The following is a 57671-nucleotide window of genomic DNA, read 5'->3' as shown; positions in this document are numbered from 1 at the left end:
ATATGATGACATGGGTATTTTCTGATTATGGTACACCAGCAAACTACCGTGAAATGGAAGGTTTCGGCGTACATTCATTTAAATGGATTAATGCAGAAGGTAAAATTGTTTACATTAAATATCATTGGAAGCCACAGCAAGGTGTGCGTAACTTAAGTGCAAAAGAAGTCGAGCAAGTACAAGGAAAAGACTTCAACCATGCAACTCGTGATTTATTCGATGCAATCGAAAAAGGAAATTATCCAAAGTGGGATTTACACGTACAAGTAATGCAACTAGATGAAACGGACTCTTTAGACTTCGATCCACTAGATCCAACGAAAGTATGGCCAGAAGATCGTTTCCCATTAATTGAAGTAGGGACGATGACGTTAAATCGTAACCCGAAAAACTTCTTCGCAGAAGTAGAGCAAGTGGCGTTCTCTCCAAGTGCAACTGTAAATGGCATCGAACCATCTGAAGATAAATTATTACAAGGGCGTTTATTCTCTTACCCAGATACACAGCGTTATCGCCTTGGTGCAAACTACTTACAAATTCCTGTAAACTGCCCATACGCAGCTGTTCATAACCAACAACGTGATGGTGCAATGCAAGTAAATCAAAACCCATCTACAGTAAACTACGAACCGAGCCGTCATACAGAAAATCCGGTTGAAGATCGGGCTTACCGCGATTCAACTATGAAAGTAGAAGGCTACGTATCTCGTGAAAAAATTGAGAAACCAAATGACTTCAAACAAGCGGGTGAGCGTTACCGTTCATTCTCTAAAGAAGAGCAAGACAACTTAATTGCAAACTTAACAAACGACTTAAAAGACGTAAATGAGCGCACGAAATTATTAGCTGTTTGTAACTTCTTCCGTGCAGATCAAGAGTACGGCATGCGTTTAGCAGGGGCGTTAAATGTTGACATTACGCAGTATGTAGGGAATGTTCCGAAGTAAAGTGAAACTTTAATCAGTGGGGGGCATCCCCACTGATTATTAGCCTTCACAAATCGGGCTTTTATGGGCAGTTAATCCCTCGCCTAACTTCTTCGCTTTCGCTGAATTTTGAGGTGGGGGATCTTACTGCCCGCAAATAGCGGGATAAATAGGAAAAGACGACTGGAAGAATTTTCGGTCGTCTTTTTATGTAAAAGTTTTTTTGCATTATATGTAAAAGATGTTATACTTTTGTCAAATGAATTTTACATATAAGAGGTGTATTTTATGAATGTTGCTATTTTTATTATTGCTGCATGTGTATTTTTATTCGTAGTATTTGCTATTGTAAAAATGTTTATAACAATCGGGAAACAGGGTGATGAGCGCGCCGCGTTTATAAAAAATAAAGCGATGGCTGAGACGTTTCAAATTGCGATGGGGTTAATGGTACTTGAGATGATACCTTTTATTTATCATCGGTTTAATGAAACGGTAGGGACACCGTTTAATCCAGTTCGCTTTTTAGCTGTAATAGCGATTGCGTTTCTTATTATATTAAGCTTGAACAAAAGTAAGTACGGTGATTCATAAGTTGTGCAGAGGTATTTCTCGTTTGAGTTACGTAGAATTTTGCAGATAAATCGATATGTTGTGTCGAAAAGTCGATATACATAGAAGGAAACGATCGGTATATTTAAAAAATCGTTGATATATTTTCTATAATACTAGATGGGGTATACATGAGCGCAAATGCGAATAAATTATATGTATAAATTTCGCTATATAGCAAAAACGATAAGTGTAATAATTTCCTTTTACTTAATAAAACTAAGTGGCCTGAGTTCTACATCAATAGGAACTCAGGCTTTTTTATGCGAAAAATTTATGAAGTCTTTTTGGAATAAAACTTAGGACAAGAAAGAGTGCGATTTCACCTAAAATAGCGACAGTAATATTGAATAAGAAGGTGCGGAAATTTACAGTGATGTGATTGAGGATAGCGTATTTCCAGTAGGATAAGCTCATGAAAATCACTCCTTATAGTGTTTTTTATAGTATATAAAAGTTGTTTCGTAAAAGTGCATGTCCTTGTTTATAATTTGTAAAAATACAAAATGAATTCTCAACAAAATCTCAACAATTGAGTAAGAAAAGTTTATGGAATATATTACTTATCCCATTACGTAGAAATAGAAGTATTTACAAAAAAAATCTTCAGAATTAACATAAGATTTACAAAAAACTAATAAATCGTTGAAATAACACAAACAAAAATATATACTCTTTATATACTTTTTACAAAATAAGGGATGTGATGAAATGGTTTACAAGGTTACTTAATTGTATATGAATTGTTCGTTTTAAAGATTCGAAATAACTTTAAGTGAGGAGAAATGAATATGTTTCGATTTATGAAATCTCCAATTGGTATAGCGATTGGGGTAGCAGCGGTTATATTGGCATCGCCAAAAGCAAGGAAAGGATTACGAAAACTAGCAGTAAAAACAGTATCAGCTTTTCTTGGTGCGAAAGAACAAATTCAAAGTGCTGGTTCAGAAATGGAAGAAGCTTTACCAAAAGTGAAAGAAGCGGCACGTAAAGTGGCTGTGAGAACAGTATCACCAATTTTAGGAGCGGTAGAAGCTGTTCCAAATACAATTTCTAAATTCCAGGAAAAATGGGTTTCTCGTGTAAATGCGTATCATTCGGAGCAAAATATAGATTATGAAAATTTGCCTGTCAGTCCTTAAGTACCACATGAGCAATAAACCTTTTTACTTCCTTCAAGACGATAAGGAGGATGATGATGCAAAGTAAATCATTAAAAACGAGATTTATACGATCGTTACCTGGAAGAATTCGAATTGAAATTTACAAGCTAAAATACAACAAGAACATGGCGAACTTGATATTAGACCGATTTAGTCAAGCGGAAGGTATTTATCAAGTAAGTCCCTCAATTTCTACAGGAAGAGCCCTTATTACTTACGATATCAACAAGACCTCTCTACATAACATTTGCAAAATAATTCAACTTATAGAAGAACAAGTGACCAAGCGAAAGAAAACTAGTACAAATAGCAGTAAAGAAAAGAAGGAATTAATAGATTATTCATCTAGTGTAGTTTCTCGTAATAATGACACGGTTCATAGCAAAAAGGATGAAGGTGTGCCGTTACCGTTAGCACTTTCGATTGTTGGGTTAGGTGCTTTCGGCATAAAACAATTATTTATGGGTAGATCTGCCTTAGCTAGAAGTCCTGGTCTTTTTTATGTATCTGGAGCTTTATCTGTTGTGACGGGTTATCCGTTCTTGAAGCGAGGATTCAAAAAAATGGTTGCTAGCAAAAAGATGAATTCTGATCTTGTGCTTGGTGTAGGAACACTTGCACTTGCGCTCGCACGGGAGAATATTGTCGTGCTTGCCGGTCTTAGTCTATTAAACTACTTAAACTGGAAGCGTAGTCAAGCAAACATAAACGAAGAAAATGAAGTGTATAAAGAAAATCTCCTTTCTCCGGAGATTAAAGCCTATAGTGAAAAACAATCAAAATGGGGAATGATTTTTGGTGGAGCAACTTGGGCTTTCACTAGAAATCCTTTGCGCGGAATGGCAGTTTTATTAGCTGCTAATCCCAAACCAGCTGTCTCATCGGCAGAATATGCGTGGCGACAAGGTGATCTTGTTGCAAGAGAAAGAGGATATGTCATTCCGAGTGGTGGGTCGTTATCGCAATTGTCTCGGACAAAAACGATAGTATTGGATGATACATCTCGTATATTCCAGGTCTCAGCAGAGGGAATGAGTTGTATTTCACAAGATGAAAATGACGGGCAAGTTTGGTGCACAGCCGCTTCTCTTATTGAAAAAAGTGAGCATGTTTGGAAAGAAGAAGTCGTGCAACAGGCGGCGAAAACTGGAAGAACGTTAAGAAAGGCGTTTGAAGTTCAAGTAGAGAATGAAGGGATAAAAGGTGAAATTCAAGGGATAACTTCCTTTTTCGGAAGTAAAGATTTTGCCGAGCGAAATGGTGTAGATATAAGTGCGTATGAGCTGGAAGCGAAGAGACTTGAAAAAGAAGGTTTTCAAGTTCAGTTCGTCGCTAAAAATAAAAAATGCTGCGGTCTATTAGTTGGATCGAAGGTTACCATTATTCCTGAACTCAAAGAAGTAGTCAATGGGTTACGTAAAAATAAGTGGAGTATAGGCGTTTTGCAAAATAGTTTACATGTAAATCGTAACATTCTTTCTCAATATGGTGTGGATGATAGCTGGCAGCAGGGTGATGCTACCAAACGGGTGGAATTGCTTCGTTCAAATGGAGAAGAGGTATTATTTGCAACTGATCAAAATACCGATTTTTCGTCTATATCATTTGAAGAAATAAAAAATATCTCTCAATCTACAGCGTATGCAAACCGAATCAATATGTTGGTGAATGAGCATTTCCGCGCAGCGAAAGTGTGGAATGTGGTGGGAGAGATGTTAGCAGTTTGGTCTATATTCACAGCACCTGTAATCGCCTTATTTGCAAATGCTTTATCGTTAACGTTCTTATCTAGGGCGAAAAGAATGAGCGAGAAGATATTTTCTTATGGAGAACTGTCGAAAATGGTTTCTTCTCAGCAAAAAGTGATTCCTGCTAAACAAGATCAAATTCCGTGGTATACATTTAATCAAGAAAAAGTGATGAATAGATTACAAGTTGAGAAACAATATGGATTAAGTGATGCACAAGTGAATACGCGAAAAGAAGAATACGGAATGAATCAAATTGAACCGAAACCGTCAGTTCCTTGGATTGCATCATTTATGGGCCAATTTAAAGAATTTACATCGCTTATTTTACTTGGAGCAGCCGGATTATCTGTTATATCTGGTGGGTGGTTTGATGGATTAGCAATGGGGACAATTCTCGTTGTAAATGCAATAATTGGGACGCTTCAAGAACGGAAGGCGGAAAAGGTAGTTGAGGCTTTAAATCAATTCCGCGCTCCTATTTGTAAAGTAATAAGGGAAGAAGCGGAAATAGAAATATCAAGTAGTGAACTCGTTCCTGGGGATATCGTCTGCCTTAAAGCGGGAGACCGTGTACCTGCTGATCTTCGCGTTGTTAACTCTTGGAACTTAGAAATTAATGAAGCGATGTTAACGGGAGAATCACTTCCAGTTGAAAAGAAAGCTGACGCTATGCTAGAAGAATGTTCGTTAGCAGAGAGAAACAATATGCTCTTTATGGGGACGTCCGTAACACGCGGTAAAGTGGTGGCAATCGTAGTGGAAACAGGTATGCGTACAGAGATGGGCTATATGATCTCCTTAATGAAAGGGGAGGAAACAGAGCCTACGCCATTACAGCAAAAGGTGACATCTATTAGTAAAACATTTATTAAAGGGGCATTTGTAGCTGGTGGTCTTGTGCTTGTAGCGGGTCTAATTAGGGGACTGCCAATTACGCAAATGATTACAACGTCAGTTGCTCTTACTGCTTCTGCTGTTCCAGAAGGCTTGCCAATTATGATTACGATTGCTTTAAGTGCGGGTATATTCCGTATGCAAAAGCAAAATGCGCTCGTTCGGAAGCTTTCAAGTTTAGAAACGCTTGGTAGAACAACGGTTATTTGTTCTGATAAAACGGGAACTCTTACGAAAAATGAAATGACTGTTAAAGTAATTGCTACGCCAAATCGTTTATGGAGTGTAACGGGTAATGGGTATGAACCAGTAGGGACGATTGCGGATGTAACTTCATCTAAAGTTGCTGCTTCTGTAGATATGGATGTAGAAGATGCTATTTATCATGAAACGGGAAATATGCCGCTAGAAAATCCTGATTTAGCTCGCATTCTTCAAATTGGTGTCCTTTGTAACAATAGTAAATTAGAGCAGGAAGATGACCTATGGGTTGTGAAAGGTGACCCGACTGAAGGAGCTTTATTAAGTTTAGCTTCTAAAGCGGGTGTGCTGCATGAAGATATGGCGTCATTTGAACGCCATCATGAAGAACCGTTTGATTCTGAGACGAAAATTATGAGTGTTGTTTGTAAAGAGAGTAACGACGAAGAGTTGTATAAGTTCTCGAAAGGTTCTGTAGAGGCAATTCTTCCTCGTTGTAAATGGTATCAAGATAACGGTCAAATATATCCGTTATGTGATAAGGAAAAAGAAGTCGTTTTACAACAAAATGAAAAATTTGCGGAACAGGCATTACGAGTATTAGGTTTTGCGTACAGTGCTAACGAAAATGATGATCTTATTTTTGTTGGGTTAGTCGGTATGGTTGATCCGCCGAAACCTGAAGTGGAAGAGAGTATTCATGAAGCGATTGAGTTAGGTGTCAAGCCAGTAATGATTACGGGAGATCATCCGACTACAGCGATTTCTATTGCGAAACAAACTGGAATTTGGAATCGTGAAGATCGTGTTTTAACGGGATTAGAAATTGATAACATGACAGATGAGGAATTAAAAGAAGTTGTAAAAAGTACATCTGTTTTTGCTCGTGTGACCCCGGCTCACAAATTACGAATTGTAACTGCATTCCAAGCTGACGGTCAAATCGTGGCTATGACTGGAGATGGTGTAAATGATACACCGGCTATAAAAAAGGCGAATGTTGGTATTGCGATGGGGCAAACCGGAACAGAAGTAACGAAAGAAGTTGCTGATTTAATTTTGAAAAAGGATCATTTTGGTTCAATCGTTGAAGGGGTAAAAGAAGGTAGAACGATCATCGGAAACATTCGCAAAGCAGTTGGTTGTTTATTAACGGGGAATTTAGCGGAAGTATTAGTGACGAGTGCGGCTGTTATTGCAGGAATGCCGATTCCGTTAGTGCCAATTCAAATTTTATTAATGAATCTTATTACCGATGCTTTACCAGCGATGATTTTAGCTGTAAACCCTGGAAACAAAACGAAGCAAACGAAACGCCAAGATATTGTTGATAAAGAATTGTATAAAAAAGTTGTGACAAGAGGAGTATTGCTTGGGGTAGGTTCGCTCGCTGTATTTGGTATTAGTTTAGCGGCTGGAGTACCTCTTCCAGTAGCGCAAACATCAGCGTTTGCGGCTTTAGTTGCCGGACAGCTCATTCAAACTTTCTCCTGGAGACAAGAGGGATCAGAAGAAACAATTCGCGATTGGTCAAAAGACCGTTTCTTTATTGCAGCGTTAGGAACGTCTTGGCTCGTATTGTTATCAGCTATATATGTACCGCCGTTAGCTCGTATATTCCATACCGTTCCGTTAACACTGACGCAATGGATACCTGTTCTTCTCGTAGCGGGTACAGTATCTAAAATTTCGAAGCCTATTATTAATTTAGTTTCATATAAGAATAATAATCTAGTAAAGCCGATAGTTTCTGAATCTGCATTATTAAAAACAGTGTAAAGGAGCAATGAAAATGATACGAAAAGTTGTTATTGGATCTACTTTAGCGTTAGCGAGTGCGGCTTTATTACCTGTCGTAAGAAATACACTTCGTCCGCTTGTTGAATCAGGAGCAAGAGGTGTGAAGTCTACTTTTGAAACAATTAAAGAAGAAGTAGAAGATATTATTGTGGAAGCGAAAATGGATAGGATGCAAAAGCAATTTGAAAAAGAACTTTCTTATGTGGAAGATGACACAACTGATGAACAAGAAATTATAGAAGCGGCAGCTGAACAAGCGCAAGATGAAGAGGAGGAGATTAAGCATGATGCATAAAGCTGTAGAAAAAGATGTAGATTATCATTTGGAAAAAGCGTTAGAGCATTTTGAGCAGGCGTTAGATTTAAGTGTAAAAGCGGCATCAGAAAATAAAGCGATGCAAAAAGAGGTTGCTACGAAAATGGGATCTTTCACTGGTGAAATTTTTCACTCTGTTCGTGAAAAAGGAAAAGCAAATCGTATGAATGTAATGAAATGGTTCACTCTTCCTCGCTTTTAAGGGAGGAGGGGGATTAAGTGGAAGGAATATAGGGAGTTTGTATCTCCCTTATTCACATTCCATACTATGCATGTCGCATTAATTATCTTAATATTCAGAAAATATATTTCGCGCGGAGGAGTGAATGAATTAAATGACAGCATGGATGATGGTATTAGCACTGACATTTTCATCAAGCATTGATAACTTGGGAGTGGGAATTTCTTACGGCATTCGCAACATACGAATTAGTCATTTTTCCAATCTTATCATTTCGGTTATTTGCTTTTTGTTTAGTGTGGCCGGGATTTATTTTGGGTTATGGCTTTCGAAAATTTTGCCTGGGATTATGCCAGTAGTCATTGGTTCTTTCTTATTAGTTGTCATTGGTCTTCGAATTGTATTATTAGCAATTCCTCGTAAGGTGGTAGCTGAAGGTGCGGAAGGTGAAGTAGCATCTACAGAAATAAATGGTTTAACGAAAAATATAGGTGAATCTGGAGGAATCGGATTTGTAGAATCCATCTTTCTTGGCATTGGTCTGTCTGCTAATGCATTAACGAACGGATTAGGTGCTGGTTTATTCGGTTTGAATCCGATAGCGATATGTGTTGCTGCGGCAATTGGTAGTTTCATAACAGTTTGGGGCGGAGTTGCATTAGGGAGAAAGATAGCTCACGTTCGTATTGGGAAATTTACTTTAGGACAATTTGGAACATTGATTAGCGGAACGTTACTATTAATTATTGCGTTTGCTGCGTTTTTTGATTGATTTATTCCGCTATTTGCGGGCTTATAATCAGCAGGGATGATCATAACCTCCACTGATTAAAGTTTCACTTTATAGAAAGAGAAAGGAATGATATTTTTAACATCAGATGAATAGAAGGTGAGCGAAAGTGAGATTACTTTATAAAAGGTTGAAGTACTCTGAACTTGAGGCTGAATTACAATTAGTAGAAAGTGTTTTAAGTTCAGGATATTTTATTTTATTAGATTTATTCTTTTTGTCTTCGTTATTAACAGTGCTAACTTTTTCCTTGCACCATTCATTTCTAGTTGCATTTTTCACTTTTATTAGTTCTTATATTGTTTGTAGTAGCATATTTTTTTTATTGAGAAAGTGGTTGCAATAAGTTGCTCTATTAAACTACGCAGAAAAAGCCGTCTTAAAAAATTTCGATTTTTTGAGATGGCTTTATTTTATGATTCGTAATATATGTTTACATTTTGTAAACATATATTACGAATCCCCATCTTGTAACTTGGCAAAAAAATTTGTTAATATAATTGTATAGAAGTTGTAGTTATTTTGCATGTGACAACTATGATTATTCTCATGAATAGAGGGGAATGGAATATGTCTGAAGGAACTGAAAGAAGTAATCTTGGGTTGTTATTAAAAGAATTACTGAAGGAAAAATCTTTATCGATGCGAAAACTGAGCGCGCTTACTGGAATTGATACTGCTACTATTTCAATGATTATAAATGGTAAGCGAAAAGCAAATCCAAAGCATTTGCAAAAGTTTGCAGATTGCCTCGGTATTCCGATCGCAGATTTGTTTGTGGCGGCAGGTTATTCTATTGGAACAAAGCAGGAAGAACAATCTGATATTCATGTATCTATTAATAACATTGAGCATTTACTTGAATCTTCACAGTTATATGATCAAAAGTTTAGTATCGCGAATGTAGAGCAACAATTGGCTAATTACGAACAATATTCGCAAACAGAAGAAGGACAAGAAACGATTGAAAAGGGGTTTACCGAGAAGATTCAGAAGGTAAGCAGTATTGGACCATTCATTAATGATCTGAAAGAATTGTATGAGAGATTTACGAAAAAGAAGGGGACACCTGTAGAACTAGCTTTAATGGGAAGTGCTCTCATCTATTTTATTCTATCAGTCGATGTGATTCCAGATTACATTTTTCCTATCGGTTATTTAGATGACGCTGTTGCTGTGCAACTTGTTTTAAATTCGCTATTGAAAAGATAAGATACTTATATGAATAGATAGATAAAGATATTTGCATACCAATAGTTTGGAATATTTGTGTTGTTATGAATATACGAAAAAGGTGTACCCCGTGTTAGAACGGAGTACACCTTTTTCGTATATTTGTAAGTTTTAGTTCACAGATCTCTCTGTATACTCATAAGCTTTCTCCCCGTGCATCGAAATATCAAGCCCCATTTGTTCTTCGTGCTCATCGACGCGAACAGGGAGGAAGAAGTTAATCGCTTTAATGATGGCGTACGTCATTATGATTGTGAATGCATATGTTGCGCCGATTGCTACAAGTTGTTTGAAAAGGAGAGATGCGTTTCCGTAAAATAATCCGTTAGCGCCATCACCGTTTACAGTAGTAGTTGCAAATAGTCCAGTTGCAATACCGCCCCAAGTTCCTCCGATGCCGTGGCATCCAAATGCATCAAGTGTATCGTCGTACCCGAATTTGTTTTTTAAGAAGAAGACAGCACCAAAACATAATATACCGCCAATTGCTCCGATAAGAAGAGCGGAGAAAGGTGTAACGAATCCGCAAGCTGGCGTAATTGCGACTAAACCAGAAACAACCCCGCAAGCAGCTCCCATCGCAGTCGGCTTCGATTGGAAGAACCATTCAGAAAGCATCCAAGTTAAAGCGGCGGCAGCGGCGGCTATATTTGTATTAATAAATGCAGTTAAAGCTACGTCATTTAAAGATAATGCACTACCGACGTTAAAACCGAACCAGCCGAACCAGAGTAAGCCTGCGCCTAACATTGTAAATGGTAAATGATGAGGAGAGGTACCGCTTATGTTTTTTCGTTTTCCTAGGAAAATAGCTAATACGAGACCAGCAACTCCAGATGTGATGTGAACGACGTTACCGCCAGCAAAGTCTAGCGCACCAAGTTCTCTCAGCCATCCGCCAACGCCCCACACCCAATGAGCGACAGGATTGTAAACGATTGTTGTCCAAAGCAGGATAAAAATAAGAAAGGCAGAAAATCGCATTCTTTCGGCGAATGCACCTGAAATTAAAGCGGGAGTTAAAATAGCGAACATGAGTTGGAACATCATAAATAAATTGTGAGGAATAGTAGATGAGTAGTCTGGGTTTGGTGCGTAGGTAACTCCGTTTAGACCGAACCAATCGAGATTGCCGATAAGTCCGTGCCAATCTGGTCCGAATGATAAAGAATAACCGATAACAATCCATTGAATCGAAACGATAGCCATTGCGCTATAACTGTGCATTGTCGTGCTGAGTACGTTTTTACTGCGAACCATACCCCCATAAAAAAGTGCCAATCCTGGTGTCATCAACATGACCATTACTGTCGTTACAAAAATAAAAACTGTATCCCCCGTATTCATTCTCTCTCCTCCTATGATGTTAGAAAAAATAACATCTATATGTTATGTTTCATATCATATTCGAAATAAAAAGAAAAATCAACTAAAAATTCAGAAAACTTTCTAGGTAATGTTAGAAAATCTAACATAATGTATTTGGGGGGAATAAAATGAAACTTTAATCAGTGGGGGTTTTGTCCATCCTCCACTGATTATTAGCCTTCACCAATTGGGCTTTTACGGGCAGTTATCTCCCACCTAACTTCCTCGCACTCGCCGAATTTCGAGGTGGGAGTCTTACTGCCTGTTAATAAGGAATAAAATCAACGTATGCGATTTGCTCTAAAAATTGGTATAATATTCTTACAATTGGAAGTTTGGGGGATGCGTGTGAAAAAAATATGGACTAAGGAACTATTCATTTGTTTTTGTTTAGCTGTTATTTTGTTTGTACCAGTACATACTTTTGCGGAAGAAAAAAGGGAATGGCGAGATGAAGTTATATATTCCATTATGATTGATCGCTTTAATAACGGAGAATCGAAAAATGACAAACAGTTAGACGTTGGTAATTTAGAAGGGTATCAGGGCGGAGATATACGTGGGATTATAAAAAGATTGGACTACATAAAAGAAATGGGATTTACTACTATTATGCTTTCGCCGCTTTTTGAAAGTGAAAAGTATGATGGATTAAGCGTTCGAAACTTTCAAAAAGTAAATGAACATTTCGGAACAGAAAATGATGTGAAAGAACTTGTAAATGAGGCTCACAAAAAAGGAATGAAAGTTGTCTTTCAATTTCCGTATGAAGAAAATGAACAACAATTAATTGACTCGATGAAATGGTGGATAAAAGAAGTCGATTTAGACGGAAGTTATGTGATACATAGTGAAAAAAAGCCGCGTGCTTTTTGGGATGAAGTACAAAAGGATTTGCAGAAGGTAAAGAAAGATTTTCACATTATGACAAAGGAAGATAATGAGTACTATAAAAAAATAGTAGAGTCATTTTCAAAAGCAGATATGTCTGTGAAACCTTTATATGATGTGAGTGGAAAAAAAGAGGAATTCGCTACGTTTTTAGATAATCAAGAAACAAAGCGATTTGCACGTATTGTAAAAGAAAATATGTATTACCCGCCGTCTCGTTTAAAACTAGCGATCACTTACTTATTAACATCCCCGGGGATACCGAATTTTTATTACGGAACTGAAATCGCTTTAGATGGGGGAGATGCTCCAGATAATAGACGATTAATGGATTTCAAATCTGATGAAAAGTTTATGCAGCACATAACGAAGCTAGGTGAACTTAGACAAACGAGACCATCTTTACGACGTGGTACGTTTGAACTTCTATATGATAAAGATGGAATGAGTATACTAAAAAGAAAGTATAAAGATGAAGTAACACTAATAGCGATTAATAACACGAAAAAAACGCAAAAGGTTTCCTTACCTGTAAGTGCAATTGGTGAAAAACAAGAGTTAAGAGGATTGTTAGAAGACGAAATTATAAGAGAAGAAAACGGAAAGTTTTATCTTGTTTTAAAGCGGGAAGAGTCGAATGTGTATAAAGTTAGCGAAGAAACAGGTGTGAATTGGTTGTTTATCTCCTTAATAGTCGGTGTGAACGTATTATTTATTGCTTTTTTAATTGCGGTTAAAAAGAAAAGATCCTCTGTATAGATAGAGGATCTTTTTTTCTTAGCGATAGTTAATGAATTGTACGTCGATTGGTAAGTCAACGCTGCGAACGGCTGCAATTACTGCTTGTAAGTCATCACGGCTTTTCGCTGTTACACGTACTTGGTCATCTTGTACTTGTGTTTTCACTTTTAATTTCATTTCTTTAATGATGTTGTTGATTTTTTTCGCGTTATCTTTATCGATACCTTGTTGCAGAGTTGCACGTTGGCGAACAGTATTACCAGATGCAGTTTCAACTTTTCCATAGTCCAAGTTTTTAATTGGAACGTTACGTTTTACAAGTTTAGAAATTAGAACGTCTTTTACTTGGTCTAATTTGAACTCGTCATCAGAAGTTAAAACAAGTACTTCTTTTTCTAATTTAATATCACTTTTACTACCCTTAAAGTCATATCGGTTTTGGATTTCCTTTAATGCGATGTTAATTGCGTTTGTTACTTCAGGTAATTCTACTTTCGAAACGATGTCAAAAGAACTCTCTTTTGCCATAGTTAGCACCTCCAAATAAATTTCTATCTTTTCATGCACCTAAATAGGCTATGTAATATACATATTAAAGTATAGCGGAAAATACATCGATTAGATAGAGTGTTGCAACTTAAGTGTTTTGACGGATCATCCGTAGGGGAATATAGTCCTATAGATACAGTCTTTATTTAATTATAGTGAATTTTGGGCAGTTGGACAAATAAAGGAAAAATCGTGTTATAATTAACTTTTGTTTGGAATGATAAAAAAGATAATTTTATATATATAGAAGGGAATTAAAAAATATGTATTTGCAATTAGGATCGATTGAACAGGTAACTGTTTTACGCGAAACGGAAATCGGATATATGGTTGGAAACGAAGAGGAAGAAATCTTCCTACATAAAAACGAATTAGCTGGAGAAATTGCAGAAGGCGATACGATTGATGTATTCTTATACCTTGATCACCAAAATCGTATTTCAGCAACAATGAAGGAACCAATTATTACAACGCATGATTGGAATTGGGTAAAGGTTGTAGAAGTTATTCCTAGTTTAGGTGTGTTTGTTGATATTGGTGTATCGAAAGATATACTAATTCCACTTGATGAGTTTCCAATTTATATGCCAGTATGGCCTCAGGAAGGCGACGAATTATATTGTACGTTAAAATTAACGAATCGTGATCGTTTAATTGCTCTTCCGGCAAGAGACAGTGATATGCAAGAAATTATCGTAGATGCAACGCCATCTATGCGCAATAAAAACGTAAATGGACGTGTGTATCGCTCACTTCAAGTTGGTTCATTCATACTAACTGACGAGCATTTCCGTGCTTTCTTACACCATACAGAAAGAAAAGAACAAGTCCGCATCGGTGAGCGCGTAACAGGCCGTATCATTGACGTGAAAGATGACGGCACAATCAACATTTCACTTCTTCCTCGTAAAGAAGAAGGAATGGAAGATGATGCAGCAGTACTTTATGCATATATGGAAGAACGAGGCGGAGCAATGCCATTTTGGGATAAGAGCAACCCAGAAGACATTAAAGAACGTTTCAATATGAGTAAGGCTGCATTTAAGCGTGCACTTGGTAAACTGATGAAAGAAGAAAAGATTTACCAAGAAGAAGGTTGGACTTACTTTAAGAAATAAGATAAATGAAAAAGAACTATTTTTTCTCTTAATTTTTAAGAGAAGAGATAATTCTTTTTTTTATTATAAAGTACATAAAAAGTAAATAAGGTGTAATAAAATTCGCAAAATCTGAAGATATACAAACGACTAGAATACGTTATGGTTTATATTATAACAAGAAATAAGAGTATTTCGAATAAAAAGAATATTAAAAAGAGTTTTTGGGCTTTTAGTTAACAAAGTTTCGAAAATAAACACTTTATAAAGGTTTCCTTTAAATATGATTATTGTGTTTCGAGGGTTTCCTTATAAATCTTAGCTATATATTTTACAAAATCAATGATGGGATAGTGTATGAGCGAGCGGTGCTGCGTAAAATGAACTCCTGATTTTTCCATTTTCGAAATGATTTGTTCAATTTCCAACTCTTTTTGTTGTATCTTATTATAATTTTGATATACAATGTTTTTCCATTGATAGGAAGAACCATGAAAATAACTCTCTCCTTTTACCCTGTGATTAAATATTATTTCTATTTTTTCTCTACGTTGTCTTTCCTTCATATACGATTCCGTTGACTGCATGGTTATCGCCTCTTTCCTTTGTATTGTATACTGTTTCCGAAAATTCGGTCTAACTCATCATAGCCAATGTACAGTGATTTTGTTGGGGATTGTCGTTTAAGGCTATCTTATCAACTGTATATATTTTGCAATTTCTTAATCTAATATCTTATATCTAAATAAATTGTTAGTGTGTATAAAACGCCATTAATCTTTTAAGTTTTTGCTACCAATAACAAAATTAGAAAGTAACGAAAACGGATGAAAGATAAATTGTTTATCAATCTTTATTATAAAACGATTCTTTATGGATATGCACCTTTTTATACTCACCAAGATTTACAATATGACGAGTATCTTCATCCATGAATGTTATCCTCTATTTGCTGAGGATAGTTTTTTTATTTAGGCTAAGCAACATATCGTATGCCTCAGAACCCTTTTTATAAAAAATGACAATATATGTAACGGTTTCCCTTTTGATATGAAAAAAATCATATAGAAATAAAGCGTTCTTAAAGTGGTTTGTTAAAAATTTGTTGTATTTGACTTAAAAAAAGGAAAGTAATATTTATTTGTAGAAAATTTTTAAGGATACAAATGAATGTAAAAATAGAATGACTATCTACGATAAAAAAGGGGGCACTTATATATGCTAACAAATGATTTAGATTTCCGATTAGAACCACGTTTAAAAGAACTGTATGAACAACATAAAATAAGAGCGCAGAAGATAGACTGGGGTTATCATGAGTTTTTACCATGGGATAAGGGAATGGACTTTAAAAGAGTTCCTTGGGATGAAAGTCAAGTTACTCTTCCTTCTGGTGTAATTACGGCTATTGAGACAGCTTTATTAACAGAAGTGAATTTACCATGGTTTACAACGTATTTATCGGCGACCTTTAAAGGATCCCTTTCTGTTATTACAGACTTTATTCATACTTGGACCTCAGAAGAGGATCAACATTCGAATTTATTGGAGACATATTTACTACTCACTCGAAGTGTGAACCCTAAACGAATACATGATTTAAGAAAGTCAGTCGTTGAGGGTGGATTTGAGCCTGATTTTCATACACCAATCGAAGCAATGACGTATACGACGCTACAAGAACTTGCAACGCTGGTGTTTTATAATAACGTAGCTAAGGTTTCAAGTAAGCATGATCCAGATCTTGCTACATTATTACGTCGTCTCGCCAAAGATGAGACTCTTCATTATGCGTTTTATCGAGACGTCATTCGAACACATTTGGAATTAGAACCTAATTATTGCTATCATATTGCCAATGTGATTAAGAATTTTAAAATGCCAGGTGCCGTCATGCCTGATTTTGAAAATAGAATGGCTGTGATTGCAAAAGAAGCGAATTATGGACCACTACAATATTTTGATCAAGTACTTGATGTAGTGGTTGATTATTGGGGGTTAAAAGACTTACGACCAATTGCACCTTTAGCTGAAAAAGCAAGAATTGAGATTTTGGAATACCACACAAGATTGAAAAAAATACGGGATCGATTTGGTCGTTTTCAAGGGAAAACTGATCTACGTTAATGAGTAGAGATTTCTGAATATAAGCGGGGGAATCTGACACACTCCCTATTGTTTTTGGGGTGTTTTTTACTTAATTTAATTTTTGTCAAAAAAGTAGTTGACGATAAAAACGATTTTATGATATTATAAAATATTTGATAAAAAATCACATATATGTTAAGGTTGAGAAGGTTACCATATATGGAGGTGGATTATATGTTTCAAATTGGCGATAACATTGTTTATCCAATGCACGGAGCAGGTATAATTGAAGCCATAGAAGAAAAAGAATTCTCAGGAAAAAAACAACAGTATTATGTTATAAAAATGTCGATCAGTAATATGCAAGTCATGATTCCTATGGGGAAAATATTAAGTTCGAGTATACGCCCAGTTACTGATATACTTGCATTAAAACACATTATACAAATTTTTCAGCATGGAGAATCAGATAAATTATTGCCGTGGAAACAAAGGTATAAAGTGAACACGGACAAAATAAAAACGGGTGAAATACAAGAAGGTGCTGAAGTTGTACGTGATTTAATGCGTATGAAGAAAGAAAAGGCACTTAATACAAGCGAAAAAAAAATGTTGGATAACGCACATGAATTTTTGATTAGTGAACTAGGATTAATTAAAGGAATCACTGAAAATCAAATAAAAAGTTTCTGTTAAGATTCATTATAGATAATGTATTACATCCCCCGAAAATATCCTGAATTTTTCGGGAATATGATGATTATTAAAAGTAAATCATTTCAAAGACATTCAACTTCTTTAACTCACTTTTAGAGTAGGAACCTCTTTTGTTATTACTTCAATCTAATTCATTTTTATTTTTAAATTTCTTTTACGAACGTTCGAAGTTTCATCAAATAACTCGATTAAATAGTCACTTGATTTTGCAATCCTGATTCACACTGGCACGGACAAGGAGCCGTAAGGATGAAAGAGAGGTAGGGCTTTCATTGTTTTAGGTAATATACTATCTAAGTCATTATTTCTAGAAGAAAAAACAATCAATCTCACCGCTATCTTTAAGAATTTCTTACATCTACTGAGACAGTGAATAGTAATTGTTTATCTTCTTTACGTAAAATTGATAAGCGAACTGGTAACACCATATGGTTAACTACAAAAAATGGTTTCCAGACCAGGAAACCCCTTTTAATTTTATTTACATAACAATAGTAAATTAAGCAGTAAGAAGGAGTGCACACATAAAAAAAATGTTAACCAAAGAATTAAGTAAAGAATTAAAGAAGCGGAAAGGGGTCATTTCTATTACAGTTGAGCCTTATGAAAAAATCGAAGTTGGTGGAATTCGTGTAGATGGACCAGCTGTTATTCTAATTAATCAAGAATAGCTAAAAATAGTTGAATGCACGAAGAAAAGGATCAGCCTTTAAGAGAAGGGAGGATCCTTTTTGTTTGCTGCAGCTAATATGGGGTACACATAATTTTCATCTGATGTGTTGGGGTTAATAGGAAGGAGAGGGTCGGGATTATCATAGTGGAAAGCTTAACATTGGTAGGATTTCTTTTCATGTTATATACATTAGTTGCTAAAAAAACAAACTAATTATTTAAATGGACAGATTTTTCTTTTTAAGGTCGGAATTTATTTTATAGTGAAATGGATAATTTAGATGGATGCAAGGAAAGAACGCATAAAATATGAGGAAATGTCAAAGAATTATGACTGTATTTATTTAGTTTCGTTTCGTTTATCTTATTAATTGTGCTTGTTTGTAGTAGTGTGATTATCATAGGAGCTACAGGGGGGAAATATGGAGTGTTTTTATTGTTAACAATTTTACTTAACGCACGTATTACTAAAGAATCTCAAAAAATGTATGAGCACTATTCTAATAAAGGGCGTATTTAAAATGATACATATCTTGAAAGGAACAGCCTGGATGTACATTCAAAATATCCCTATATCATCACCTATTAACTAGTAAAAGTAACCTTATATAAATAATTTTTTAGCAATTTAGGAATAGAAAACGCACCTTATTAAAATGTTAGTTTTGTTTTTTATAATTAATTATCCTTCTAGTATAGTTATAAGATTTATATCATATATTAAGAGAAAAAATGTAAGTTAGAAAGGAGTCCTATAGAATGAGCTTTTTAGAGGCAAATGACTTTAGTGAACAAAATATGGTAAGTGTACCTAATCCCTACGTATATTAGACATTACAATCGGTAATTGGTAAACATGTGGTTATTGAAGCTGTAAGAGGTAATGTAAGAGGAAAGTTAAAGAATGTGAACCGGATCATTTGCTCATTGAAGATAAGGTCCGCATATTGTACGTATTCAACAAATTGTATGGATTATGCCAAAACAATGATCAAATTACATCTAGTTTGATTTATAACCGATTGGCGTCATAGACGCCCAAATAAAAATACAGGATTTTATCTCTGTGTTTCTTCAAATTTTCGTTTTTGAATATATGCTTGAGCATGAATGATTTCTTCCTGAAGTGCTTCTAATTCTTCCGTAGATCCTGATTCAATCCTCATATAAGTAGTAACTAAACTAATCATCATATCCATCTTCTCTACTATATTTTGAATGACCTGTTCAGATTGCTCTTTTTTAGGGTGTTGTATTGCTATTAATACATTTTCCATATAATTGTTCTTTCTTTGCTGGATATCATAAATAAACTGTTTTGTGTTTGAGTTCATTTGTTGTTCCTCCTTTTGGATATATTTTCATTCTATCATATTTGAATAGAAAATATTGGATTCCCCTAAATTCACACCTGTCTCGTATATCTCCACAAATATACAAACTAATTCCTTAACGTACAGGGAATAAATTGAAATACGTCAATTTAATGTCTAAATGTACAGTTTTCTTTTTTGGGTATGGTGCCCCCTAATAGCTTCAGTTGAATTTTGTATGCTTTTGTTACAAGAGATTAAGAAAGAATAGATGAGATATTGAAACGGAGGTACGGAAGGGCAAGATAATGTACTAGAACAATTAATAAACCGTCTTTCCGTAGTATGCCCTGAAAAAGAACGTGAAATATTAGCGGTGGATTTAAATGATATATATGAGAGTAGTGAAAGATTCGAAAAATTGCTTGAAAATATTATGAAATCTCAGCAAAATAAAGACGACTTAATAGATATATTAATTGAAGTAGAGATCGAACTAGATCACATCAATTGGCATTATAAAAGTCTGAAGAAAAAGCTGAAAGTATTAATGAAAGAATAAAAAGCACGACCTTATTTGAAAAAATAAAATCGTGCTTTATTTTAGTTCTCTTTCCCAAAAAGATGAGAAAATGTATCTTTTAAGTCACTATCATTTATTTTAATATCCGCCTTTTTTAATTCATCTTGTAATAATTTTTGACCGAAGGAAGGGTCGGCAAGACGTTCTTCTTCTAAGTCTTTACGTATAGAGTCTTTCACTTTATCGTAAGGTTGTAAATCTTTTTTATCAGTTAGTTTAATAATGTGATAGCCGTTTGGTGATTTTACGGGATTGCTAATTTGGCCGGGCTTTAATTTGTAGGCAGCTTTTTCAAATTCAGGTGTCATTTTTCCTGCCCCGAAGTATCCGAGGTCTCCGCCATTATCTTTTGATGCTAAATCTTGAGATTCTTGTTTTGCTAATTCTTCAAATGAAGTGCCGGTATCTAATTTCTTCTTTATCTCTTTCGCTTCATTTTCGTTACTTACTAAAATGTGACTAGCTTTAATTTCTGGTTTATAGTGGTCTTTCACATCTTTTTCTGTAACGCTTTGTTTAATCGCTTCATTCAATGCAAGTTTGAATTTAATTTGATTTTTGAAATCTTCTTCATCTTTTAAACGATTATTTTCTAGTGTTGCTTTGAATTGTTCTCCGTATTGATCTTTTGCTTTTTCTACTTCTTTATCTACTGCATCATCAGATACTTTATATTTTTTAGTAATAACATCTTGTGCTACCATTTCGTATAGCGTGTCTTTTCCGTATCGATCTTTCAATTGTTTTTCGAAATCGCTCTTCGTAATGGTTGAGTTTGTTGTTGTAGCGATTGTGGCCGAGTCATTTTTTTGTCCGCAAGCAGATAGTATTAATATACTTATTAGTGCAGTGATAATGAATGTACTTTTTCCTTTCATGCTAACACCTCATCCGAATATGTTATCGCTATTGTAGAATATAGAAGTGAACATGAAGTGAATTTTTAATGTTTTTTCCCTGTAAAATGTAAAAAAAGTACATCAACATTAAAGTTGATGTACGATGTAATCAAAGGTGATCGGTTTTCTTAGAATATGCACGTTTTCCTTGCTGAATATTTTTTTGCTCTTGTTCATTTTTTTGAGTGCGCTTTGCATTATTGTCGCGTGCTTTTTTGTCGTTATCGCTAGTATGTGGCATATGTATCAACTCCATTTCTAAACGTTGTATGTTTATCATTTCCTTTTTCGTAAAGACTATGTATAGCGGTGCATTCATGAATACTAAAGGTGGATTAGAAATGGATTTGAAGCTGAATTATACTGAACTTATTAAGAAGTTAGTCGTTGTAATTATTGCGGGTTTATTAAATGCGATTGGGATGAATTTATTTTTAACACCAGCGAAAGTGTATGCGAGTGGTTTTGCTGGATTGTCTCAATTATTGTCACAAATATTAGGTGACTTTTTATCTATTCATATATCTACGGGGGTATTGTTTAGTTTGTTTAATATTCCTGTCGTTATTTTAGCGTGGAAAAAGGTTGGGAAGGCCTTTACATTTTTTAGTTTTCTTTGTGTTGTATTTATGACTTTGTTTTTAGAAATTATCCCAGTTAGAGCGGTTTCGAACGATATTATATTGAATGCGATTTTTGGTGGTATTATTTCAGCGATTGGGGTAGGGGTTGCTTTAAAGTGGGGGGCTTCTACAGGTGGCCTAGATATTATTGCCATGATTTTATCAAAAATAAAAGATAAGCCTGTCGGTACGTATTTTTTCTTCTTTAATGCACTTATCATTATCGCCGCTGGCTATGTGTATGGATGGGAAAAGGCATTATATACTTTAGTCACTTTGTATGTATCAACGAGAATTATTGATGCGATTCATACCCGTCATGTGAAAATTACGGCATTAATTGTTACAAAGAACGGGGCAGATGTGCGAAAAGCGATTCACTCTCGCTTAGTGAGAGGGATTACAACTATACCAGCAACAGGTGCTTATACAAATGAAAATAAAGAAATGTTAATGATTGTTATTACTCGTTACGAGTTGTACGAATTAGAGAGGGTTATTAAACAAGTGGACCCAGGTGCATTTACAAATATACTGCAAACGGTCGGTGTGTTTGGATTGTTTAGAAAAGATTAAAGAGGACCAAAGCTGGTCCTCCTTTTTTAATGCGAATTCGTAATGTTTTGCAATTGCTCCTGCATTTCACGTAGCTGAACTTTTTCAGCAGTTGAAGAGTTTGCATAAGCAGAGTGCAAAGAGTTTTTTGCTCTATAAACGAGTTCCTGTTGTTCAGCACCACTTGAACAAGAAACGGCACTTGAAACAGCGTCTCTAGCTTGTTGGAATAGTAAGTTCCCCATTTAAACCCCTCCAAACGAAGAGTTACTTCTCGCTTTTTCTGCCTCAGCTAATGTACCTCTGTACGGGAATCTTGCATCATGCTTCATAACAGCATCGGCTCCTTGCTGGATAAAACGTTTTGATTTGTTCTTTTTACCCATTCGAAAAACCCCCTTTATTTAGCTGAAAACAATTGACGCGCTGACTTTTGCGTCTAATAATAGTATGAGCGTTTGGCGAGAAACTATAAGCAGGGAATTTTTAGATTACAATCCAAGAACCTCTTCTAAATATAGAGCGATACCATCTTCTTCATTCGTTAATGTCGTATGATTTGCAAGTGATTTTAATTCAGGAATCGCATTACCCATTGCGATTCCATGACCAGCAAATTCGATCATTTCAAAGTCGTTATCCTCATCACCAAAGGCGATAATTCGCTCTTTAGGAATGTTATAATGGCCTGAAATTTTTTGTAATCCGACAGCTTTATTTAATCCGCTTTTTACAATTTCAATAATTGGCCAAGGTGCACCCCATTTTCTATGGTTGATGACTTCAGCATGCATATCTGTTAAATGCTGGCGAATTGCAGCAGAATGCTCGTCATGTGCATCGATTAATAAGCAAGTTGGATGGTCGTTTAAAATATTTAATAAATCTCCTGTGAAAATCCTTGGAGAACCGAATTCAAAAATATGTTTTTTATCTTCATCAATTTCACGGACATACACATCATCGATGACTTCAGCGTAGACATTTTTCACGCCGAAATCAAAGCAAGCTCGGACGATTTCCTGCGCTGTTGAAAGTTCAAGAGGAGAGTGATGTGTTCCCCAACTTGAATCAAGAGGGTGATGCACGTAAGCTCCATTAAAGTTTACGATTGGTGTGTTAAGGCTAAGTTCTTTATAATAATCGTAACTAGCGCGGAATGGACGTCCTGTTGAAATAACGACAATATGTCCTTGTTCTTTTGCTTTTGCAATTGTGTTTTTCGTTCTTGGAGAAATTATTTTGTTGTCTGTTAATAAAGTTCCGTCTAAGTCTAATGCGATTAAATGTTGTTTGTTCATAATTTCACCTCTTATAATAAATTTTTTGATTCTATCTGTATTTCCGTTTTTAATATGCAGAAATAAGAGGTTAGACTGGGTGAAACTACTGTAGATGAAAGTTTCACTATATATCCATCTTACGTCGCGAAGCGCTGTGGTGTCTACTATTTCTCGTTGGAAATTAGGAAAAGTCAATGTCTTTTTAGAAAGTTCAAACAATGTTTCTTTCATTATGTACAATTTGTGAAAAGGGTTACATTGTTTGAATGATGCGACTTATAATGAACATGTAATCTTCTCGTATATGTTTGACTCTCCTTTGAAACTGGCCTAAAGTAGGTTGGTTTCTTTTTTTTCAACAAATATGCCAATAATTCCTGCTTAAGCTTGTGTAATTATATATATGTACATGGGTAAACGGTAGTACTTGTTTCCTAAACATGACAGAAAGGCTTTCTTTTAAAATGGATATACTAATGAGGCAAGACGTCATGGAAGGAGAATGAAAATGGGACAAAATCGCAGGTTTCGTTCAGGGCAAAAAGCGCCAAATGATGGCATTTACGTAGAAATTGGTGAAACGGGAAGTATGGTGAAAGATCCGCAAATGGTACAATTAACTGCCGGTGAAAAGTTTCCAGAGAACGCAAATCATAACCGTCAGTGGACATATAAAAGAAAACCGTAACAGAAGCCGCAATCGTTATTGCGGCTTTTTTGATTAGGAAAATGAATGTTACTTTTTTCTTTTTCCAATAATAAGTTTGAACTACATAAGCAAAATTATTGTATAAAAAAGTCAGTTGGCGTATAATCAAATCAAAGGTCAAAGAAAGTCAAACATTTGGAGGGCTGTAAAGATGGACTTAAATCAAATGACAACGAAAACACAGGAAGCGATTATGAGTGCTCAATCTTTAGCGGTATCTCATCATCATCAAGAAGTAGATACTGTTCATCTATTGCTTACGTTATTAGAGCAGCAAGACGGATTAACAGTACGTATTTTTCAAAAAATGAATGTCGATATAGAAGCGTTAAAGCAAGGCGCCGAAAGTTTAATTAAGAAAAAGCCTTCTGTAACTGGAAGCGGGGCAGAGGCAGGGAAATTATATGTAACAGGTGCTTTGCAACAACTGCTTGTAAAAGCGGGAAAAGAAGCGGAGAAATTGCAAGATGACTACATTTCAATCGAACATGTATTACTTGCTTTTTCTGAAGAGAAAGGCGATATAAATCAATTATTTGCAAAATTTTATATTACGAAAGATAACTTATTACAGTCTTTAATGACAGTTCGGGGGAATCAAAGAGTGACTAGTCAAAATCCAGAAGCAACTTATGAAGCGTTAGAAAAATATGGCCGTGATTTAGTGGCTGAAGTAAGAGCGGGGAAAATTGATCCTGTAATTGGCAGAGATAGTGAAATTCGCCGCGTAATCCGCATTCTTTCACGCAAAACGAAAAATAACCCCGTTTTAATCGGAGAGCCAGGTGTTGGTAAAACAGCAATCGTTGAAGGATTAGCGCAGCGTATTGTGAAAAAAGATGTTCCAGAAGGATTAAAAGATAGAACAATTTTCGCTTTAGATATGAGTGCACTTGTGGCCGGAGCAAAATTCCGCGGTGAGTTTGAAGAACGTCTGCAAGCTGTATTAAATGAAATTAAAAAGAGTGAAGGCCGTATTTTATTATTCATTGATGAACTTCATACAATCGTCGGCGCTGGTAAAACAGAAGGAGCGATGGATGCGGGAAATATGTTAAAACCAATGCTAGCGCGTGGTGAACTGCATTGTATCGGGGCAACGACATTAGATGAATACCGTAAATATATTGAGAAAGATCCAGCGTTAGAAAGACGTTTCCAACAAGTGTTAGCAGAAGAGCCAACTGTTGAGGATACAATTTCCATTTTACGTGGTTTAAAAGAGCGTTTTGAAATTTATCACGGTGTAAATATTCATGACCGCGCGATTGTAGCGGCATCTGTTTTATCAGATCGATATATTTCAGATCGTTTCTTGCCCGATAAAGCAATTGATCTTGTTGATGAAGCTTGTGCAACAATTCGAACAGAAATTGATTCTATGCCAACAGAATTAGATGAAGTAACGCGTCGCATTATGCAGCTGGAAATTGAAGAAGCTGCTCTTGGGAAAGAAAAAGATTTAGGTAGTCAAGAGCGCCTAAAAACATTGCAACGTGAATTATCGGATTTAAAAGAAGTTGCAAGTAGTATGAGAGCGAAATGGGAGAAAGAAAAAGAAGACATTCACAAAGTGCGTGACTTACGTGAGCATTTAGAGCGCTTACGCCGTGAGTTAGAAGAAGCAGAAGGAAATTACGATTTAAATAAAGCAGCTGAGCTTCGCCACGGGAAAATTCCAGCTATCGAAAAAGAGTTAAAAGAAGCGGAAGAGATGGGTGCACATAATAAACAAGAAAATCGTTTATTACGCGAGGAAGTAAGCGAAGAAGAAATTGCAGACATTGTTTCAAGATGGACTGGTATTCCTGTCGCAAAACTCGTTGAAGGTGAACGTGAGAAATTATTACGTCTTGAACAAATTTTATCAGAGCGTGTTATCGGTCAAGAGGAAGCGGTAAGCCTTGTATCAGACGCAGTTCTTCGTGCGCGCGCTGGCATTAAAGATCCGAATCGTCCAATTGGTTCATTTATTTTCTTAGGCCCTACAGGTGTTGGTAAAACTGAGCTTGCAAAAACGTTAGCGCAAACATTATTTGACAGTGAAGAGCAAATGATTCGTATCGATATGTCTGAGTATATGGAGAAACACGCAGTGTCACGCTTAATTGGTGCGCCTCCTGGATATGTTGGATATGAAGAAGGTGGACAATTAACAGAAGCAGTAAGACGTAAACCGTATTCTGTTATTTTGTTAGATGAAATCGAAAAAGCACATCCAGAAGTATTCAACATTTTATTACAAATGTTAGACGATGGCCGCATTACAGATTCACAAGGACGTACAGTAGACTTTAAAAATACGGTTATTATTATGACTTCAAATATTGGATCTGCTCATTTATTAGAAGGGCTAGAAGAAGATGGTTCTATTAAAGAAGAGTCAAGAGAACTTGTAATGGGACAATTAAGAGGACATTTCCGACCGGAATTCTTAAACCGTGTCGATGAAATTATTTTATTCAAACCTCTGACAAGGAATGAAATTAAAGGTATTGTTGATAAGATTGTACAAGAATTACAAGGGCGTTTAGCAGATCGCCACATATCATTAGAATTGACGGAATCTGCAAAAGAATTTGTTGTAGAAGCTGGATTCGATCCGATGTACGGAGCTCGTCCGTTAAAACGATACGTACAGCGTCAAGTTGAGACGAAATTAGCGAGAGAATTAATTGCAGGAACGATTACTGACAATAGTCACGTAGTGGTTGATGTAGAAAATAACGAATTAGTCGTTCATGTAAAGTAAAAAAAGAGTTCGGATAAAATCCGGACTCTTTTTAGTGTTGTTCTACTGGCTCGTTTGGAATCGCAGCTGCAATCGCTAATACTAATACCGCAAGAACAACTGAGAAAATAGACGCTTGGTTAAAATCGTATGTACCGCCAGTCATAGAGCCGATTACGTAGCTCATCATATGTACAAGCGCGAACGACCAAATTAATGCCCAAATGAAACGCATATTTTACACCTCTATTCGTTCAATCTGTCCTTATTGTAACACAATTGAAAAAAGAATATAGAAAAATATTTGTAGATTTTTCAACGCAAATTTGCATTCTGTTCATACATTATAAAAGAGTACTTTTATACGTTTAGAAAATAAGGCGGGAGAAAAATGAGTATTACGGAACGTTTTTTTTACTTAGAAAAAGAACCATGTGTAATTTATTTACCGGAAAAGCCAAATGGATTTTCTGTTATGCTCCTAGGAGATTATAACTATTTTATTGAGAATGGTACAAGTTTATGGACACAGCATGCAGGGAGAGCTTATTTTTTACAGGGCCTTATTGAAAAAGGCTATACGGTCTTTTCATCTAACTTATATGGAAGGCATTGGGGGAACGACCGAGCTGTTTGTCTTGCAAAACGTTTGTATGATGTCGTTCTAAGAAAAGAGACATTGAATGCGAAAATGCACATTATGGCAGATGGTATGGGAGCGCTTGTAGCGCTGGAGATGATGAACAAATACCCTGAATGTATACGTTCTGTCGTTATGTTAAATCCGTGTTTAGATTTACCAGAATATGTGGATTTTGAGAAAGAGCATAAGTTTTTTTACAAAAGATTAGTGAAGGAATTAAGTTTGGCGTATGATTCCAAAGAAGAAGAATTAGAATCAAAAATAAATAAGAAATCATTTGCGCTTCTGCCGTCTTGTGTACCTGTTAAAATTTTTGTCTCAACACAGGAAAAAAGAGGAAGAAAACAATTGTTACGTAAATACGAGAAAATGAGGCAATTCAATCAATGCGATACTTCTGTTTTATTCCATCTGCAAGATGTGAAATATAAAATGGTTAGACAAACGACTGATTTCTTTAAAAAATATGAAGAAGAATTGTGAAGCTCCCATATACATAAATGAGGAGCTATTTGTTTCAAGGGGAAAGGGTTGGTGGTATGAAACGCGTGCTGATTATAGGTGCACTTACGTTTGTAGGTTATCACCTTGTGAATAAAATGATTGCAGAAGAAGTAGAAGTATATGGTCTTGATTTTGATGAATTTGATAGTATGACAAAAATTAATGAAGAGAAATTATTGTTGATTGGGCGGAATGCGTTATTTACGTACTATTCTATAAGGGATGAAGACGGATGGCGATCGGTAGAGGAAGAGAGTTTCGATACAGTTTATTTTTGCTTGTATGAGCCGAATCAGCAAAGTGGATTTCGGAATGAAAGGGTCATATTACAATATTTAAAACGAATCGTAAGGATGTGTGAAAAAAATAAAGTAAAGTTAAATCTAATTTCTTCTATTGAAATAGGAAGCACTGAAGAATCCGAAAACAAACATCTATTTTCGAAAGTGGAAGAAGGGTTGAAAAAAGGCGAATTACAATATAGTGCATATCGAGTTCCTACATTATATGGGCCGTGGCAACCGTCGTTTATGATGTATCATCAGCTTATTTTATCAGAACTTGATGAAAAAGAGTGCCGTTGTATAAATGGAGAAAAAGGAAGGGATTTACTTTACGTTGAAGATGTATGTGAATATTTATGGGAAAATGGAATGAATGTAAAACACCTCGGTATATATAATTTACTTAGTGGAAAAGAAGAGTTATGGGAAAAAGGTATGAGTCTTTTACATGCAGATGATAAAGTAAATAACAAAAATGTGGAAGTAAGAGATGAAGCTGTAGAGGTCATTTCTATTCAAGAAAATACACCAGTAGAATTCGGTTTAAATAAACAATTGGCACATATGAAAAAATATAAAGAGTTATACGAAGGGTAGCACGCGTGTTACACTATTGTATGGATAATTGATTGAAAAGCTTTAATGGAGAGGAAGAGATTACATGAACGAAAAAAGTATGCAATTTTTACAAATCGCAATGAAGCATTTACCAGAAGCAAAGGCAATTTTAGATTCTAATGGAATTGCACTTGATATGGAGAAAGCACAGCCGGTGTTAGAGCTATTGATGAAAGTAATGGGCGAAGCATATGAGCTTGGGAAAGCGGATAAAGAATAAAACCAAACAAAACCCTTCTTTTTTGATGGGAGAGAGGCTCGAACCGTGGATAGAAGCGGTTGGGGCCTTTTTTTGTTTCGAGCGGAGTGAAACCAGAGAGATGATGAGGCTAAAGGGGAAGGTTATGAGGAGAAGGTCTTAGTTTTGAAGGGAAAGCAGATAAAGAATAAAACCAACCCCTTCTTTTTTGATGGGAGAGAGGCTCGAGCTGTGGATAGAAGCGGTAAGGGTTTTTTTGTTTCGAGCGGAGTAAGGTCAAAAGTATTGGGAAGTTTATCTTTTGAAAGGATAGGAATTTTTTTGTTTCTTTTAATGAAAAGTAAAGTTCGTAATACGCTGTCTTATTTTTTTAGCTGAAATATATTCTAGACAAAAGTACATTTATGTTTTAAAATTAGTACCAAGTCATAATAATTGATATAAAACGGAGGGCTGCGATGTGAACGTGGGCATTTTAGGGATCGGAAGATATGTGCCAGAAAAAGTAGTCACAAATCACGATTTAGAGAAAATCGTAGATACATCTGATGAATGGATTCGTACGAGAACGGGAATTGCAGAAAGACGCATTGCCGATGATACAATAGATACTTCATATATGGCGGTAGAGGCTTCTAAAAAAGCACTTGAAGATGCCGGGATTAGCGGAGAGGATATCGATCTTATTCTAGTGGCAACAGTAACGCCAGATCGCGCATTCCCAGCAGTAGCCTGTGTAATTCAAGAAGCAATTGGCGCAAAACACGCAGCCGCGATGGATTTAAGTGCAGCATGTGCTGGCTTTATGTACGGAATGATTACAGCGCAGCAATTTATTCAAACGGGAACTTATAAAAATGTATTAGTAGTTGGTAGTGACAAACTATCTAAAATTGTAGACTGGAACGATCGAAATACAGCAGTACTATTTGGAGACGGAGCAGGTGCTATCGTAATGGGAGCTGTTTCGGAAGGAAAAGGTGTACTTTCCTTTGAATTAGGAGCGGACGGAAGTGGCGGTAAGCATCTTTATCAAGACGAGTATGTTATGATGAACGGCAGAGAAGTCTTTAAATTTGCTGTTCGCCAACTTGGTGATTCCTGTCTTCGCGTGTTAGAAAAAGCGGGACTTACGAAAGAGGATGTGGACTTCTTAGTACCACATCAAGCGAATATTCGTATTATGGAATCTGCAAGAGAAAGATTAAATTTACCGAAAGAAAAAATGAGTATGACAATTGAAAAGTTCGGTAATACATCGGCTTCTTCAATTCCAATTGCAATGGTAGAGGAATTGCAAAATGGACGTATTCAAGATGGTGATTTAATTATACTAGTCGGTTTTGGCGGCGGGTTAACATGGGGAGCAGTAGCTCTTCGTTGGGGTAAATAAGGACTGAGAGAAAAAAAGGAGTGTATTTTGTATGGAAAAAAAGAGGGTCGTAATTACAGGGCTAGGAGCTGTTACACCGATCGGAACAGATGTTGAAACAGCTTGGGAAAACATTAAAAACGGTGTATCCGGAATCGGACGACTTACAAGAATAGATTCAGAACAAATTCCTGCAAAAGTAGCAGCAGAAATTAACGACTTTGAAGTCGAAAAATATATAGATAAAAAAGAAGCGCGCCGTATGGACCGCTTTACGCAATATGCAGTAGCAGCAGCGAAAATGGCAGTTGCGGATGCGAAGCTTGAAATTACAGAAGAAAATGCACCACGCATTGGTGTATGGGTTGGTTCTGGTATTGGTGGTATGGAAACATACGAAGAACAATTTAAGATTTTTACTGAAAAAGGTCCGCGCCGCGTGAGTCCATTCTTCGTACCAATGATGATTCCAGATATGGCAGCAGGTCAAGTGTCAATCGCTACAGGAGCGAAAGGAATTAATACTTGCTCTGTAACAGCTTGTGCATCTGGAGCAAACTCAATTGGTGATGCGTTTAAAGTAATCCAGCGCGGTGATGCTGATGCGATGATAACAGGCGGAGCAGAAGCACCATTAACAAGTATGGCATTCGCTGGGTTTAGCTCAGCGAAAGCATTAACATTCAATGAAGATCCAGCAACGGCTTGCCGCCCATTCGATAAAAATCGTAGCGGTTTCGTAATGGGTGAAGGATCAGGAATTCTTATTCTTGAAGAATTAGAGCATGCGTTAGCGCGTGGTGCTCATATTTACGCGGAAATTGTCGGCTATGGTGCAACTGGTGATGCATTCCATATTACAATGCCTGCTCCTGGTGGTGAAGGCGGAGTTCGTGCGATGCGTCAAGCTTTAGCTGATGCAGGTCTAGAGCCAGAAGATATTGATTACATTAATGCGCATGGTACAAGTACAGATGCAAATGAAAAGTATGAAACGATGGCAATTAAAGAAACGTTTGGTGAGCATGCATATAAAGTAGCAATTAGCTCGACGAAATCAATGACAGGTCATTTATTAGGAGCAGCTGGTGCTGTTGAAGCGATCTTCTCTATTAAATCAATTACAGACGGAGTAATTCCTCCGACGATTAACTATGAAACACCAGATCCAGAATGTGATTTAGATTACGTACCAAATACAGCGAGGCATCAAGAAGTGCGAGCTGTATTAAGTAATTCATTAGGATTCGGTGGTCATAACGCAGTATTAGTATTTAAAGCATATAAATAATATGTACAATAAGGTGTCTTTTCGTAAAGTATTACGAAAAGACACCTTATTTATTTTTTATCACCTTTACGTTCCTTTCTTTTTTGCATATACATAAGAAAAGGAGGGATGAAGGTTGGGGGTTGTTGAAACGGCAGAATGGTTACATCTGTATTATGGACGTCCAGAGAAGCTTTGTGAGAAATTTACAAAGTATATTCCATTGCCAAAAGAGAGACTGTATCGCTTTTTAATCTCTAAAGGTATGTATCGCCCAGTAATGCGGGGGGAGCAGGAAATTAAAGAGTTAGAGAAGAAAGAAATTTGGAAAGAACTTAGCATGGAGTATGAAAAATTGAAAGGTTGGCTAAAAGGTCCAGATGTCCCTATCTTTATTTTATTATCAGATTCATACAATCGAACTGTACAAGAGGAATATAACGGGAAGGCTGGCTTATCTATGCGTCACGTTATTTTCTTATTCGTATGTGGACGTAATTCAGTAGAGGAACTAAAAGCTTTATTAACGCATGAATACCATCATATATGTAGGTTACATCAAATTGAGACGAAAGAAACAGAGTATACATTACTTGATACGATGATTATGGAAGGGTTAGCTGAGCAAGCTGTGTATGAAAGGTATACAGAAAAAAGATGTGCACCGTGGACTACTTACATTTCAAAAGAAGATGCTATTTATTATTGGAGGAATTCAATACAAGAACGAATAGGCGTAAAGAGAGGTACGAGGGAGCATGATGTTTTATTAAATGGACTGCACTCGTATCCGAAAATGCTTGGCTATGCACTTGGATTTCATATTGTGAAAGATTGTGTAGCATTTGAAGGAGAAAATACACTTTCTTTATTATCTATAGATGCGAAAGAAATATTGAATAAAGCAAATACATTTCATGTTTCATGAAAAACAGGGGAGCTATCTCCTGTTTTTTTAATATTATAGAAGAAAAAATAATAATTAGAATATATTTCCTCAAGTGGAATAAAGTTAAGCAAAACTGAACATAATGATTGGTACAAACAGTAGTGAAGTGAGGGGTAGTGAATGTTATATCTACATGATGTATGGGTAAATTGGTTTGAAGGTGAAGAGAATGGGTATAACGTTTGTCATTTTTACGAATGGCGGAAAGATGATACGATTGAGCTATTAGATCAAGTGCCATTATTAAAAGTAGATGCCACATTATATCATTACATCGAGAACGAATTATTAGAGCTTCCGCAAAAATTATTGGAAGACGTATATCATAAGGCTTATATTCGTAAAAATCACGAACGTTTGCAACAAGAATATTGTTTTGTAGTTACAGATGGAAAAGGAATTATTGCGATTGATTCAATCGGCTATAATGTGCCAATTAGAAAAAGTAGGCTTATACCGCGTCAAGAACAGATGGTATATGAGATGGTAGAGAATGTGCAAGCAGAAAAGTATGAGTTCCAAGTGGAAGAGATTGAAAAAGAACATCATATTTTATCGCCGTCGCCTTTCATTATGAACGGCCTAACTCGTAAAGAAAGACAGTTAAAACAATTATTATTTATGGCATTAGATCAATTACATACAACGAAAAATCCAGCTGAAATTCGCTATTGGTTCACAGAGTGGGATCCATCAGCGTACGGAATGGTCCAACATATGGAGTTTGAAGATGTTTGGGCTAAACTTTATGATGAAGCGAAAACTGGATGGTCTGAGAAGCACGAGCAATTATGTGAGCGCCTTGTAAAAGGACAGCCGTTTTTTGAAAAGTTATGGGAAATGGAAAATGAGCAGAAGGTAAATTAAAAAAACCGCCAATTGGCGGTTTTTTTAATTTGTTGTAACTTAGCTCCAGCGGCAAGAATGTTCGGTGGCTTCGCGCCTTCCTGCGAGGCAAAACCCGCCTCTACGTCAGGAGCTCCATCCTCCTCACATTCTGAACGAGCCGCTTCCGCTTTATATGAAATCCAGCTCCAGCGGCAAGAATATTCGGTGGCTTCGCGCCTTCCTGCGAGGCAAAAAACGCCTCTACGTCAGGAACTCCATCCCCCTCACATTCTAAGCGAGCCGCTTCCGCTTTATAGGTTACCTACGTTTTCTACTTAATCCCATTGCGTTTTCTACTTTGCGTAGTTGTTTGAATGCAACGCGGTTTGCTTTTTCTGCACCTTTGTCTAGAATTTCGTCTAGTTCTGGTGAGTTGATTAGTTCGTTATATTTGTCTTGGATTGGACGAATTGCTTCTACGACTACTTGTGCTAGGTCGCCTTTGAAGTCTCCGTATCCTTTTCCTTCGTACATTGCTTCTATTTCTTCAACTGTTTTTCCAGAGAATGAAGAGTAGATTGTTAATAAGTTAGAGATTCCAGGTTTGTTTTCTTTATCAAATTTCACGATACCTTCAGAATCAGTTACAGCACTTTTAATTTTCTTTTCAATTGTTTTTGGTTCATCAAGCATACTGATCATTGCTTTTGGATTCGGATCAGATTTACTCATTTTTTTCGTAGGTTCTGTTAATGACATAACGCGAGCTCCTACTTTTGGAATACGAATTTCAGGAACAGTGAACACTTCACGGAAGCGTTTGTTGAAACGCTCTGCTAGGTCGCGTGTTAATTCCATATGTTGTTTTTGATCATCACCAACAGGTACGATTTCAGTGTTGTAAAGTAAAATATCAGCAGCCATTAATGGTGGATACGTTAGTAATCCAGCTGGAACTGAATCTCTACCAGAAGATTTATCTTTATATTGCGTCATACGCTCTAATTCTCCAACGTAAGCAACTGATTGCATAATCCATCCTAGTTGAGCGTGTGCTGGTACTTCTGATTGTACAAATAAAGTAGCTTTTTCAGGATCGATGCCGCATGCTACATAAAGTGCAGCAAGAATGCGAATGTTTTTACGAAGTTGTACGGGATCTTGAGGTACTGTAATCGCATGTTGGTTTACAATACAGAAATAACAGTCGTGTTCATTTTGAAGCTCTGTAAATTGCTTCATAGCTCCTAAATAGTTTCCAAGTGTAATTGTTCCGCTTGGCTGAATACCAGAAAAGATAACTGACATAAGTAATTCCTCCTAAATTTGAATGCGTGATGGGGAAGAGAAGGCAAACAAAAAAGCCCATTCATCCCAAAAAACTATAGGGACGAATGGACCGCGGTACCACCCTAATTATTTCACTACTGTGAAATCTCTCTAATCCATAATAACGTTTGGATATAACGCCAAAGCCTACTACTTTCGGTTCGGTTTGGTGCTCAAAAGCCCATTCCATACTGCGCAATTACTTGTTCACACCAGCCACAAGCTCTCTGAAATTGCCCCAATATGTACTCTTCTTTATCATCGCATACATATAAATTTATTTATTGTTACCTAAGCTCTTTTAATATGAAAGAACTAAAGTTTTATAACAAAATGTTTTGCTGATTATTATATCATATGGGATAGTGTTTGCAAACTACATCAAAATAGTAAAGCTAATGAGGATCGAGAACAACCCAAGTACGATACCGGTAATACAAATCGGATACGTCCATTTGAATGAATATGTTTTATAAATACGTTCTTTCTTATCGATAGGTTCCTCTGCTTCTTCAATTAAAGAGTCAATTTTTTTATTCGTACCAAATACTCTTTGGAATGCGTAAATTGTTACGTTAAAAAATCCGTTTTGAAATATGAATAAAAAACCACCTATAAGAATAAAAAACAATGCAATATAGAATGAGATGTTGACAAAATTCAACAAAAAATGAGATGAAACGAGGAATGCGCCCACACTAGAAGCGATTATCGCAACCAAAAATAGTATACAAGTATGAAAAAAAACTTTATTCAAAATATTCCCCTCCGTCAAAATATTACTAGAATTATTATACTATAAAAGTTATAATAAGTAATATAAATAATTTTTTGAAAATTATACGCAATTGAGGTTCTAATTTCAAGATGATGGTAGCAATGTTAACGTATCCCTTTACGAAAAATTAAAAATATAAACATTTTATAAAAAATTTTAACAAAAAAACAAAAAACTATATTCACAATCGTCATATTATATGTATAATGAAAATTGTAGAAACTTGGAGATTATTCTTTCAATTCTGTTTTTCTACAAGTGAGGGTACAGGAAGTGCAATTAGGGGAGGCAACACAGCATGAAGAAAAAGATACCGCTATTGCTTGCATCAACTTTAACGGCAAGTATGTTGCTTGGCGCGTGTAGCTACCAGAAAGAGGACGCTAAAGCAAAAGGAAAAGAAAACACTACTAGTAGTAGTAACGGAAAACAGATTCTTAATTTGACAGAGTTATCTGAAATTCCATCAATGGATGCATCGTTAGCATCAGATTCTGCATCTTCAACAGCATTAAATAATACGATGGAAGGTTTATATCGTACTGGCAAAGATCAAAAGAGAATGCCTGGGATTGCTGAAGATGTCCAAAAGCAAGATGATGGGAAGAAATACATATTTAAGTTAAGAAAAGATGCGAAATGGTCGAATGGGGAACCTGTAACAGCGAAAGACTTTGTGTATTCATGGAAAAGAGCAGTAAATCCAGATACAAAAGCGACGTATTCATACATTATGTTCGATATTAAAAATGCAGAAAAAATTCATAAAAAAGAATTACCTGCTGACCAATTAGGTGTAAAGGCGATTGATGATTATACATTAGAAGTGGAATTAGACAATCCCGTTCCTTACTTTATTGATTTAATGGTTTATCCGGTGTTCTACCCACTAAATGAGAACTTTGTGAAATCACAAGGTGATAAGTTTGGTTTAGAGGCAAATACAACATTATATAACGGGCCATTCGTTATGAGTGATTGGAAACATGAACAAAGCTTCCAATTTAAGAAGAACCCATCATATTGGGATAACAAGACGGTTAAAATCGAAGAGATAAATTTCAATATTGTGAAAAATACATCGACTGATGTAAATTTATATGAGACAAATTCGATTGATCGTGCGGCTCTAACATCGGAATTTGTTGATAAATTTAGACAAACTCCAGAGTTCCAAACACGAAAAGAAGCTGGAGTTGCCTACTTAAGATTTAATCAAAATAATAAGTATTTGAGTAATAAAAACTTAAGAAAAGCAATTTCAATGTCCTTTGACCGTGATAACATTGCAAAAGTTATTTTAAACAACGGCGCAATCGGTGCTTACGGATTTGTTGGAAAAGATTTCGCTGAAGGTCCGAATAAAAAAGACTTCCGTGCTGAAAATGGAAATCTAGTTGAAACGGATTCAAAAGAAGCGAAAAAACTTTGGGAAACAGCAAAGAAAGAGCTTGGCACTGATAAAATTGAACTAGAATTCTTAAGCTTTGATAATGAAGATGCGAAAAAAATTGGCGAATTCTTAAAAGGTGAGATGGAAAAGAACTTACCTGGTTTAACAATCAAAATTAAACAGCAGCCATTCGCACAAAAAAATAAATTAGAAGACTCTCAAGAATATGATATGGCGTTTGGTATTTGGGGTCCAGACTTCCCAGATCCAGTTTCATATTTAGATATGTTTGTTACGAATGGTTCACAAAATAAAACAGGATATTCTAATCCGAAATATGATGAGCTAATTCTAAAAGCAAAAACAGATACAAAAGATTTACAAGCCCGCTGGAACAACCTTTTAGAAGTAGAGAAAATATTAATTAAAGAGGATGCAGTTATTACTCCGATCTTCCAAAAAGGTTCAGCATATGTGGTAAAAGGTGCCGTAAAAGATATTATCCCAATTAACTATGGTGGTAGATTAACTTACAAATGGGCATCTGTTGAACAAAAATAATCTTTTTTCCATCGTTTACAAGGGTATATGCCTATGATGGGCATATGCTCTTATTTTAAAAAAATAAAAGTAAGAATATTTTAAACTATCTTATTGCTTTTGAGAAAAACGGGGAGGTGCTTGACTATGGGACGTTATGTATTAAAACGTTTCGTGTACATGGCTTTGACATTATTTTTAATTACTACACTGACTTTCTTTTTGATGAAATTACTACCGGGTTCTCCGCTTAAAAACCAGGAGAAGCTATCACCGGCACAAAAAGAAATCATTCTTGAAAAATATGGATTAAATGATCCAGTACCAGTTCAATATGCACGTTACTTAGGTAACTTAGCAAAAGGTGATTTAGGGGTATCATTCCAATATGATAACCGCCCAGTAACAGATATGATTGTGGATCGTATTGGACCATCAGCACAACTTGGTTTACAAGCGATTATATTAGGAACATTTATCGGTTTAATTTTAGGAATCGTTGCGGCGCTTCGTAACAATACGTGGGTCGATTATGGGGCGACAATTATTTCCGTACTCGGGATGTCGGTACCCTCATTCGTATTCGCCGCATTACTACAATATTTCGTAGGGGTAAAACTTGGTTGGTTCCCAGTAGCATTCTGGAAAGGACCGGAGTTTACAGTAATGCCTACAATTGCCTTATCGATGGCAGTTATCGCAACAATCGCACGTTTCGCTCGTGCAGAGTTAATTGAGGTTATGCAAGCAGACTACATTTTAACAGCGAAAGCGAAAGGAATTAGCCAAGGCGTTATCATTATCAAGCACGCACTGCGTAACGCATTAATTCCAGTTGTAACAATTTTAGGACCAATGGTTGCAGGATTAATTACAGGGACACTAGTTATTGAGCAAATTTACGCTGTACCTGGACTTGGGGAACAATTCGTTAAATCGATTACAGTGAATGACTATACAGTTATTATGGGAACTACAATTTTCTATAGTGCGATCTTCATCTTAGTTATTTTCATTGTCGATATTTTATACGGAATTATTGATCCTCGTATTCGTTTAGCGGGAGGGAAAAAATGATGAAAGATGTACAAAAATTATCTCCAGATTTATTTCAACCAGCCAATCAGAGTAATGTTGATAATGAAGTCATTGCCCGTCCAAGCTTAACGTTTTGGCAAGATGTAAGAAGACGTTTGTTCCAACATAAAGGTGCAATGTTTGGTTTCGTATTATTAATGCTTATTGTACTACTAGCAATTTTAGGACCGATGGTAAGTAAGCATTCTTATAAAGAGCAGGATTTAGGTCGTGCGAAAATGCCACCGAAAATTCCAGTGATTGAAAATGTTCATTGGCTACCATTTGACGGTACAGATCAATATGGTGTTGACCAATATGAAAAACGTGATATTAAAGAGTACTTCTGGTTTGGTACAGATGATCTTGGCCGTGATTTATGGACAAGAACATGGGAAGGTACACGAGTATCATTATATATCGCTCTTTTAGCAGCAGCGATTGACTTAGTAATTGGGGTTGCATACGGAGGTATTTCAGCTTTCTATGGCGGCAGAGTAGATAATATTATGCAACGTATTATGGAGATCATTAACGGTATTCCATACTTAATCATCGTTATTTTAATGGTAATCATTATGGGATCAGGTATTTGGTCAATTACACTTGCGATGGCAATTACAGGTTGGATAGGGATGTCGCGTATCGTTCGTGGACAAATCCTAAAATTAAAAAACCAAGAATATGTATTAGCATCTCGTACATTAGGGGCAACGAATACACAGTTAATTGTGAAGCACTTAATTCCGAACGTAATGGGACCAATTATCGTAATGACAATGTTTACAATTCCAACAGCGGTATTTGGTGAAGCATTCTTAAGCTTCATCGGACTAGGTATTCAGCCACCATTCGCATCACTTGGTTCTCTTGTAAATGATGGTTATAAATCAATTCAAACGTATCCACATATGATGTTCATCCCAGCGGTTGTCATCAGTATGTTAATCTTAGCATTCAACTTAATTGCAGACGGATTACGCGACGCGTTAGATCCAAAAATGCGTAAGTAAAAGAGGGGAGAAGTAAAAATGAAAACATTGCTAGAGGTAAAAGATTTGCAAGTCTCCTTTGATACACATGCAGGTGAAGTACAAGCTGTACGCGGTGTTACTTTTGATTTGAAAAAAGGAGAAACATTAGCGATTGTAGGAGAATCTGGTTCTGGTAAATCAGTTACTTCTAAAGCGTTAATGGGATTAATTCCGAATCCTCCAGGACGTATTAAAAACGGTGAAATCGTATTTGAAGGTCGTGACTTAACGAAACTAACAGAAAAAGAAATGCAGCAAGTACGCGGTAAAGATATTGCGATGATTTTCCAAGATCCAATGACATCATTAAATCCAACGATGACTATTGGTAATCAGATTATGGAAGGTCTTATTAAGCACCAAGGGATGAGTAAAGCAGATGCACGTAAAGTTGCGTTAGAATTAATCGACCTTGTAGGTATTCCGAATCCAGAAGCGCGCTTAAAACAATATCCTCACCAATTCTCAGGTGGTATGAGACAGCGTGTAGTTATTGCGATGGCGTTAGCTTGTAACCCGAAATTATTAATTGCCGATGAGCCGACAACAGCGCTAGACGTTACGATTCAGGCGCAAATTTTAGAACTTATGAAGGACATTCAGCAAAAAACAGAAGCAGCAATCATTTTCATTACGCATGACTTAGGTGTAGTGGCAAACGTTGCAGACCGAGTTGCGGTTATGTACGCTGGTAAAGTTGTTGAAATTGGAACTGTTGATGAAATTTTCTACAATCCAAAACATCCATACACATGGGGCTTAATCGCATCTATGCCAAGCTTAGATGGTGCAGAGGACGAGCTATATGCGATTCCAGGAACGCCTCCAGACTTATTAAAACCGCCAAAGGGTGATGCTTTTGCACCACGTAACCCGCAGGCATTGAAAATTGATTTTGAAATGGACCCACCTTTATTTAAAGTAAGTGATACACATTATGCGGCAACTTGGTTACTTCACGAGCAAGCTCCAGAAGTAAAACCACCGGCAGTCGTTGAAAAACGCATTCTTCAAATGAAAGCAGGTGAACAACATGACTAAACAACGTGAGAAATTAATTGAAGTAAAAAATGTAAAGCAGCACTTCGACGTGAGTGGTGGTGTTGTCAAAGCGGTTAATGATATTTCATTTGATATTTACCGCGGAGAAACATTTGGTCTTGTAGGAGAATCAGGTTGTGGTAAATCGACAACTGGAAGAACGATTATTCGTTTATATGATGCAACTGCTGGTGAAGTGTTGTTCGATGGTGAAAATGTACATGGTAAAAAATCACGTGCAGAGCTGAAGAAGTTCAACCGTAAAATGCAAATGATTTTCCAAGATCCATATGCATCATTAAATCCTCGTATGACAGTAGGGGATATTATCGCAGAAGGTATTGATATTCACGGACTAGCAAAAGGCAAAAAAGAGCGTATGGACCGTGTTCATGAATTATTAAATACAGTTGGTTTAAATAAAGAGCACGCAAACCGTTTCCCGCATGAATTCTCAGGCGGACAACGTCAACGTATCGGTATCGCTCGTGCACTAGCTGTAGAACCTGAATTTATCATTGCTGATGAACCAATCTCAGCACTTGACGTATCGATTCAGGCGCAAGTTGTAAACTTACTGAAACAGTTACAAAGAGAAAAAGGTTTAACATACTTATTCATCGCCCATGATTTATCAATGGTAAAATACATTAGTGATCGCATTGGTGTAATGTACCGTGGTCAAATCGTTGAGTTGACAACAAGTGAAGAGTTATATGCGAATCCAATGCATCCATATACAAAATCACTACTATCTGCAATTCCGCTTCCAGATCCAGATTATGAGCGCAATCGTAAACGTATCGTATACGATCCAACTCAGCATGATTATGGTAGCGAAGCACCAACAATGCGTGAAATTCGCCCAGGACATTTTGTATTATGTTCTGAAGCAGAGTATAAGAAATATAAAGAAATCTATCAATAATAAAGTAGAGCCATTCTTCTATTACAGAAGGATGGCTCTATTTTTTTATACTAATTAAACTTAATTTAGTATAAAGAGATTTTATCCAAGTTCTTTTTCTGTTTAAAGACAGCAAATTAAGAGTTTCCAAGAATGAAGAAAAGGCGACTGAAATCCAGCCGCCTTTTTCTTCATTTAGAAACACTTTTATTTTATTGCGCTTGAACAGAAGCACTATCTTCTTGTTCATCAGGTTTAACAAGTGCATAATTTTCCCACGATCTACTTCTCCATCGGAAGAACATAATAATCGCCCGCGTCCATTCGTCGATAGCAATCGCTAGCCAAATACCAACGAGCCCCATGTCTAAATGGAAGGCGAAAAAGTAACCGAGTGGTAAGCTCATTAACACCATGGAGAATGCGCCGATTAAAACAGGATATTTTGCATCGCCAGCTGCACGAAGTGAATTAATGATGACGATGTTCATCGTCCGTCCTGTTTCAAGTAGTACACTTAGTAAAAGAACGCTTGCCCCTAGAGCGATAATATGAGGATTATCCGTAAATAGTCCCATTAATTGTGTGCGGAAGGTAACAACGAGCATGACCATAAATAAAGTTACACCAATCGCCCATTGTACACTTTTCCATACGCGTGTGTAAGCTTCATCCTTTTCATTTCCGCCAACTAGGCGTCCAACGATAATAGCTGTTCCCATACCGATAGCAATGGCGAATAAATAAGTGAACATGGAAATGTTAGTAGCGTATTGTCTTGCAGCTAACGATTCCGTACCTAAGTATGTTGCGTAATATAAGAAGACAATTTGACAAGCTTGATACATGACTTGCTCGAATGCCGATGGAATGCCGATCTTTAAAATTTTGCCAACGTATTCTTTTGATAAAGTGAAGTAATATTGTAATTTCACACGGTATTCCATAACGCGGTACAGTAACCAGAAGAAAACGATAAGTGCGATTAACCGGCTGACAGCAGAAGAAATAGCGGCCCCTTGCACACCAAGTTCAGGAAAACCGAATTTCCCGAAAATAAGTACGTAGTTTCCGGCGATATGAATGATATTCATTCCAAGCGAAACAAACATTGCTTGCTTTGTAAAGCCGTGAACGCGGATAATTGCGGCTAATGAGTTAATAATAGCTTGAAGGAAAATAGCTCCTCCGACGATGGATAGATAGCTTTGTGCATACGTTAGTACATCGCCTTGTAAATTCATTGCCATCATCATATGTTTTGAAAATAAAAGAAAACCAGCGCTTATAATGAGTCCGACCACTAAATTTAATGTGACGGCTAATGCTGATATTTTTGATGCTTCCATAAAGCGTTTAGAACCGAGGTATTGGGATACAACGATAGCTGCACCATTCCCGATGACTTCTAGTACTAAAATCGCGATATGAAGGTATTGATTTGCTGCACCAACCCCAGATACAGCATCGTCTGATAATGCACTTAACATGAAAGTATCAGCGATCCCCATCAGCATAAAAAGAAAAACTTCTAGAAAAATAGGCCATGTTAATAAGAATAAACTTAATTTCTCTGTTGGCCCGTTTTTTGAGCGAATTGCTGTCATGTCCGTCCCCTCTTTACCGATATCTATTTTTAGCAAAGTGTATCGTAACACACTTTCATATCCTTTGCACTTATTTTAGCCTACATATTTTCAATATGAATAAACCTTCATTTTATGACAAAAAAGGAGGAATAATTATGCGTAAGATATTATAGAATATAAAATTTGTTTTTCTCTGATAATTTAGAAAAGTGTAAAAATCGTCATTTTTAACACTTTAATTCAATAAAAACGCAGTATGAAACGTTTACAAATACACAAAGTGTTAACAGAAAATTTTAATAAAATAGAAATACAAATATACAAAGAATATATTTGTGTGTATAATATGAATTATTAGAACATATATATATTTCTTTCTGTTTGAAAATGAAAGGGCTAACATTTTTTTGGAGGGTGGAAGTATGAAAAAAAAGATACCAGTTTTTGTAGCATCAACAGTAGCAATGAGCATGATTTTAGGGGCATGTGGCTACCAAAAAGATGAACCGCAAGCGAACGCAAAAGGGGATAGCGGGAAAAGCGGTGCGAAGCAAGTTATAAACTTAATTGAAACGCAAGAAATTCCAACGATGGACCCTGCGTTATCAGCTGATGCAGTTTCTTCAAAAGTAATGAACAATACGATGGAAGGTCTATACCGCCTTGGGAAAGATGATAAATTAGTTCCAGGTGTAGCGAAAGAATTCCAAAAGTCAGAAGACGGTAAAAAGTATACATTTAAATTACGTGAAGATGCAAAATGGTCAAATGGTGAACCTGTAACGGCGAAAGATTTCGTGTATGCATGGCAAAGAGCAATTAATCCAGATACAGCTGCGAAATCGGCGTACATTATGTACGATATAAAAAATGCTGAGAAAATTAATAAAAAAGAGATGAGTCCAGACCAATTAGGCGTGAAAGCGATTGATGATCATACATTAGAAGTAGAATTAGATAATTCTATCCCATATCTTATTGATTTAATGGTCTATCCGATCTTCTATCCTGTTAATGAAAAGTATGTGAAAGAGCAAGGGACGAAGTTTGGTTTAGAAGCAAATACAACACTTTACAACGGTCCATTTACATTAAGTGATTGGCAACATGAACGTAGTTTCAAAATGACAAAGAGCCCATCGTATTGGGACAATAAAGAAGTGAAACTTGAGGAAGTAAACTTTAATATTGTAAAAGATACGTCTACGCCAATTAATTTATATGAAACAAACGCAGTCGATCGAGCGACGTTATTAGCAGAGTTCATCGATAAATATAAAGGAAAACCAGATTTCAAAACAGTAGAAGAGACATCTGTATTCTTCCTTCGTTTAAATCAAAAAGACCCATCTTTAGCAAATAAAAATATTCGTAAAGCAATTTCACTTGGCTTTGATCGTAAACCATTCGTTGATACATTATTAAATAACGGTTCTAGGCCAGCGACAGGATTAATTCCTGATAATTTCATTAAAGGTCCGGATAAAAAAGATTTCCGTGCTGAAAATGGAGATATTATAAAACCAAATGTAAAAGAAGCGAAAAAGTATTGGGAAGCTGGTAAAAAAGAGCTTGGTAAAAATGAAATTGAATTAGAGATGTTAAATGAAGACGTTGAATTATCGAAGAAAACTGGTGAATATTTAAAAGGTGAGTTAGAAAAGAATTTACCAGGCTTAACAGTGAAAATTAAACAACAACCATTCGCACAAAAACTAAAATTAGAAGATGCAGGCGATTATGTAATGTCATTCTCTGGATGGGGGGCAGACTTCCCAGATCCAGTTACATATCTTGATATGTTTGTAACTGACGGAGCGCAAAACAAAATGAAGTATTCTAATCCGAAGTACGATGAGATTATTATGAAAGCGAAGAAAGATGGAAGCGATGTAAATGCTCGCTGGAAAAACTTACTTGAAGCAGAAAAAATGCTACTTGATGACGCTGCGATTGTTCCGGTATATCAACGTGGTAGAGCATATTTACAAAGAGAAACAATTAAAGATATGTACAACCATAAATATGGCCCCGATGTAAGCTTTAAATGGGCATCAGTAGGAAAATAAGAAAAAAGCAGGTGATGACCTGCTTTTTTTTAATACGTACGTTTTTTATAAATGCCTTTCCCGCCAACTTGGTTCCAGCCAGATTGTACATCTAAACTTTTGTTAACAAACTTCATTTTTTCTTTCCCACCAAAGAGTTTTTCACCGATGCTATTTGTAATGACACCAATCAATGCTGTTATTCCGATGATGAGGGTAGCAACAATGATAAAATCAGTAAAAAAAGCGATCATATGCAAATTCCCCCTTTGTCTGTCTGTATTTTTATTGTATGAGATAAATGGTAAAAAAGAAAGAAATGTCAGAAAAATATTCGATTTACTTTAGAAAGCATATAGACATGAGCGGAGAGATTTGTTAAAGTAAGAACAAATGTTCCTTTTCGTTTCTAACCTTTAGAGTCTTACATTTCTCAATTGTTTTGTCGGGAAAAGGTAAGAAAACGCTCTCTTTTTAATGGGGAAGATTATGAAACTGTAATTGTATATCAAGTGAAGGTTATTGTAGAAAGTAAGTATCAAAAGGGTTGAGGACCGTTGTTAAAGGACAGTTTTACTGAGTATAATCATGTTGCATAGCAGTGGAGTACACGGAGAAAATTTCTCAACTAGCAGTAAATTCACTGTATATTTCTTGCAAAAACTATTGTATAATGATTATAGAAGTTACTTATTAAAAGTAATTATTGTTGCTTACATGAATTGCGATTTTTTACTTTGCTATAAGACAAGTTATCGCGAAAAATTGCGGAAGTTAGAAATTTAAACTGTAATTAGTACAGAATTTGTACTCTTTAAGGAGAGTGAGCTTTGTATGGTAACATTATATAGTTCTCCAAGCTGTACGTCTTGTAGAAAGGCGAAATTATGGCTAGAGGAAAATCATATTCCTTATACAGAACGTAATATTTTCTCAGATCCATTAACGATTGATGAGATTAAAGAGATTTTACGTATGACAGAAAGCGGAACGGATGAGATTATTTCTACTCGTTCAAAAGTTTTCCAAGAATTGAATGTGAACTTAGAGTCTTTACCACTTCAAGATTTATATAAGATGATTCGTGACTATCCAGGTATTTTACGTCGTCCAATTATGATTGACGAAAAACGCCTTCAAGTAGGTTACAACGAAGATGAAATCCGTCGTTTCTTACCACGTACAGTAAGAACGTTCCAATTACGTGAAGCACAGCGTCTTGTAAATTAATTATAATAATATGAAAACCTTCTACCTATTATAGAGTAGAAGGTTTTTTTTTACTGTTTAACATTACGTAATCGCACTTGTTGAACGATAAAGCCTATGCATAAAATGGTGAAAATGAACAAATAAGGGATACTTGTGGCAAAACTAGGATTATGATGAAAAAACGTTGCAAGTCTGTCTTCATGTGTAATCATTTTTCCTGCTGTATAGGCGAGAACTGCTGCTCCGCAATAAATGAGAAATGGAAAGCGTTCCATGAGTATTAAAATAAGTTTGCTTCCCCAAATGATAATCGGGATAGAAATGAATAAACCGATAATTACGAGTGAAAGTCTTCCGTGAGCTGCTCCTGCAATGGCAATAACATTGTCAAACCCCATAACGAGATCCGCGAATACAATTGTACGCACAGCTTGGAATAAAGTCGTTTTTCCTTTGATAGAAGAAAGGTCGTTGTTATTATCAGTGAGTAAATTGACCGCAATTAATGTGAGTAAAATTCCGCCGGTGAGTTGTAAAAATGGGATATCAAGTAAATAGACAGCTAGTATTGTGAGGAGAATTCGTAGCACAATTGCTAACATAGTACCAATCAAAATGGCTTTATTTCGTTTTGCTTCAGGTAAATTTCGGCTAGCTAGTGCGATGACAATTGCGTTATCGCCACCTAGTACAACATCGATACCGACAATCATTAGTACAGATGTTAAAAACTCTAAGTCCATTCGTCTGCCTCCATTTATGATGTTTTAATAAGCGAAATATATGTATGTGGTGAAGAAAGTTTGTCTAGTTTTGATCCTGCGCGCCTGGGGAAAAAATAATCACCTCTAATAGAAGTTTCACTTTATTACAGTGTACGAGGGAATATGGGAATGTATGTCCAAATTTTTTGCGAGCAGTGAATTGGTATAATGGTATATTTATTCCGATTGGTGCGAGCTAATAATCAGTGGAGGATGAAAAAAATACTGATTATTGTTTCACTTTATGTAAAAAGTCGAATACAGATAGGTATATAACTATTTTTGTAAAATAAATCGATTTTATTTCCCTTCTGGAGAATCTTATCATAAAATGAGAGTACAAGAATCTATTGTTTTGTCATATGAGTGGGGAATCCCTTCATAACAATTCTAAGCAGGAAGGGAGCGTTGTATTTTGGATATTGAAAGAATTAATGACCATACGATGAAATTTTTTATTACGTACATTGATATAGAGGACAGAGGGTTTAATCGTGAAGAAATTTGGTATGATCGCGAACGAAGTGAAGAGCTCTTTTGGGAGATGATGGACGAAGCTCGTGATCATGATGATTTCTTTATCGATGGGCCGTTATGGATCCAAGTGCAAGCAGTCGATAAAGGGATTGAAGTACTTGTAACGAAAGCGGAGCTTTCAAAGGATGGACAAAAGCTGGAATTACCAATAGGTGTAGACAAAATTATAGACATTCCTCTAGATGAAGGCATCGAATCATTATTCCAGCAAGAATTAGTGGAAGAGGTAGAAGAACAAGTAGGAACAAACTTTAATGAAGATGGTACGTTTGGCTTTTTAATTAAGTTTAATGATTTTGAAGATGTTATTTCATTAAGTCATCGTCTTATCTTTGAAGATATAAAAGATGAATTACATTCATTTGAGGACCGCTATTATGTATATGTGGAATTCGATGAAGTGCTACATGATGAAGAAGAGATTGATCGTATTTTAAGTATTGTTTTAGAATATGGAGAAGAATCTACTTTAACGATTCACCGTGTAAGTGAGTATGGGAAACAGGTTGTGAAAGAGCGTGCGCTTGAGACAATTCGCAACAATTTCCCTCCTAAAACGTAGGCCGATTTCTATAGTATGAAATCGGCTTTTTTATGAAGAATAGGAAGGCTTTCTTATTAGGGGGGAAGAGATGAAAAATACACTAAAACTACTTTTCTTTTTTCTACTACTGTTCGCATTATTTGTTTCATTACGCATGTTTATTGATGTAGCATTTTATTCGGATGTCATGGGGATAAAGGATGTTTCGATTTTAGGTATTATTAGTATTTTATTTACGGTTTCCGCATTTTTAATTGGATGTGTCATTTTCTTAGAAAACCGCCATCCGTCAAAAACACTTACGTGGTTAATCGTACTAGGTATTTTTCCAGTGTTCGGTTTCTTTGCTTATCTTTTATTTGGACAAAACTTTCGCAGAAAAAGAATGTTCCAAAAGAAGGCATTACTCGATGAACAGGCGTTTTTACAATATAAGGGACACGAAGATTACGAAGAACGGATTTTACGAAATCATAAGCATCAAGAATTGTTATTTCGTTTAGCAGATCGATTGGGTGCTTTAAATATTTCATTTCAAACTGAAACGAGGACATTAACAAATGGAGACGAAACGTTTCAGGCAATTTTAGATGGGTTAAATCGAGCGAAACACCACATTCATATGGAGTATTACATTGTACGTGATGACAAGCTCGGTACAGAAATTAAAGATATTTTAATAAAAAAATCAAAAGAAGGCGTTGTCGTTCGTTTTTTATACGACGCGGTTGGAAGCTTTAAATTATCAAATTCGTATATTGCAGAATTGAATGATGCAGGAGTAGAAATGATTCCATTTTTCCCTGTGCGCTTTCCAATTTTAAACGATAAAATTAATTATCGAAACCACCGAAAAATCGTTATTATAGATGGAAATGAGGGGTTTGTAGGTGGATTAAATATTGGTGATGAGTATTTAGGGAAGGATAAATATTTCGGTTTTTGGCGAGACACGCATTTATATTTACGCGGTGAAGCAGTTCAAAGTTTACAGCTAATTTTCCTTCAAGACTGGTTTTATATGACTGGTGAGGCGGTATTAGCACCTGAATATTTACAAGCGGAAGCAGTTGAGGGTGATCATTGGGGCGGAGTCCAACTTGTTGGAGGTGGACCGGATAATAAATGGGAAACAATTAAACATTTATATTTTACAATGATTGCTTCAGCTAGGAAATCGATTTGGATTGCAACACCATACTTTATTCCAGATGATGATATTTTATCTGCATTAAAAGTAGCTGCACTTGCTGGTATCGATGTTCGTTTGTTAATGCCAAGTAAGCCAGATAAGCGGACTGTCTTTTATGCATCAAGATCGTACTTTCCGGAGTTATTAGATGCAGGAGTAAAAATATATGAATATGAAAAAGGGTTTCTTCATAGTAAAGTTGTCATCGTGGATTCTGATCTCGCATCAATTGGGACAGCTAATATGGATATGAGAAGTTTTCATTTAAACTTTGAAGTAAATGCCTTTTTATATGATACAGGTAGCATTAGAAAGCTCGTTCAAGATTTTAAAGACGATTTAGAAGAATCCAGTGAAATTCATGTTGACCGATTTCATAAGAGACGTCTTCATAGGCGGATTGTTGAATCGACGTACCGGTTATTATCACCTTTATTATAGAAAGAGATGTCCTAATTTAGGACATCTCTTTTTTTGAGAGGAATTTGTAGTAAATTGTAGAATACAAGAAGTTGAAAGGGTGTGATGGTGATGTTTATTGCAAGGAGAGAAAACGGAGAGAAAATTCATCTATTATATAACCGGGATGAAGAACGTTTACGCGAAATGCGTAAACGAGAAAAATTCTTTTGTACAGCTTGCGGAAAAGAAGTGCAAATGAAATTAGGAAAACAAAAGAGCTGGCATTTTGCTCATAAGAAAGTGGATTCATGTCTTACCTTTTATGAAGCAGAATCTATGTATCATATGCACGGTAAAGAATTGTTATATAGATGGTTGAAACGTCAAAATTTTCATGTGGATATAGAGCATTACCTTCCAAAAATCCAGCAAAGACCAGATGTTTTCGTAGAGAGAGCAGGTAGGGAAATTGCGATTGAATATCAATGCGCCAATCTCTCCATAGAACAGCTTTCTAAACGAACATACTCGTATTGGCAAGCTGGTATACAGGTCATCTGGATCATTGGTGGAAATCAATTAAAAAAGCAATCTGCATATTGGATGAAACTTTCCTCACTTCTGGCTTTCTCCTTACAATCTTATCCTCAGCCATTTCTTATTTTCTTCTGTCCGAAACAAAAATCATTTATGAAATGCGCCTTTATCACTCCGTTTTCTACAAACGTCTCTTTCTCACATACTATTTATTTACCAACTGATACGACTACTGTTGACATGCTCTTTTCCCCCGTTCCTTTCCAAAAAGAGGTATTAGGACAAGAATGGAAGAGAAAAAAGAACCATTTTCGGCAAAACGCTCTATCTATCTGGAATTATAATCATAAGTCACTACTCCGCCTCTTATATCAATATAAATGTACCCCAGCGAGTTTTCCTTCTGAAATCGGTGTTCCGCTCCCATCCGCGTTTGCTTTTCAAACAAATCCATTTATATGGCAAGCTTCTCTTTATATGAAGTGTATAGGTATGCTTAAGGTAGGGGAGTATATTTCTCTGCAATACGCATGTAACTATGTAGCAAAATATACGAAGAGGCATCTACTTCCGTATTTTGCACAACATATATGGAAGGTAGCAGTTGCGGAGTATATGACATTTTTATGTTATGCAGGTGTATTAATAAAAATAGGTATTAATAAGTATCGAAAAATAAGAGATGTTGTGTTGGTAAAAACAGAGGGAGAAATTATGAAATATGATGAAATTGGCTTAGCGCACGCACTATCTCTATTTGAGACAAAGTTCAACATGAGAGAAGAAAAAGGGGATATAATAAAGAATGAACGTGAAGGAATTACATAAGAAAAACAGAATTGTACTTAAGTAGAGATATTTAAAGGAGGGCTTACAGAATGTCTGAACAAAATAAAGCAAAAACATTACCAGATCGCAATGAGATTGAAGAAGCAAGCACATGGCGATTAGAAGATATTTTCCAAACTGATGCAGAATGGGAAAAAGAATTCCAAGCTATTAAAGAGCTATTGCCAAAGTTAACTGAATTTAAAGGGAAGCTTGGCGAATCTGCAGACAATTTGCTTGAGGCATTGCAATATGAAGATGAAATTTCAATGCGATTAGGTAAGCTATATACATATGCACATATGCGTTACGATCAAGATACAACAAACTCTGTGTATCAAGCACTGAATGATCGCGCAACAAATTTATACTCACAAGTATCTAGTAGTACAGCGTATATCGTACCTGAAATTTTATCTATTTCAGAAGATACATTGCAAACATTCTTACAAGAAAATCGAGAACTAAGTGTATATGAGCATGCATTAGAAGAAATTACCCGTCAACGCCCGCACGTATTATCTGAGGCAGAGGAAGCGTTATTAGCAGAAGCATCTGAAGTGATGAGTGCATCAAGTAATACATTCGGTATGTTGAATAATGCGGATTTGAAATTCCCATCTATTAAAGGTGAGGATGGAGAAGAGGTAGAAATAACACATGGCCGTTACATTCAGTTTTTAGAAAGTGATGATCGTCGTGTTCGCGAAGATGCATTCAAAGCTGTATTTGAAACGTATGGGAAATTTAAGAACACATTTGCAAGTACGTTAAGCGGGGCTGTGAAACGTAATAATTTCAATGCGCGCGTTCGTAAATACGATTCTGCACGTCAAGCTGCATTAAGTAATAATAATATTCCTGAGGCGGTGTATGATCAACTTATTGAATCGGTAAATGATAATTTACACTTACTACATCGATACATTGATATTCGTAAGCGTGCACTAGGACTTGATGAGCTTCATATGTACGATTTATATACACCACTTGTACAAGAAGTGAAAATGAATGTGAAGTATGAAGAAGCACAAGACCTGTTATTAAAATCTTTAAACGTACTTGGTGATGAATATGTTGAAATTTTAAAAGAAGCATATGAAAATCGCTGGGTAGATGTGTACGAGAATAAAGGCAAACGAAGCGGAGCGTATTCATCTGGTGCATACGGAACAAATCCGTATATTTTAATGAACTGGCATGATAATGTAAATAATTTATATACACTTGCTCATGAGTTTGGTCATTCGGTGCACAGTTATTACACAAGAAAGACACAGCCACACGTATACGGTGATTATTCAATCTTCGTTGCAGAGGTAGCATCAACTTGTAATGAAGCGCTTCTAAATGATTATTTATTAAAAACGACAGAAGATAAAAAAGAGCGTCTATATTTATTAAATCATTATTTAGAAGGATTCCGTGGTACTGTATTCCGTCAAACAATGTTTGCAGAGTTCGAGCATATCATTCATAAGAAAGTACAAGAAGGACATGCTGTTACGCCAGATATGTTAACGGAGATCTACTACGATTTAAATAAGAAATATTTCGGGGACGCTTTAGTAATCGATAAAGAAATCGGTTTAGAATGGTCTCGTATTCCGCACTTCTATTACAACTATTACGTATATCAATACGCAACAGGATTTAGTGCAGCGACAGCTTTGTCAAAACAAATTTTAGAAGAGGGACAACCAGCAGTAGAACGTTACATTAACGAATTCTTAAAAGCTGGAAGCTCTGATTACCCAATTGAAGTGTTGAAAAAAGCAGGAGTAGATATGGCATCACCAGAACCTGTAAAAGAAGCATTACAAGTATTTGAAGAGAAGTTAAATGAATTAGAAGCGCTATTGTTTGAAGAGAAGTAATGAGAAAAGACGAGGGATTTTATCCTCGTCTTTTTTGTTTGAAACATTTTCTCAAAAGTACATAATGTCGATATTCGTCGAATTATTAAGGTGATTTTCTTTACTTTTTCTATATTAGAAGGAATTTTCATGACTTATTTTTATAGTTAAAATCCTTTAAATCGTTTTCTATAGTTGAAATAAGAGACAGCGATGACGATAACTCCGAATAAAAGAGGGAAGGCAATAATTTTAGGAAAAGCTTGTAGTAGAGAAAGGATGTACAAGAAAAAAGAAACAATGAAAGCTAGAAAAATTAGAGCGATATGAGACTTTTTCATTAATAAAACCTCCTAAATGTTCTTTTTTATAGCTTATTCAAAAATGAAAACGTTTAGAATGTGACAAAAATGTGAAATTCGACAAAAGGGGTTGTCATCTGACGTCGAATCTTGTAATATAATAAGCGTGAACGAATTCACATACAAACATATACCCCTTTGTTTGAACGTGAAAATTTCTCCCATCCCCTTTAATATTTTTATAAGCCGTAAAGAAAAAGACCTGGTGTTTACACCGGGTCTTTTTCTTTTGCTATCCATTTCCAATAACGCTCGCACTTCACTTCAATCATTTGTACTTTTCGTTTTAGTTGTAATTTCTTTAGTTCACGCTCTATTTCTTGTTGAGGGCAGTCATATATAAATGAGATTTCCTTTGAAGAAATAAATTGTGTTGCTTCTAGTAATACTTCTAAAGGAGGTAATGATTCTGGCTCAATCTCGCACTTTATAAGTTCTTTTAATAACTGTACGTATACATCATAGGAATAAATTCCCGCGATTTTAATACCTTCCTCATCTGAATTTGCATGAAAAAATAGGAGGGAAGGTATTTCTGTAATATGCATCTCATTTGTGAATTTTAGGTCGCATTGGAAAGCTTTTTTTGCGCTAACTGAGTGTAGGTCTTTTTTAAATTCCTCTACATCAATGCCACTATCTTTAGCACATGTAAGCAATAATTCACAGTCAGGGTTTGATACATTTTCAAGAAGAATGTATTCTTGGAGTTTTCGCAAAAATTTCGAACCTGCTTTTCGGCCTTGCAATTCCGCCGCCTTAATTGCCATCGAAACTAAATATGGTGTTGACGATGCCTCTTGCATATGTACTTTTCCATCACATGAAAAACCTTGTAAACTTGTTGTTTTTTCCCACACAAATCGAATATTAGCAGGTTTATTCCATTTGTGTGAGGAAGCGTTTGCTCCGTCCACTTTTCCTGTTACGATATGACGAATAGAGAAGTATTTCCCATACTCAAGCCATAGTTTAATAATAAATGGCTCGATATCCCAGCAATCTTTACAAAGTGGATCAATAAATAAATATGCTTCTACAGATTTATGCTCGCATGTGGAAGGAGAAGGCATATTTATATGCTTTGCTTCCTGCTTATCCATTACACTTCACCTGTTTCATTTGGAGTATTGACCATATGTTGAGCAGTTAATGCTAAACGTTCAAAAACAAACTCTCTTATATGACCGTGCACTCCTGTATCATCCATTGCTTGCTCCATACATGACAGCCAAGCTTCTGCGCGTTTTGGAGTAATCTCAAACGGAAGATGGCGTGCTCTTAGCATAGGATGCCCATGTTCTTCAGTGTATAAATTAGGACCACCTAAATATTGCGTTAAAAATTGTTTCTGCTTCCTAGCAGTTTCTGTTAAATCATCCGGGAAGATCGGAGATAAGTCAGGGTGTTCACTGACATAGGAATAAAATGTATCCACTAATGTTGCAATGCATTGTTCACCGCCAATTGCTTCAAATGGTGTCATCGGTTGCTTGCTCATCCTTTATAAACTCCTTTTTCCATGAAATGTATATCTATTGTAGCAATGGAATGTTATGAAGAGCAACTAAACAGCCTTCATAACATTCTTTGCTTATTCTATATGTTGCTAATAAATCTTTTGCTTTTCAAAAAGGTGAAATGTAGCCGTAAGTACAGCTCTTCTTCACTGATGGAAATTTTACTTTAGCGCTCTTCGTTTTGTTTGGCAAGGAAAAAGCGTTTTACTTTGTTGTTTGTATGACGAACTGGTACGTTATGTTGCTTTAATAACCTTATAAATGCTGCTTTACCGATCTTTTCATCTTGCACTTCGTATTCAATTTCATAATCATCGTGATTGTAATAGAAACTATGATCAAAGACAAGCGTTCCGTCTTCAAATAATATTTCAGCTCTTTCTGTTGTTAAACTACCCATATAAGTTAAAGAGGAAACGGGAATTTGTATTTTGTGTAGCTGATCCATTACAGTTCCTTGAATGATTGTGTTTGTTTCCATCATAAGTTGTGCTTCTTTTTCTGTTACAGACTGATGAGTTTCTAATAAACCAATTTCAGCAGGTTGTTTTAATGTTAATGTATAAGTTCCATCTTTATGACGAATACGAAGTGCAGAGCCCGTATCTTTTAAAGAGAAGTGAGGCGTTTCAAAGTAGTGATTTACTTGTTTTGTAAATGCTTCAATAGAAAAAGATTTGCATAATGTTTGGAATTCTTCCTCTGTAACCATATTTTTAAATTCAATTTCAATTTCTTGTGTCATTGTATGCGCTCCTTTTGAAAAATAATTCTTTCCACATTATCGATTTTTCGCAAATTTGGTTCAATGTTTTATTTGTTTGCGTCCATGTTATGATACAATAATACTGTTAAGTAAGACAGGAAGTTGAGATGGAGGAGTTCGAGTATGCAAAATAAAATTCAAGTTAAGAGCGTAGAAACGAGAGAGAATGCGCTTATTTTTTGTGCGGAAAATACTGAAATAGAGGTAAAGGAGTTAAGTGCGCGTAATCACGTACTTGTAGACTCAGACAATTTATCATTTTTATATATCTTAGAAAATGAATCATCTTTCATTTATGTAAGTATTCCGCATACATGCTGGGAAACAATGCATGAAGCGATGAATAAAGATACAGCGATGTTTATTCGCGTGAATGATGTTGAAATAGAATTAGAAGGATTAAAAGAAGAAGTAGAATATTTAGTTGAAAATATTGAAGGTAATGCAAATTACGGAGAAGAACTAGTAACTGCTGTAGAAAAAGTGTTTCTATAAGCAAATGGATTGATTTTGGTGGTGGTTGAAATGAATCGTAATTGGGAAGAATTTTTAGCACCGTATCACCAAGCGGTGGCGGAGCTGAAAGTGAAACTAAAAGGAATGCGTACTCAATTTGCAATGTTAACGGAGCATTCTCCAATTGAGTTTGTAACAGGAAGGGTAAAGTCGGTTGCAAGTATTATTGATAAAGCGGAGAAGAGAAATGTACCGCTAGACCGAATTAGAGAAGATATGCAGGACATCGCGGGCCTTCGAATGATGTGTCAATTCGTAGATGAGATTAAGCCTGTTGTAGAATATCTTCGAAAACGAAATGATTTTGACATTGTAGAAGAACGTGATTATGTAACGCAAAAGAAAGATAGCGGCTATCGCTCTTACCACGTTGTCATTAGTTATCCTGTTCAAACGATACAGGGGGAGAAAAAAGTGTTAGTTGAAATTCAAATTCGCACGTTAGCAATGAATTTTTGGGCAACGATTGAGCATTCTTTAAATTACAAATATAGTGGACGTTTTCCTGAAGATATTAAAATACGCTTACAACGTGCAGCGGAAGCGGCGTTTTTATTAGATGAAGAAATGTCTTCCATTCGTCTTGAAATTCAAGAAGCGCAAAAGGTCTTTTCACGAAAGCAGGAAACGAAAGATTTTGAATCATAAACTAAAGGGTGTTGGGCGATGAAATTTACAATTATGTCAAAGGGAGATCAATCATCAGATACACTAGCAAGTACGATGAAAGAATACTTGTTAGATTTTGGGTTTACAATGGATGAAAAGGAACCTGATATTGTAATTTCTGTTGGGGGAGATGGAACGCTTTTATATGCATTCCATCGTTACTATAATCGATTAGATGAAACCGCATTTGTTGGTGTACATACAGGGCATTTAGGTTTCTATGCAGATTGGTTACCCACGGAAGTAGAGAAGTTGGTGATTGCAATCGCTAAAACACCGTTCCAAGTGGTTGAATATCCACTTTTAGAAGTGATTATTCGCTATGTGAATGGTAGTAAAGAGTCGCAGTATTTGGCGATGAATGAAGCGACTGTAAAAAGTGCAGAAGGTACATTAGTAACAGAAGTGGAAATACGCGGAGAGTATTTCGAAACGTTTCGCGGAGATGGTCTTTGTATTTCTACTCCTTCAGGAAGTACCGCTTATAATAAGGCGCTTGGCGGAGCAATTATTCACCCTTCTATTGAAGCGATTCAAATTGCAGAAATGGCATCTATCAACAATCGTGTATTTCGTACGGTAGGTTCACCGCTCGTACTGCCGAAGCATCATACATGCGTTTTAAAGCCGGCTGCAGGAATGAACATGCAAATTACCGTGGATCATTTGACGATGGTTCATCAAGATGTGAAATCAATTCAGTATCGCGTTGCAAACGAGAAAGTACGATTTGTTCGTTTCCGTCCGTTCCCATTCTGGAAACGTGTTCGTGACTCGTTTGTTGCAGATAAATAGAGAGGGTTTATATATTTGAACAGATTTACATTGAAATGGGATATAGGGCTGGCTGAAGAGGGAACTTTAGTTAGAGAATTTT

At 36.1% G+C, this 57671-nt stretch carries 59 protein-coding genes, 2 pseudogenes and 1 other annotated feature (2 of these 62 running past the window's edge); of the genes and pseudogenes, 42 read left to right on the top strand and 19 right to left on the bottom strand.

All coding sequences use genetic code 11. The annotated features are described in order from the left end of the window. The 9 genes from katB to ABH960_RS14210 all read left to right on the top strand — a co-directional run. On the top strand, positions 1 to 947 hold the 3' portion of the coding sequence (gene katB, locus ABH960_RS14250; protein WP_113937656.1) for a catalase KatB. 520 nt of this gene lie to the left of the window's left edge; the window shows 947 of its 1467 coding nt (coding positions 521–1467); the start codon falls outside the window, past its left edge; it ends in the stop codon at positions 945 to 947. A 267-nt stretch (positions 948 to 1214) separates the two neighbouring features. Then, positions 1215 to 1520, top strand: a complete 306-nt coding sequence (locus ABH960_RS14245) for a hypothetical protein (protein ID WP_404445942.1) — start codon at positions 1215 to 1217, stop codon at positions 1518 to 1520. 809 nt (positions 1521 to 2329) lie between these two features. Then, the gene (locus tag ABH960_RS14240) at positions 2330 to 2680 is read left to right on the top strand and encodes a YtxH domain-containing protein (RefSeq protein WP_002087015.1); all 351 of its coding nucleotides are present in this window, start codon (positions 2330 to 2332) and stop codon (positions 2678 to 2680) included. A gap of 56 nt (positions 2681 to 2736) precedes the next feature. Then, positions 2737 to 7326, top strand: coding sequence for a cation-translocating P-type ATPase (locus ABH960_RS14235; protein ID WP_404445939.1), 4590 nt, complete (start codon positions 2737 to 2739; stop codon positions 7324 to 7326). A gap of 13 nt (positions 7327 to 7339) precedes the next feature. Continuing rightward, positions 7340 to 7642, top strand: a complete 303-nt coding sequence (locus ABH960_RS14230) for a hypothetical protein (RefSeq protein ID WP_002087012.1) — start codon at positions 7340 to 7342, stop codon at positions 7640 to 7642. Next, complete coding sequence (locus tag ABH960_RS14225) at positions 7632 to 7865, top strand: hypothetical protein (RefSeq protein ID WP_002087011.1); 234 nt, start codon at positions 7632 to 7634, stop codon at positions 7863 to 7865. Before ABH960_RS14230 ends, ABH960_RS14225 begins: the two co-directional genes overlap by 11 nt. A gap of 133 nt (positions 7866 to 7998) precedes the next feature. Next, the gene (ytaF, locus tag ABH960_RS14220; protein WP_002087010.1) at positions 7999 to 8616 is read left to right on the top strand and encodes a sporulation membrane protein YtaF; all 618 of its coding nucleotides are present in this window, start codon (positions 7999 to 8001) and stop codon (positions 8614 to 8616) included. Positions 8617 to 8743: 127 nt separating this feature from the next. Next, on the top strand, positions 8744 to 8980 hold the full coding sequence (locus tag ABH960_RS14215) for a hypothetical protein (RefSeq protein ID WP_002087009.1): 237 nt from the start codon (positions 8744 to 8746) through the stop codon (positions 8978 to 8980). Positions 8981 to 9204: 224 nt separating this feature from the next. Beyond that, a complete protein-coding gene (locus tag ABH960_RS14210) occupies positions 9205 to 9846 on the top strand; it encodes a helix-turn-helix domain-containing protein (RefSeq protein WP_002087007.1) in 642 nt (213 codons plus the stop codon). Positions 9847 to 9978: 132 nt separating this feature from the next. Here ABH960_RS14210 and ABH960_RS14205 read toward each other — a convergent pair whose 3' ends face one another. Beyond that, entirely contained in the window at positions 9979 to 11214 is a 1236-nt protein-coding gene (locus tag ABH960_RS14205) for an ammonium transporter (RefSeq protein WP_002087005.1), read from the bottom strand. 309 nt (positions 11215 to 11523) lie between these two features. Between ABH960_RS14205 and ABH960_RS14200 the strand changes: the two genes are divergently transcribed. Next, positions 11524 to 12885 carry an alpha-amylase family glycosyl hydrolase gene (locus ABH960_RS14200; protein ID WP_404445933.1) on the top strand — a complete coding sequence of 454 codons (1362 nt, stop codon included), beginning with the start codon at positions 11524 to 11526 and terminating at the stop codon, positions 12883 to 12885. Positions 12886 to 12903: 18 nt separating this feature from the next. Here ABH960_RS14200 and ABH960_RS14195 read toward each other — a convergent pair whose 3' ends face one another. Continuing rightward, positions 12904 to 13395, bottom strand: coding sequence for a YajQ family cyclic di-GMP-binding protein (locus tag ABH960_RS14195; protein ID WP_002030284.1), 492 nt, complete (start codon positions 13393 to 13395; stop codon positions 12904 to 12906). A gap of 284 nt (positions 13396 to 13679) precedes the next feature. On the opposite strand from ABH960_RS14195, the gene ABH960_RS14190 reads away from it, so the two are divergent. Then, the gene (locus tag ABH960_RS14190) at positions 13680 to 14534 is read left to right on the top strand and encodes a CvfB family protein (RefSeq protein WP_002011240.1); all 855 of its coding nucleotides are present in this window, start codon (positions 13680 to 13682) and stop codon (positions 14532 to 14534) included. A gap of 266 nt (positions 14535 to 14800) precedes the next feature. Here the strand turns inward: ABH960_RS14190 and ABH960_RS14185 are convergent, their stop codons facing one another. Next, the gene (locus ABH960_RS14185; RefSeq protein WP_404445929.1) at positions 14801 to 15100 is read right to left on the bottom strand and encodes a hypothetical protein; all 300 of its coding nucleotides are present in this window, start codon (positions 15098 to 15100) and stop codon (positions 14801 to 14803) included. Between the two features lie 631 nt (positions 15101 to 15731). Between ABH960_RS14185 and ABH960_RS14180 the strand changes: the two genes are divergently transcribed. From ABH960_RS14180 to ABH960_RS14160, 5 genes and pseudogenes are all read left to right on the top strand, one after another. Continuing rightward, positions 15732 to 16640 (top strand): acyl-ACP desaturase, encoded by a 909-nt coding sequence (locus tag ABH960_RS14180; RefSeq protein ID WP_002030281.1) that lies wholly within the window; start codon positions 15732 to 15734, stop codon positions 16638 to 16640. 195 nt (positions 16641 to 16835) lie between these two features. Further along, entirely contained in the window at positions 16836 to 17297 is a 462-nt protein-coding gene (locus tag ABH960_RS14175; protein WP_002166152.1) for a CarD family transcriptional regulator, read from the top strand. 545 nt (positions 17298 to 17842) lie between these two features. Continuing rightward, a complete protein-coding gene (locus ABH960_RS14170) occupies positions 17843 to 17989 on the top strand; it encodes a BC1881 family protein (protein ID WP_404445987.1) in 147 nt (48 codons plus the stop codon). A gap of 282 nt (positions 17990 to 18271) precedes the next feature. After that, a pseudogene (locus tag ABH960_RS14165) lies at positions 18272 to 18510 on the top strand (hypothetical protein). Positions 18511 to 18749: 239 nt separating this feature from the next. Continuing rightward, positions 18750 to 18981: pseudogene (locus tag ABH960_RS14160) on the top strand (DUF2642 domain-containing protein). A gap of 67 nt (positions 18982 to 19048) precedes the next feature. On the opposite strand, the gene ABH960_RS14155 reads toward ABH960_RS14160, so the two are convergent. Continuing rightward, the gene (locus ABH960_RS14155) at positions 19049 to 19324 is read right to left on the bottom strand and encodes a hypothetical protein (protein ID WP_002166150.1); all 276 of its coding nucleotides are present in this window, start codon (positions 19322 to 19324) and stop codon (positions 19049 to 19051) included. A gap of 304 nt (positions 19325 to 19628) precedes the next feature. On the opposite strand from ABH960_RS14155, the gene ABH960_RS14150 reads away from it, so the two are divergent. Next, the gene (locus ABH960_RS14150; RefSeq protein ID WP_131246108.1) at positions 19629 to 19865 is read left to right on the top strand and encodes a hypothetical protein; all 237 of its coding nucleotides are present in this window, start codon (positions 19629 to 19631) and stop codon (positions 19863 to 19865) included. 41 nt (positions 19866 to 19906) lie between these two features. Here the strand turns inward: ABH960_RS14150 and prsA are convergent, their stop codons facing one another. Together prsA and ABH960_RS14140 are read right to left on the bottom strand one after the other, a co-directional pair. Beyond that, a complete protein-coding gene (prsA, locus tag ABH960_RS14145) occupies positions 19907 to 20764 on the bottom strand; it encodes a peptidylprolyl isomerase PrsA (protein WP_201066397.1) in 858 nt (285 codons plus the stop codon). 130 nt (positions 20765 to 20894) lie between these two features. After that, the gene (locus ABH960_RS14140) at positions 20895 to 21026 is read right to left on the bottom strand and encodes a DUF3941 domain-containing protein (RefSeq protein WP_001120851.1); all 132 of its coding nucleotides are present in this window, start codon (positions 21024 to 21026) and stop codon (positions 20895 to 20897) included. Between the two features lie 100 nt (positions 21027 to 21126). Here ABH960_RS14140 and ABH960_RS14135 point away from each other — a divergent pair, with 100 nt between their 5' ends. Further along, complete coding sequence (locus ABH960_RS14135) at positions 21127 to 21984, top strand: YitT family protein (RefSeq protein ID WP_002134951.1); 858 nt, start codon at positions 21127 to 21129, stop codon at positions 21982 to 21984. A gap of 26 nt (positions 21985 to 22010) precedes the next feature. Here the strand turns inward: ABH960_RS14135 and ABH960_RS14130 are convergent, their stop codons facing one another. The 3 genes from ABH960_RS14130 to ABH960_RS14120 form a co-directional block, all read right to left on the bottom strand. Continuing rightward, complete coding sequence (locus tag ABH960_RS14130) at positions 22011 to 22208, bottom strand: DUF3813 domain-containing protein (RefSeq protein WP_002011309.1); 198 nt, start codon at positions 22206 to 22208, stop codon at positions 22011 to 22013. Next, on the bottom strand, positions 22209 to 22349 hold the full coding sequence (locus ABH960_RS14125) for a hypothetical protein (protein WP_000516816.1): 141 nt from the start codon (positions 22347 to 22349) through the stop codon (positions 22209 to 22211). 105 nt (positions 22350 to 22454) lie between these two features. Next, positions 22455 to 23264 (bottom strand): Cof-type HAD-IIB family hydrolase, encoded by an 810-nt coding sequence (locus ABH960_RS14120; RefSeq protein WP_404445919.1) that lies wholly within the window; start codon positions 23262 to 23264, stop codon positions 22455 to 22457. A gap of 490 nt (positions 23265 to 23754) precedes the next feature. Here ABH960_RS14120 and ABH960_RS14115 point away from each other — a divergent pair, with 490 nt between their 5' ends. Together ABH960_RS14115 and clpB are read left to right on the top strand one after the other, a co-directional pair. Continuing rightward, positions 23755 to 23934 carry a YjzC family protein gene (locus ABH960_RS14115; protein WP_404445916.1) on the top strand — a complete coding sequence of 60 codons (180 nt, stop codon included), beginning with the start codon at positions 23755 to 23757 and terminating at the stop codon, positions 23932 to 23934. A gap of 172 nt (positions 23935 to 24106) precedes the next feature. Next, positions 24107 to 26707 carry an ATP-dependent chaperone ClpB gene (gene clpB / locus ABH960_RS14110; protein ID WP_404445913.1) on the top strand — a complete coding sequence of 867 codons (2601 nt, stop codon included), beginning with the start codon at positions 24107 to 24109 and terminating at the stop codon, positions 26705 to 26707. 31 nt (positions 26708 to 26738) lie between these two features. Here clpB and ABH960_RS14105 read toward each other — a convergent pair whose 3' ends face one another. After that, positions 26739 to 26921, bottom strand: a complete 183-nt coding sequence (locus tag ABH960_RS14105) for a YjzD family protein (protein ID WP_001211111.1) — start codon at positions 26919 to 26921, stop codon at positions 26739 to 26741. A gap of 156 nt (positions 26922 to 27077) precedes the next feature. Between ABH960_RS14105 and ABH960_RS14100 the strand changes: the two genes are divergently transcribed. The 7 genes from ABH960_RS14100 to ABH960_RS14070 all read left to right on the top strand — a co-directional run bounded on the left by ABH960_RS14100 (position 27078) and on the right by ABH960_RS14070 (position 33392). After that, the gene (locus ABH960_RS14100; protein ID WP_404445910.1) at positions 27078 to 27812 is read left to right on the top strand and encodes a lipase family protein; all 735 of its coding nucleotides are present in this window, start codon (positions 27078 to 27080) and stop codon (positions 27810 to 27812) included. A 29-nt stretch (positions 27813 to 27841) separates the two neighbouring features. Further along, the gene (locus ABH960_RS14095; RefSeq protein ID WP_404445907.1) at positions 27842 to 28714 is read left to right on the top strand and encodes an NAD-dependent epimerase/dehydratase family protein; all 873 of its coding nucleotides are present in this window, start codon (positions 27842 to 27844) and stop codon (positions 28712 to 28714) included. A 64-nt stretch (positions 28715 to 28778) separates the two neighbouring features. Beyond that, on the top strand, positions 28779 to 28955 hold the full coding sequence (locus ABH960_RS14090; protein WP_002011319.1) for a ComZ family protein: 177 nt from the start codon (positions 28779 to 28781) through the stop codon (positions 28953 to 28955). A gap of 439 nt (positions 28956 to 29394) precedes the next feature. Continuing rightward, complete coding sequence (fabH, locus tag ABH960_RS14085) at positions 29395 to 30327, top strand: beta-ketoacyl-ACP synthase III (RefSeq protein WP_001100550.1); 933 nt, start codon at positions 29395 to 29397, stop codon at positions 30325 to 30327. A gap of 31 nt (positions 30328 to 30358) precedes the next feature. Beyond that, positions 30359 to 31597 carry a beta-ketoacyl-ACP synthase II gene (fabF, locus tag ABH960_RS14080; protein WP_113937673.1) on the top strand — a complete coding sequence of 413 codons (1239 nt, stop codon included), beginning with the start codon at positions 30359 to 30361 and terminating at the stop codon, positions 31595 to 31597. A 115-nt stretch (positions 31598 to 31712) separates the two neighbouring features. Continuing rightward, positions 31713 to 32504: a DUF2268 domain-containing putative Zn-dependent protease gene (locus ABH960_RS14075; protein ID WP_002030365.1), complete on the top strand. Its 792-nt coding sequence runs from the start codon at positions 31713 to 31715 to the stop codon at positions 32502 to 32504. 141 nt (positions 32505 to 32645) lie between these two features. Further along, entirely contained in the window at positions 32646 to 33392 is a 747-nt protein-coding gene (locus ABH960_RS14070; protein WP_002030367.1) for a YjbA family protein, read from the top strand. Between the two features lie 279 nt (positions 33393 to 33671). Here the strand turns inward: ABH960_RS14070 and trpS are convergent, their stop codons facing one another. Together trpS and ABH960_RS14060 are read right to left on the bottom strand one after the other, a co-directional pair. Beyond that, a complete protein-coding gene (gene trpS / locus ABH960_RS14065) occupies positions 33672 to 34661 on the bottom strand; it encodes a tryptophan--tRNA ligase (RefSeq protein ID WP_404445901.1) in 990 nt (329 codons plus the stop codon). Between the two features lie 75 nt (positions 34662 to 34736). Then, positions 34737 to 34953, bottom strand: a binding site (T-box leader). Positions 34954 to 35058: 105 nt separating this feature from the next. Further along, positions 35059 to 35439, bottom strand: coding sequence for a DUF3899 domain-containing protein (locus tag ABH960_RS14060; RefSeq protein WP_002125921.1), 381 nt, complete (start codon positions 35437 to 35439; stop codon positions 35059 to 35061). 319 nt (positions 35440 to 35758) lie between these two features. Between ABH960_RS14060 and ABH960_RS14055 the strand changes: the two genes are divergently transcribed. The 5 genes from ABH960_RS14055 to ABH960_RS14035 all read left to right on the top strand — a co-directional run bounded on the left by ABH960_RS14055 (position 35759) and on the right by ABH960_RS14035 (position 41473). Beyond that, the gene (locus tag ABH960_RS14055; RefSeq protein ID WP_404445898.1) at positions 35759 to 37414 is read left to right on the top strand and encodes a peptide ABC transporter substrate-binding protein; all 1656 of its coding nucleotides are present in this window, start codon (positions 35759 to 35761) and stop codon (positions 37412 to 37414) included. Positions 37415 to 37540: 126 nt separating this feature from the next. Continuing rightward, entirely contained in the window at positions 37541 to 38470 is a 930-nt protein-coding gene (opp3b, locus tag ABH960_RS14050) for an oligopeptide ABC transporter permease (RefSeq protein WP_000534165.1), read from the top strand. Beyond that, positions 38467 to 39483: an oligopeptide ABC transporter permease gene (gene opp3C / locus ABH960_RS14045; RefSeq protein WP_002086981.1), complete on the top strand. Its 1017-nt coding sequence runs from the start codon at positions 38467 to 38469 to the stop codon at positions 39481 to 39483. Before opp3b ends, opp3C begins: the two co-directional genes overlap by 4 nt. Before the next feature lie 18 nt (positions 39484 to 39501). Beyond that, positions 39502 to 40545 (top strand): ABC transporter ATP-binding protein, encoded by a 1044-nt coding sequence (locus ABH960_RS14040; protein WP_002011337.1) that lies wholly within the window; start codon positions 39502 to 39504, stop codon positions 40543 to 40545. Continuing rightward, positions 40538 to 41473: an ABC transporter ATP-binding protein gene (locus ABH960_RS14035; RefSeq protein WP_002134960.1), complete on the top strand. Its 936-nt coding sequence runs from the start codon at positions 40538 to 40540 to the stop codon at positions 41471 to 41473. Before ABH960_RS14040 ends, ABH960_RS14035 begins: the two co-directional genes overlap by 8 nt. 191 nt (positions 41474 to 41664) lie before the next feature. On the opposite strand, the gene ABH960_RS14030 is transcribed toward ABH960_RS14035, so the two are convergent. Beyond that, entirely contained in the window at positions 41665 to 43110 is a 1446-nt protein-coding gene (locus ABH960_RS14030; protein ID WP_061674934.1) for an MATE family efflux transporter, read from the bottom strand. A 353-nt stretch (positions 43111 to 43463) separates the two neighbouring features. On the opposite strand from ABH960_RS14030, the gene ABH960_RS14025 reads away from it, so the two are divergent. Next, on the top strand, positions 43464 to 45110 hold the full coding sequence (locus ABH960_RS14025; RefSeq protein ID WP_113937680.1) for a peptide ABC transporter substrate-binding protein: 1647 nt from the start codon (positions 43464 to 43466) through the stop codon (positions 45108 to 45110). 29 nt (positions 45111 to 45139) lie between these two features. Here the strand turns inward: ABH960_RS14025 and ABH960_RS14020 are convergent, their stop codons facing one another. Further along, the gene (locus ABH960_RS14020) at positions 45140 to 45343 is read right to left on the bottom strand and encodes a hypothetical protein (protein WP_000559981.1); all 204 of its coding nucleotides are present in this window, start codon (positions 45341 to 45343) and stop codon (positions 45140 to 45142) included. Positions 45344 to 45923: 580 nt separating this feature from the next. Here ABH960_RS14020 and spx point away from each other — a divergent pair. Continuing rightward, positions 45924 to 46319 (top strand): transcriptional regulator Spx, encoded by a 396-nt coding sequence (gene spx, locus ABH960_RS14015; RefSeq protein WP_002011348.1) that lies wholly within the window; start codon positions 45924 to 45926, stop codon positions 46317 to 46319. 50 nt (positions 46320 to 46369) lie between these two features. Here the strand turns inward: spx and ABH960_RS14010 are convergent, their stop codons facing one another. Next, positions 46370 to 47044, bottom strand: coding sequence for a TerC family protein (locus ABH960_RS14010; protein WP_002011349.1), 675 nt, complete (start codon positions 47042 to 47044; stop codon positions 46370 to 46372). Between the two features lie 436 nt (positions 47045 to 47480). Here ABH960_RS14010 and mecA point away from each other — a divergent pair, with 436 nt between their 5' ends. From mecA to pepF, 4 genes are all read left to right on the top strand, one after another. After that, positions 47481 to 48164 (top strand): adaptor protein MecA, encoded by a 684-nt coding sequence (gene mecA, locus ABH960_RS14005; protein ID WP_002149820.1) that lies wholly within the window; start codon positions 47481 to 47483, stop codon positions 48162 to 48164. 70 nt (positions 48165 to 48234) lie between these two features. Further along, positions 48235 to 49779, top strand: a complete 1545-nt coding sequence (locus ABH960_RS14000; protein ID WP_404445887.1) for a cardiolipin synthase — start codon at positions 48235 to 48237, stop codon at positions 49777 to 49779. A gap of 90 nt (positions 49780 to 49869) precedes the next feature. Further along, complete coding sequence (locus tag ABH960_RS13995) at positions 49870 to 51105, top strand: competence protein CoiA (RefSeq protein ID WP_404445884.1); 1236 nt, start codon at positions 49870 to 49872, stop codon at positions 51103 to 51105. Positions 51106 to 51155: 50 nt separating this feature from the next. After that, positions 51156 to 52982, top strand: coding sequence for an oligoendopeptidase F (pepF, locus tag ABH960_RS13990; protein WP_404445881.1), 1827 nt, complete (start codon positions 51156 to 51158; stop codon positions 52980 to 52982). 146 nt (positions 52983 to 53128) lie between these two features. On the opposite strand, the gene ABH960_RS13985 is transcribed toward pepF, so the two are convergent. The 4 genes from ABH960_RS13985 to ABH960_RS13970 all read right to left on the bottom strand — a co-directional run bounded on the left by ABH960_RS13985 (position 53129) and on the right by ABH960_RS13970 (position 55588). Further along, a complete protein-coding gene (locus tag ABH960_RS13985) occupies positions 53129 to 53302 on the bottom strand; it encodes a hypothetical protein (protein ID WP_002086970.1) in 174 nt (57 codons plus the stop codon). 230 nt (positions 53303 to 53532) lie between these two features. Further along, complete coding sequence (locus ABH960_RS13980) at positions 53533 to 54426, bottom strand: ClpXP adapter SpxH family protein (RefSeq protein WP_404445876.1); 894 nt, start codon at positions 54424 to 54426, stop codon at positions 53533 to 53535. Beyond that, complete coding sequence (locus ABH960_RS13975; protein WP_000043388.1) at positions 54426 to 54824, bottom strand: globin domain-containing protein; 399 nt, start codon at positions 54822 to 54824, stop codon at positions 54426 to 54428. The genes ABH960_RS13980 and ABH960_RS13975 overlap by 1 nt, the downstream gene beginning before the upstream one ends. 185 nt (positions 54825 to 55009) lie before the next feature. Further along, complete coding sequence (locus tag ABH960_RS13970; protein WP_404445873.1) at positions 55010 to 55588, bottom strand: CYTH domain-containing protein; 579 nt, start codon at positions 55586 to 55588, stop codon at positions 55010 to 55012. 144 nt (positions 55589 to 55732) lie between these two features. On the opposite strand from ABH960_RS13970, the gene ABH960_RS13965 reads away from it, so the two are divergent. The 4 genes in view from ABH960_RS13965 to ABH960_RS13950 are tightly spaced (at most 30 nt apart) and all read left to right on the top strand, a layout consistent with a single transcriptional unit that may run on beyond the window. After that, on the top strand, positions 55733 to 56104 hold the full coding sequence (locus tag ABH960_RS13965; RefSeq protein ID WP_404445870.1) for a UPF0738 family protein: 372 nt from the start codon (positions 55733 to 55735) through the stop codon (positions 56102 to 56104). Between the two features lie 30 nt (positions 56105 to 56134). Beyond that, positions 56135 to 56773 carry a GTP diphosphokinase gene (gene yjbM, locus ABH960_RS13960; RefSeq protein ID WP_404445867.1) on the top strand — a complete coding sequence of 213 codons (639 nt, stop codon included), beginning with the start codon at positions 56135 to 56137 and terminating at the stop codon, positions 56771 to 56773. 18 nt (positions 56774 to 56791) lie between these two features. Continuing rightward, positions 56792 to 57589 carry an NAD kinase gene (locus tag ABH960_RS13955; protein WP_002011365.1) on the top strand — a complete coding sequence of 266 codons (798 nt, stop codon included), beginning with the start codon at positions 56792 to 56794 and terminating at the stop codon, positions 57587 to 57589. A 15-nt stretch (positions 57590 to 57604) separates the two neighbouring features. Continuing rightward, on the top strand, positions 57605 to 57671 hold the start of the coding sequence (locus ABH960_RS13950) for an RluA family pseudouridine synthase (protein WP_219301718.1). The gene runs 827 nt beyond the window's last position; 67 of the gene's 894 nt are visible here — the first part of the coding sequence; it begins with the start codon at positions 57605 to 57607; the stop codon falls past the right edge of the window.

It is taken from the genome of Bacillus sp. RC252, assembly GCF_044909215.1.
Lineage (GTDB): Bacteria > Bacillota > Bacilli > Bacillales > Bacillaceae_G > Bacillus_A > Bacillus_A mycoides.
Note: the sequence above shows the minus strand (reverse complement) of the source record. Positions and strands in the feature narration are given on the sequence as shown.

Bases quoted from the DNA above. Each gene is read 5' to 3' on its own strand.
- ABH960_RS14205 (WP_002087005.1), bottom strand. From the start codon at position 11,214: ATGAATACGGGGGATACAGTTTTTATTTTTGTAACGACAGTAATGGTC.
- ABH960_RS14055 (WP_404445898.1), top strand. From the start codon at position 35,759: ATGAAGAAAAAGATACCGCTATTGCTTGCATCAACTTTAACGGCAAGT.
- ABH960_RS14115 (WP_404445916.1), top strand. From the start codon at position 23,755: ATGGGACAAAATCGCAGGTTTCGTTCAGGGCAAAAAGCGCCAAATGAT.
- ABH960_RS14195 (WP_002030284.1), bottom strand. From the start codon at position 13,395: ATGGCAAAAGAGAGTTCTTTTGACATCGTTTCGAAAGTAGAATTACCT.
- fabF (WP_113937673.1), top strand. From the start codon at position 30,359: ATGGAAAAAAAGAGGGTCGTAATTACAGGGCTAGGAGCTGTTACACCG.
- pepF (WP_404445881.1), top strand. From the start codon at position 51,156: ATGTCTGAACAAAATAAAGCAAAAACATTACCAGATCGCAATGAGATT.
- ABH960_RS14100 (WP_404445910.1), top strand. From the start codon at position 27,078: ATGAGTATTACGGAACGTTTTTTTTACTTAGAAAAAGAACCATGTGTA.
- ABH960_RS14120 (WP_404445919.1), bottom strand. From the start codon at position 23,264: ATGAACAAACAACATTTAATCGCATTAGACTTAGACGGAACTTTATTA.
- trpS (WP_404445901.1), bottom strand. From the start codon at position 34,661: ATGTCAGTTATCTTTTCTGGTATTCAGCCAAGCGGAACAATTACACTT.
- spx (WP_002011348.1), top strand. From the start codon at position 45,924: ATGGTAACATTATATAGTTCTCCAAGCTGTACGTCTTGTAGAAAGGCG.
- ABH960_RS14230 (WP_002087012.1), top strand. From the start codon at position 7,340: ATGATACGAAAAGTTGTTATTGGATCTACTTTAGCGTTAGCGAGTGCG.
- ABH960_RS13980 (WP_404445876.1), bottom strand. From the start codon at position 54,426: ATGGATAAGCAGGAAGCAAAGCATATAAATATGCCTTCTCCTTCCACA.
- clpB (WP_404445913.1), top strand. From the start codon at position 24,107: ATGGACTTAAATCAAATGACAACGAAAACACAGGAAGCGATTATGAGT.
- ABH960_RS13975 (WP_000043388.1), bottom strand. From the start codon at position 54,824: ATGAGCAAGCAACCGATGACACCATTTGAAGCAATTGGCGGTGAACAA.
- ABH960_RS14225 (WP_002087011.1), top strand. From the start codon at position 7,632: ATGATGCATAAAGCTGTAGAAAAAGATGTAGATTATCATTTGGAAAAA.
- ABH960_RS14180 (WP_002030281.1), top strand. From the start codon at position 15,732: ATGCTAACAAATGATTTAGATTTCCGATTAGAACCACGTTTAAAAGAA.
- ABH960_RS14240 (WP_002087015.1), top strand. From the start codon at position 2,330: ATGTTTCGATTTATGAAATCTCCAATTGGTATAGCGATTGGGGTAGCA.
- ABH960_RS14040 (WP_002011337.1), top strand. From the start codon at position 39,502: ATGAAAACATTGCTAGAGGTAAAAGATTTGCAAGTCTCCTTTGATACA.
- ABH960_RS14245 (WP_404445942.1), top strand. From the start codon at position 1,215: ATGAATGTTGCTATTTTTATTATTGCTGCATGTGTATTTTTATTCGTA.
- ABH960_RS13985 (WP_002086970.1), bottom strand. From the start codon at position 53,302: ATGAAAAAGTCTCATATCGCTCTAATTTTTCTAGCTTTCATTGTTTCT.
- opp3C (WP_002086981.1), top strand. From the start codon at position 38,467: ATGATGAAAGATGTACAAAAATTATCTCCAGATTTATTTCAACCAGCC.
- ABH960_RS14025 (WP_113937680.1), top strand. From the start codon at position 43,464: ATGAAAAAAAAGATACCAGTTTTTGTAGCATCAACAGTAGCAATGAGC.
- ABH960_RS13955 (WP_002011365.1), top strand. From the start codon at position 56,792: ATGAAATTTACAATTATGTCAAAGGGAGATCAATCATCAGATACACTA.
- ABH960_RS14140 (WP_001120851.1), bottom strand. From the start codon at position 21,026: ATGCCACATACTAGCGATAACGACAAAAAAGCACGCGACAATAATGCA.
- prsA (WP_201066397.1), bottom strand. From the start codon at position 20,764: ATGAAAGGAAAAAGTACATTCATTATCACTGCACTAATAAGTATATTA.
- ABH960_RS14235 (WP_404445939.1), top strand. From the start codon at position 2,737: ATGCAAAGTAAATCATTAAAAACGAGATTTATACGATCGTTACCTGGA.
- yjbM (WP_404445867.1), top strand. From the start codon at position 56,135: ATGAATCGTAATTGGGAAGAATTTTTAGCACCGTATCACCAAGCGGTG.
- ABH960_RS13965 (WP_404445870.1), top strand. From the start codon at position 55,733: ATGCAAAATAAAATTCAAGTTAAGAGCGTAGAAACGAGAGAGAATGCG.
- ABH960_RS14070 (WP_002030367.1), top strand. From the start codon at position 32,646: ATGTTATATCTACATGATGTATGGGTAAATTGGTTTGAAGGTGAAGAG.
- ABH960_RS14185 (WP_404445929.1), bottom strand. From the start codon at position 15,100: ATGCAGTCAACGGAATCGTATATGAAGGAAAGACAACGTAGAGAAAAA.
- ABH960_RS14210 (WP_002087007.1), top strand. From the start codon at position 9,205: ATGTCTGAAGGAACTGAAAGAAGTAATCTTGGGTTGTTATTAAAAGAA.
- ABH960_RS14000 (WP_404445887.1), top strand. From the start codon at position 48,235: ATGAAAAATACACTAAAACTACTTTTCTTTTTTCTACTACTGTTCGCA.
- ABH960_RS14175 (WP_002166152.1), top strand. From the start codon at position 16,836: ATGTTTCAAATTGGCGATAACATTGTTTATCCAATGCACGGAGCAGGT.
- ABH960_RS14090 (WP_002011319.1), top strand. From the start codon at position 28,779: ATGAACGAAAAAAGTATGCAATTTTTACAAATCGCAATGAAGCATTTA.
- ytaF (WP_002087010.1), top strand. From the start codon at position 7,999: ATGACAGCATGGATGATGGTATTAGCACTGACATTTTCATCAAGCATT.
- ABH960_RS14190 (WP_002011240.1), top strand. From the start codon at position 13,680: ATGTATTTGCAATTAGGATCGATTGAACAGGTAACTGTTTTACGCGAA.
- ABH960_RS14105 (WP_001211111.1), bottom strand. From the start codon at position 26,921: ATGCGTTTCATTTGGGCATTAATTTGGTCGTTCGCGCTTGTACATATG.
- ABH960_RS13995 (WP_404445884.1), top strand. From the start codon at position 49,870: ATGTTTATTGCAAGGAGAGAAAACGGAGAGAAAATTCATCTATTATAT.
- ABH960_RS14155 (WP_002166150.1), bottom strand. From the start codon at position 19,324: ATGAACTCAAACACAAAACAGTTTATTTATGATATCCAGCAAAGAAAG.
- opp3b (WP_000534165.1), top strand. From the start codon at position 37,541: ATGGGACGTTATGTATTAAAACGTTTCGTGTACATGGCTTTGACATTA.
- ABH960_RS14125 (WP_000516816.1), bottom strand. From the start codon at position 22,349: ATGGGTAAAAAGAACAAATCAAAACGTTTTATCCAGCAAGGAGCCGAT.
- ABH960_RS14010 (WP_002011349.1), bottom strand. From the start codon at position 47,044: ATGGACTTAGAGTTTTTAACATCTGTACTAATGATTGTCGGTATCGAT.
- ABH960_RS13970 (WP_404445873.1), bottom strand. From the start codon at position 55,588: ATGACACAAGAAATTGAAATTGAATTTAAAAATATGGTTACAGAGGAA.
- ABH960_RS14130 (WP_002011309.1), bottom strand. From the start codon at position 22,208: ATGGGGAACTTACTATTCCAACAAGCTAGAGACGCTGTTTCAAGTGCC.
- ABH960_RS14035 (WP_002134960.1), top strand. From the start codon at position 40,538: ATGACTAAACAACGTGAGAAATTAATTGAAGTAAAAAATGTAAAGCAG.
- ABH960_RS14200 (WP_404445933.1), top strand. From the start codon at position 11,524: ATGCGATTTGCTCTAAAAATTGGTATAATATTCTTACAATTGGAAGTT.
- ABH960_RS14020 (WP_000559981.1), bottom strand. From the start codon at position 45,343: ATGATCGCTTTTTTTACTGATTTTATCATTGTTGCTACCCTCATCATC.
- ABH960_RS14135 (WP_002134951.1), top strand. From the start codon at position 21,127: ATGGATTTGAAGCTGAATTATACTGAACTTATTAAGAAGTTAGTCGTT.